General features: G+C 55.1%; 50 protein-coding genes (1 of these 50 only partly in view). 31 read left to right on the forward strand and 19 right to left on the reverse strand.

Going from position 1 to position 57,671, the window contains the following annotated elements:
- Window positions 1–406 precede the first annotated feature (406 nt).
- Genes TH25_RS14770 through TH25_RS14780 form a run of 3 tightly spaced genes read left to right on the forward strand, consistent with a single transcriptional unit; the run spans window position 407 to window position 1,563 of the window.
- Entirely contained in the window at window positions 407–874 is a 468-nt protein-coding gene (locus TH25_RS14770) for a hypothetical protein (protein WP_258549167.1), read from the forward strand.
- Between the two features lie 9 nt (window positions 875–883).
- Complete coding sequence (locus TH25_RS14775) at window positions 884–1,159, forward strand: DUF3572 domain-containing protein (protein WP_114089127.1); 276 nt, start codon at window positions 884–886, stop codon at window positions 1,157–1,159.
- Window positions 1,160–1,209: 50 nt separating this feature from the next.
- A complete protein-coding gene (locus TH25_RS14780; RefSeq protein WP_114089198.1) occupies window positions 1,210–1,563 on the forward strand; it encodes a VOC family protein in 354 nt (117 codons plus the stop codon).
- 38 nt (window positions 1,564–1,601) lie between these two features.
- Here TH25_RS14780 and TH25_RS14785 read toward each other — a convergent pair whose 3' ends face one another.
- The 4 genes from TH25_RS14785 to TH25_RS14800 form a co-directional block, all read right to left on the reverse strand.
- Window positions 1,602–2,216 carry an ATP-dependent Clp protease proteolytic subunit gene (locus TH25_RS14785; RefSeq protein WP_114089128.1) on the reverse strand — a complete coding sequence of 205 codons (615 nt, stop codon included), beginning with the start codon at window positions 2,214–2,216 and terminating at the stop codon, window positions 1,602–1,604.
- A gap of 62 nt (window positions 2,217–2,278) precedes the next feature.
- Window positions 2,279–2,656 carry an SRPBCC family protein gene (locus TH25_RS14790; RefSeq protein ID WP_114089129.1) on the reverse strand — a complete coding sequence of 126 codons (378 nt, stop codon included), beginning with the start codon at window positions 2,654–2,656 and terminating at the stop codon, window positions 2,279–2,281.
- On the reverse strand, window positions 2,653–2,970 hold the full coding sequence (locus tag TH25_RS14795) for an ArsR/SmtB family transcription factor (protein ID WP_220151417.1): 318 nt from the start codon (window positions 2,968–2,970) through the stop codon (window positions 2,653–2,655). Before TH25_RS14795 ends, TH25_RS14790 begins: the two co-directional genes overlap by 4 nt.
- 149 nt (window positions 2,971–3,119) lie before the next feature.
- Entirely contained in the window at window positions 3,120–3,950 is an 831-nt protein-coding gene (locus tag TH25_RS14800; RefSeq protein ID WP_114089131.1) for an undecaprenyl-diphosphate phosphatase, read from the reverse strand.
- Between the two features lie 265 nt (window positions 3,951–4,215).
- On the opposite strand from TH25_RS14800, the gene TH25_RS14805 reads away from it, so the two are divergent.
- On the forward strand, window positions 4,216–5,649 hold the full coding sequence (locus tag TH25_RS14805; protein WP_114089132.1) for an NAD(P)-dependent oxidoreductase: 1,434 nt from the start codon (window positions 4,216–4,218) through the stop codon (window positions 5,647–5,649).
- A gap of 30 nt (window positions 5,650–5,679) precedes the next feature.
- Entirely contained in the window at window positions 5,680–10,230 is a 4,551-nt protein-coding gene (gene gltB, locus TH25_RS14810) for a glutamate synthase large subunit (protein ID WP_114089133.1), read from the forward strand.
- A gap of 143 nt (window positions 10,231–10,373) precedes the next feature.
- Here the strand turns inward: gltB and TH25_RS14815 are convergent, their stop codons facing one another.
- The 4 genes from TH25_RS14815 to TH25_RS14830 all read right to left on the reverse strand — a co-directional run bounded on the left by TH25_RS14815 (window position 10,374) and on the right by TH25_RS14830 (window position 15,635).
- The gene (locus TH25_RS14815) at window positions 10,374–10,607 is read right to left on the reverse strand and encodes a hypothetical protein (protein WP_114089134.1); all 234 of its coding nucleotides are present in this window, start codon (window positions 10,605–10,607) and stop codon (window positions 10,374–10,376) included.
- 213 nt (window positions 10,608–10,820) lie between these two features.
- Window positions 10,821–10,991, reverse strand: coding sequence for a hypothetical protein (locus TH25_RS25080; RefSeq protein ID WP_181847636.1), 171 nt, complete (start codon window positions 10,989–10,991; stop codon window positions 10,821–10,823).
- Window positions 10,992–11,304: 313 nt separating this feature from the next.
- On the reverse strand, window positions 11,305–13,671 hold the full coding sequence (locus TH25_RS14825) for an ATP-binding protein (RefSeq protein ID WP_114089136.1): 2,367 nt from the start codon (window positions 13,669–13,671) through the stop codon (window positions 11,305–11,307).
- A gap of 50 nt (window positions 13,672–13,721) precedes the next feature.
- Entirely contained in the window at window positions 13,722–15,635 is a 1,914-nt protein-coding gene (locus TH25_RS14830; protein WP_258549168.1) for an ABC transporter substrate-binding protein, read from the reverse strand.
- Window positions 15,636–15,998: 363 nt separating this feature from the next.
- Between TH25_RS14830 and TH25_RS14835 the strand changes: the two genes are divergently transcribed.
- The 3 genes from TH25_RS14835 (at window position 15,999) to TH25_RS14845 (ending at window position 18,532) form a co-directional block, all read left to right on the forward strand.
- Complete coding sequence (locus TH25_RS14835) at window positions 15,999–17,105, forward strand: hypothetical protein (RefSeq protein ID WP_258549169.1); 1,107 nt, start codon at window positions 15,999–16,001, stop codon at window positions 17,103–17,105.
- Window positions 17,106–17,257: 152 nt separating this feature from the next.
- Window positions 17,258–17,551 carry a hypothetical protein gene (locus TH25_RS14840; protein WP_114089139.1) on the forward strand — a complete coding sequence of 98 codons (294 nt, stop codon included), beginning with the start codon at window positions 17,258–17,260 and terminating at the stop codon, window positions 17,549–17,551.
- 270 nt (window positions 17,552–17,821) lie between these two features.
- Window positions 17,822–18,532: a hypothetical protein gene (locus tag TH25_RS14845; RefSeq protein ID WP_114089140.1), complete on the forward strand. Its 711-nt coding sequence runs from the start codon at window positions 17,822–17,824 to the stop codon at window positions 18,530–18,532.
- A gap of 31 nt (window positions 18,533–18,563) precedes the next feature.
- Here TH25_RS14845 and TH25_RS14850 read toward each other — a convergent pair whose 3' ends face one another.
- The 3 genes from TH25_RS14850 to TH25_RS14860 form a co-directional block, all read right to left on the reverse strand.
- A complete protein-coding gene (locus tag TH25_RS14850) occupies window positions 18,564–19,289 on the reverse strand; it encodes a Crp/Fnr family transcriptional regulator (RefSeq protein WP_258549170.1) in 726 nt (241 codons plus the stop codon).
- A 152-nt stretch (window positions 19,290–19,441) separates the two neighbouring features.
- Window positions 19,442–20,116, reverse strand: coding sequence for a response regulator (locus tag TH25_RS14855; RefSeq protein ID WP_114089141.1), 675 nt, complete (start codon window positions 20,114–20,116; stop codon window positions 19,442–19,444).
- A 120-nt stretch (window positions 20,117–20,236) separates the two neighbouring features.
- Window positions 20,237–21,640 (reverse strand): cache domain-containing protein, encoded by a 1,404-nt coding sequence (locus TH25_RS14860; RefSeq protein ID WP_114089142.1) that lies wholly within the window; start codon window positions 21,638–21,640, stop codon window positions 20,237–20,239.
- Between the two features lie 456 nt (window positions 21,641–22,096).
- Between TH25_RS14860 and pyc the strand changes: the two genes are divergently transcribed.
- The 4 genes from pyc (at window position 22,097) to TH25_RS25470 (ending at window position 29,889) form a co-directional block, all read left to right on the forward strand.
- The gene (pyc, locus tag TH25_RS14865) at window positions 22,097–25,564 is read left to right on the forward strand and encodes a pyruvate carboxylase (protein WP_114089143.1); all 3,468 of its coding nucleotides are present in this window, start codon (window positions 22,097–22,099) and stop codon (window positions 25,562–25,564) included.
- A gap of 12 nt (window positions 25,565–25,576) precedes the next feature.
- Window positions 25,577–27,061: an FAD-linked oxidase C-terminal domain-containing protein gene (locus TH25_RS14870; RefSeq protein ID WP_114089200.1), complete on the forward strand. Its 1,485-nt coding sequence runs from the start codon at window positions 25,577–25,579 to the stop codon at window positions 27,059–27,061.
- Between the two features lie 95 nt (window positions 27,062–27,156).
- The gene (gene glcE / locus TH25_RS14875) at window positions 27,157–28,419 is read left to right on the forward strand and encodes a glycolate oxidase subunit GlcE (protein ID WP_114089144.1); all 1,263 of its coding nucleotides are present in this window, start codon (window positions 27,157–27,159) and stop codon (window positions 28,417–28,419) included.
- Window positions 28,420–29,889: a heterodisulfide reductase-related iron-sulfur binding cluster gene (locus TH25_RS25470; protein WP_114089145.1), complete on the forward strand. Its 1,470-nt coding sequence runs from the start codon at window positions 28,420–28,422 to the stop codon at window positions 29,887–29,889.
- A gap of 48 nt (window positions 29,890–29,937) precedes the next feature.
- On the opposite strand, the gene TH25_RS14885 is transcribed toward TH25_RS25470, so the two are convergent.
- Entirely contained in the window at window positions 29,938–30,261 is a 324-nt protein-coding gene (locus TH25_RS14885) for a hypothetical protein (protein ID WP_114089146.1), read from the reverse strand.
- 489 nt (window positions 30,262–30,750) lie between these two features.
- Here TH25_RS14885 and TH25_RS14890 point away from each other — a divergent pair, with 489 nt between their 5' ends.
- The 6 genes from TH25_RS14890 (at window position 30,751) to phoB (ending at window position 36,909) form a co-directional block, all read left to right on the forward strand.
- On the forward strand, window positions 30,751–31,782 hold the full coding sequence (locus TH25_RS14890) for a PstS family phosphate ABC transporter substrate-binding protein (RefSeq protein WP_114089201.1): 1,032 nt from the start codon (window positions 30,751–30,753) through the stop codon (window positions 31,780–31,782).
- Between the two features lie 145 nt (window positions 31,783–31,927).
- Window positions 31,928–33,307, forward strand: a complete 1,380-nt coding sequence (gene pstC / locus TH25_RS14895) for a phosphate ABC transporter permease subunit PstC (RefSeq protein ID WP_114089147.1) — start codon at window positions 31,928–31,930, stop codon at window positions 33,305–33,307.
- Window positions 33,300–34,646 (forward strand): phosphate ABC transporter permease PstA, encoded by a 1,347-nt coding sequence (gene pstA, locus TH25_RS14900; protein ID WP_114089148.1) that lies wholly within the window; start codon window positions 33,300–33,302, stop codon window positions 34,644–34,646. Before pstC ends, pstA begins: the two co-directional genes overlap by 8 nt.
- A 1-nt stretch (window position 34,647) precedes the next feature.
- Complete coding sequence (gene pstB, locus TH25_RS14905) at window positions 34,648–35,454, forward strand: phosphate ABC transporter ATP-binding protein PstB (RefSeq protein WP_181847638.1); 807 nt, start codon at window positions 34,648–34,650, stop codon at window positions 35,452–35,454.
- Window positions 35,455–35,474: 20 nt separating this feature from the next.
- Window positions 35,475–36,206 carry a phosphate signaling complex protein PhoU gene (gene phoU / locus TH25_RS14910; protein ID WP_114089149.1) on the forward strand — a complete coding sequence of 244 codons (732 nt, stop codon included), beginning with the start codon at window positions 35,475–35,477 and terminating at the stop codon, window positions 36,204–36,206.
- Window positions 36,207–36,210: 4 nt separating this feature from the next.
- Complete coding sequence (phoB, locus tag TH25_RS14915) at window positions 36,211–36,909, forward strand: phosphate regulon transcriptional regulator PhoB (protein ID WP_073955491.1); 699 nt, start codon at window positions 36,211–36,213, stop codon at window positions 36,907–36,909.
- A 123-nt stretch (window positions 36,910–37,032) separates the two neighbouring features.
- Here the strand turns inward: phoB and TH25_RS14920 are convergent, their stop codons facing one another.
- Window positions 37,033–38,796, reverse strand: coding sequence for a cation:proton antiporter domain-containing protein (locus TH25_RS14920; protein WP_114089150.1), 1,764 nt, complete (start codon window positions 38,794–38,796; stop codon window positions 37,033–37,035).
- A gap of 459 nt (window positions 38,797–39,255) precedes the next feature.
- On the opposite strand from TH25_RS14920, the gene TH25_RS14925 reads away from it, so the two are divergent.
- The 7 genes from TH25_RS14925 (at window position 39,256) to TH25_RS14955 (ending at window position 47,057) form a co-directional block, all read left to right on the forward strand.
- Window positions 39,256–40,218 carry a calcium/sodium antiporter gene (locus tag TH25_RS14925; RefSeq protein WP_114089203.1) on the forward strand — a complete coding sequence of 321 codons (963 nt, stop codon included), beginning with the start codon at window positions 39,256–39,258 and terminating at the stop codon, window positions 40,216–40,218.
- Between the two features lie 83 nt (window positions 40,219–40,301).
- Complete coding sequence (locus TH25_RS14930; protein ID WP_114089151.1) at window positions 40,302–41,072, forward strand: SDR family oxidoreductase; 771 nt, start codon at window positions 40,302–40,304, stop codon at window positions 41,070–41,072.
- Between the two features lie 66 nt (window positions 41,073–41,138).
- Window positions 41,139–41,564: a dihydroneopterin aldolase gene (gene folB, locus TH25_RS14935; RefSeq protein ID WP_114089152.1), complete on the forward strand. Its 426-nt coding sequence runs from the start codon at window positions 41,139–41,141 to the stop codon at window positions 41,562–41,564.
- Window positions 41,565–41,998: 434 nt separating this feature from the next.
- Entirely contained in the window at window positions 41,999–43,915 is a 1,917-nt protein-coding gene (uvrC, locus tag TH25_RS14940; protein WP_114089153.1) for an excinuclease ABC subunit UvrC, read from the forward strand.
- 637 nt (window positions 43,916–44,552) lie between these two features.
- Window positions 44,553–45,866 (forward strand): uracil-xanthine permease family protein, encoded by a 1,314-nt coding sequence (locus tag TH25_RS14945; RefSeq protein ID WP_114089154.1) that lies wholly within the window; start codon window positions 44,553–44,555, stop codon window positions 45,864–45,866.
- 170 nt (window positions 45,867–46,036) lie between these two features.
- On the forward strand, window positions 46,037–46,588 hold the full coding sequence (gene pgsA, locus TH25_RS14950) for a CDP-diacylglycerol--glycerol-3-phosphate 3-phosphatidyltransferase (protein WP_114089155.1): 552 nt from the start codon (window positions 46,037–46,039) through the stop codon (window positions 46,586–46,588).
- A gap of 19 nt (window positions 46,589–46,607) precedes the next feature.
- Window positions 46,608–47,057: a molybdenum cofactor biosynthesis protein MoaE gene (locus tag TH25_RS14955; RefSeq protein WP_114089156.1), complete on the forward strand. Its 450-nt coding sequence runs from the start codon at window positions 46,608–46,610 to the stop codon at window positions 47,055–47,057.
- 21 nt (window positions 47,058–47,078) lie between these two features.
- Here TH25_RS14955 and TH25_RS14960 read toward each other — a convergent pair whose 3' ends face one another.
- The 4 genes from TH25_RS14960 to metX all read right to left on the reverse strand — a co-directional run bounded on the left by TH25_RS14960 (window position 47,079) and on the right by metX (window position 50,191).
- Window positions 47,079–47,369 (reverse strand): hypothetical protein, encoded by a 291-nt coding sequence (locus tag TH25_RS14960; protein ID WP_114089157.1) that lies wholly within the window; start codon window positions 47,367–47,369, stop codon window positions 47,079–47,081.
- A gap of 42 nt (window positions 47,370–47,411) precedes the next feature.
- The gene (locus tag TH25_RS14965) at window positions 47,412–48,293 is read right to left on the reverse strand and encodes a hypothetical protein (RefSeq protein WP_114089158.1); all 882 of its coding nucleotides are present in this window, start codon (window positions 48,291–48,293) and stop codon (window positions 47,412–47,414) included.
- A gap of 70 nt (window positions 48,294–48,363) precedes the next feature.
- On the reverse strand, window positions 48,364–49,029 hold the full coding sequence (gene metW / locus TH25_RS14970) for a methionine biosynthesis protein MetW (protein ID WP_114089159.1): 666 nt from the start codon (window positions 49,027–49,029) through the stop codon (window positions 48,364–48,366).
- A 4-nt stretch (window positions 49,030–49,033) separates the two neighbouring features.
- Window positions 49,034–50,191: a homoserine O-acetyltransferase MetX gene (metX, locus tag TH25_RS14975; protein ID WP_181847640.1), complete on the reverse strand. Its 1,158-nt coding sequence runs from the start codon at window positions 50,189–50,191 to the stop codon at window positions 49,034–49,036.
- Window positions 50,192–50,277: 86 nt separating this feature from the next.
- Here metX and TH25_RS14980 point away from each other — a divergent pair, with 86 nt between their 5' ends.
- The 6 genes from TH25_RS14980 to TH25_RS15005 all read left to right on the forward strand — a co-directional run bounded on the left by TH25_RS14980 (window position 50,278) and on the right by TH25_RS15005 (window position 56,141).
- Window positions 50,278–51,246, forward strand: a complete 969-nt coding sequence (locus TH25_RS14980) for a chorismate mutase (RefSeq protein ID WP_258549171.1) — start codon at window positions 50,278–50,280, stop codon at window positions 51,244–51,246.
- Window positions 51,247–51,282: 36 nt separating this feature from the next.
- On the forward strand, window positions 51,283–52,380 hold the full coding sequence (gene hisC, locus TH25_RS14985; RefSeq protein WP_114089160.1) for a histidinol-phosphate transaminase: 1,098 nt from the start codon (window positions 51,283–51,285) through the stop codon (window positions 52,378–52,380).
- Between the two features lies 1 nt (window position 52,381).
- Window positions 52,382–53,383, forward strand: coding sequence for a prephenate/arogenate dehydrogenase family protein (locus TH25_RS14990; RefSeq protein WP_114089161.1), 1,002 nt, complete (start codon window positions 52,382–52,384; stop codon window positions 53,381–53,383).
- A 167-nt stretch (window positions 53,384–53,550) separates the two neighbouring features.
- Window positions 53,551–54,447 carry a DMT family transporter gene (locus TH25_RS14995; protein WP_258549172.1) on the forward strand — a complete coding sequence of 299 codons (897 nt, stop codon included), beginning with the start codon at window positions 53,551–53,553 and terminating at the stop codon, window positions 54,445–54,447.
- A 66-nt stretch (window positions 54,448–54,513) separates the two neighbouring features.
- Complete coding sequence (locus tag TH25_RS15000; protein WP_258549173.1) at window positions 54,514–55,089, forward strand: gamma-glutamylcyclotransferase; 576 nt, start codon at window positions 54,514–54,516, stop codon at window positions 55,087–55,089.
- 98 nt (window positions 55,090–55,187) lie between these two features.
- Window positions 55,188–56,141, forward strand: coding sequence for a DMT family transporter (locus TH25_RS15005; RefSeq protein WP_114089162.1), 954 nt, complete (start codon window positions 55,188–55,190; stop codon window positions 56,139–56,141).
- Between the two features lie 105 nt (window positions 56,142–56,246).
- On the opposite strand, the gene TH25_RS15010 is transcribed toward TH25_RS15005, so the two are convergent.
- Both TH25_RS15010 and TH25_RS15015 read right to left on the reverse strand, forming a co-directional pair.
- Window positions 56,247–57,059 carry a lysophospholipid acyltransferase family protein gene (locus TH25_RS15010; RefSeq protein WP_114089163.1) on the reverse strand — a complete coding sequence of 271 codons (813 nt, stop codon included), beginning with the start codon at window positions 57,057–57,059 and terminating at the stop codon, window positions 56,247–56,249.
- A gap of 109 nt (window positions 57,060–57,168) precedes the next feature.
- Window positions 57,169–57,671: the 3' portion of a YdcF family protein gene (locus TH25_RS15015; RefSeq protein WP_114089164.1), read on the reverse strand. The gene runs 307 nt beyond the window's last position; the window shows 503 of its 810 coding nt (coding positions 308–810); the start codon falls outside the window, past its right edge — the gene reads right to left on this strand; it ends in the stop codon at window positions 57,169–57,171.

A 57,671-nucleotide genomic window follows, 5' to 3' on the forward strand; every position in this document is an offset into this window, starting at 1 on the left:
AACGTTTTCGGCCCCGCGGCCGATTCGCGTTTTGGATGACCCCGGCTGACGCGTAACATGTGCGCAAGCGGTGCCAAAACCGTTTGTTGCCCTGAACAAGACACACAAATTTCGCGCCTGACGGTTTTATCGAAACGTCAACGCGATGGTTTCTTCCCTAAAATTGCCTGCCGATATTATTGTGCCCCAACCGGAAGGGCGGTTTTATGATGGCGGGATCATGTACGCCCCGCCTGTGACAGGCAAAGGTGGCGGGGGCTTGCCCCTGGAACACAGTATTTTCCAAACCATATGATGCAAGCACCGGTTGGGTCCCTTGCAGGTTGGAAACCGGGTTTATCCTGCTTGTTGCAAATTAACAGATATGCCGCGATGCGAAAAGTTGCAATTGCCGGGCAGGGCAAGTGTGGCAGATTTACCGGATGTAAAGGCGTTGCCCGTCACTGTGCCGGGCAAAGGGGAAGATAATAAGGGTGCCGACACGACAATGGCGGAAAATGACGACGATCAGTTGCGTAAAAAAGAACGGTTTGGCAAATATGTTGCGCCCGAAGAACGCGCGACCAATATCGTGCGCCAGCTTGACGATTTTTTGCGCAAAGGCCCTAAAAGCGGGCTGAAATATACCCGCTGGCAACAACTGGCATGGTATGAAGTTGTTGACGAAATCAAACGGGCCGAGGCCGCCCAGAAAAGTCAGGACAGCCTTGCCAAGGCCGCCTTTCTAAGTCTTGCGATCGGATTTGGCACCATCGGGTTTTGGGGGCTGGTCCTGCTGGCGGGAACCCGTTTGAGTTTGGTTGCCGCCGGGATTATTCTGGTGGCCGGGCTGGTGATCTGGCGGGCGCTGGCAAAGGCGAACTGGTTAAAATAGGCGAAAATAATGAATAATGATGCAGCCGAAACCCTTGCCATTCAGGCCATTGCCTTTGTTGCGGGTGATGAAGAATTGTTGCAGGGCCTGTTGATGCAGACCGGTATGGATTTGAATGATCTGCGCGCCGGGATTGGCAACCGCGATGTGCAGCGCGGCGTGCTAGAATTTTTGCTATCGCACGAACCGTTTTTAATGCGCCTGGTTGATGCCATTGACTGCCGCCCGGAAATGCCCGCACAGGCACATATGGTATTATCGGGCGGTCCGATCTGGCAGGATTAAGCCTGCTTTGTTTTGCGGCCATCGCGCCAAGAGCCAGAATGGGGACCGCCATGCAGGTACGTCGCATCGTTGCCAATATTGCCTCACCGGACTTGGAAAAGGCTGCGGCCTTTTATCGTGATATTCTGGGGCTGGATATTTTGATGGATCACGGCTGGATTGTGACATTTGGCAATCAGGCCCGTATGACGGTGCAGCTTAGCATCGCAAGCGAAGGGGGTGCTGGCACACCGGTTCCCGACCTGTCCATCGAGGTTGATGACATTGCGGAGGCCGAAAACCGGGTGCGTGCTGCCGGTATTGTGCCGGAATACGGGCCGGTGAATGAAAGCTGGGGCGTGCGCCGGTTTTTTGTCCGCGACCCGTTTGGTCGTTTGCTTAATATTCTGTCGCACGCCGGTTAGGCAGCAGCTTTTTGCTTTTGATGCCTGATTGCCCTGTTTTATTGCGTATCATCATTGGCACCGCGATGTTCCAGGATCTGGTCAATCAGGCCCCATTCCAGCGCCTGTTCGGCGGTCATAAAGCGGTCGCGGTCAAGCGTGCGTTCAACTTCGTCGTGGCTGCGGCCGCAATGTCTGGCGTAAAGGGCGATCACGCGTTGTTTGGTCAGGCGCATTTCTTCGGCATGGATCAAAACGTCCGATGCCTGGCCCTGAAACCCGCCCAGGGGTTGATGCACATGCAGGCTGGCATTGGGCAGGGCGGCCCGATGGCCCGGTTCACCGGCCATTAACAGGAACGATCCCATTGACCGTGCGGTGCCCATACACAGGGTGTGAACCGGCGACTTGATGTAGCGCATGGTGTCATACATCGCCATGCCGCTGGTGATGACCCCGCCCGGGGAATTGATGTAAAGATGGATCGGCTTTTTGGAATTTTCCGCTTCCAAAAACAAAAGCTGTGCACAGATCAGCGACGAAATCGTGTCATTCACTTCGCCATTGAGAAAAATGATCCGTTCGCGCAACAGGCGGGAATAAATGTCAAAGGATCGTTCGCCCGCGCTGGTTTGTTCAACCACCATCGGGATTAACTGCATCATGTCGCGCATGGTTTGGCTCCGGGTTTGTGGTCGTGCCAGGGCTGAACTGGGCAGGGCTGGTCTGAGCGGGATCAGGCGGCACGCATCATTTCGGGTGTATTGCTGTTGGCGGCTTTGGGGGCGGGGGCGCATCGTGCATCGGTCAGGTCGTGAATGATGCGAAGCTGCGTGCTGTTGTCCCCTGTTGGGATCAGGCGGAAGGTGACAGTACTTTCCAGATAGGGCGGGGCAGTGTCGCGCATCTGGTAGGTAATTTCCTCGCCTGCGATGTGCTGGACCGGTTTGGCGTGGCGCAAATTTGCCCCTGGCAGCCAGCTTTCGCGGATTTCGGCGATGCTGATCGCCCGCCAGACTTTTTCGCAGGGTGCATCAAGGCTGTATTCCAGTTCAAGGCGGCGCGACGGGGCGGTTTTTCCGGTTTTGCGCGGGCTGTTTTTGTGGTCGGTCACTGGTCCATCTCCTTTAGGGTTTGGCGCAGGGCATTCACGCGTTCCGGCCAGAAGATGCTGTATCGGGCGACCCACTGAACAATCATGTCCAGCCCTTCGGGATTGATCCGGTACTGAACAAATCTTCCCTGCCGTTCTTCCTGTACAAGTTTGGCGTCGCGCAATACCGCCAGATGTTGTGACATGGCAGGCTGGCTGATGGTCATGCCGTCGCGAAGCGCGCTGGCATTCATGCCATCGGCACTGGCAAGTTTTTCAAAAATGGTGCGCCGGGTTGGATCGGCGAGGGCCTTGAATATGTGATTTTCCATCATGCAAACACATAAGCACACACTTATGTGTTTATGCAAGCAATTTACGATGCTGTTTTTTTTGCCTTTTAAAAACCCATGAAAAAAGGCGCGAATCCGGGGGGATTCGCGCCTGTATCGTCCATTGCCCGCGAACGGGTGTGCGGTTTTGTCTAAAACAGCGTTTCCAGCGGGGCTGTGCCATAGCCATAAACCCATACCAGCAGGGCCACGCCCAGAATGATGCGGTAAATGGCAAAGGGCGTGAAGCTGGCACGTTTCAACCAAGACATCAGGACCGCAATCGTGATGAGCGCGGTAATGAAGGAAAAGCCGATCGCCATCATGACTTCACGGTTCAGTTCCATATTGCCCGCCTTGTGCAGGTCCAGACCGGCCAGAAGACCAGCCCCCAGAATAACGGGAATCGACATCAGCATGGAAAACTGCGCGGCGTCGGAGCGTTCATAGCTCATGAGCCGGGCGGCCGTCATGGTGATGCCTGAACGGCTGACGCCCGGAACAAGCGCAATGACCTGTGCCAGGCCAATAAAGATGGCGCCAGCCCAACCCATATGTTCGATCCGGTTGATGGTCATGCCAACCTTGTCGGCGACCCAAAGGATGACGCCAAAGACAAGCGTGGTCCAGGCAATGATCTCGACCGAGCGCATTTGTTCTTCAATGCCTGATTCCTTGAGATAAAAACCAACGGCCACCACTGGAATGGTCGCAACGACAATATGCAGTGCCATGCGGGCACCCGGTGTCATGCGACCGGTGAACAGACGGAAAAAGCCAATGATCATGGCCAGAACATCGCGCCAGAAATAGATCAGAACCGCAAGCAACGTTCCGACATGGACTGAAACATCCAGCAAAAGGCCCTGATCGGCAGCGCCGGTAATGGCGGGGGTCAGAACAAGATGGCCAGATGAACTGATGGGCAGGAATTCAGTAATACCCTGAACGACTGCAAGAAGGATTATGTGCTGAAGAGTCACACCTGCCTCGGTGCTGATTTTTGAAAGGGAATTTGCTTATAGCAGCTTGTTTTCTCTAGGCGAATAACGGAATTAGTACCATTTTGGTACTAATTAAACTTTTAAGACCGCCGGAAAAGCCGACAAAACCCCAGTATTTGTCGGGCTTTTTTGTTAAATTGGTCAATAATGTTGACCTATAGTAAATTTTATGCTGGATTCTCTTTTCACCGGCAGGTATATAAAAGGCCACTCCCGCAACAAAACAGCTTTTTTGGGGACCCCAATGACAGAAAAGATGCTCAAATTTGTCCATCTTGAACAAAAATATCCTCAGAAGCGCGAAGCTGCTGAACGCCGGACGGATTTTGACGAAATTTATACCGGTTTCGAGCCCGAGGCTGCCGCCGATCAGGCTGCGCGCTGCTCGCAATGCGGTGTTCCGTTCTGCCAGGCGCACTGCCCGCTTTATAATAATATTCCCGACTGGCTGCGTCTGACCACCGAAGGCCGGATGGAAGAGGCTTATGCCATTTCATCGGCCACCAATAACCTGCCGGAAATTACCGGTCGCATCTGCCCGCAGGACCGCCTGTGCGAAGGCAATTGCGTGATCGAGCAATCGACGCATGGTGCCGTTACGATTGGGTCGGTTGAAAAATACATTACCGATACCGCCTTTGAAAAGGGCTGGGTCAAGGCCCCGGTTCCGGGCAAGGAAAACGGCATGTCGGTGGGTATTATCGGTGGTGGTCCTGCCGGGATGGCTGCAGCCGAACAGCTGCGCCTCAAAGGCTATGAAGTCCATATCTATGACCGCTATGACCGCATGGGTGGGCTTTTGGTCTATGGTATTCCGGGCTTCAAGCTGGAAAAACACATCGTCGAACGCCGGATCAGGCTTCTTGAGGAAGCCGGTATTGTCATGCACACCAACTTTGAAGTGGGCCGCGATGCCTCGCTCGAGGATCTGCGCCGCAAGCATGATAGCGTTTTGATCGCTACCGGCGTTTACAAGGCGCGTGACCTGAAAGTTCCGGGTATCGGCCTTCAAAACATTTATCCGGCGCTGGAATATCTGACCACGTCGAACCGTCAGGGGCTGGGCGACAGTGTCCCGGCTTATGATGACGGTACGCTGAATGCCAAGGACAAACATGTTGTTGTTATTGGCGGTGGCGATACCGCGATGGATTGCGTGCGGACCGCCATTCGCCAGGGGGCAAAATCGGTGAAGTGCCTGTATCGCCGTGACCGTGCCAATATGCCCGGCTCGCAGCGCGAAGTGGCCAATGCCGAGGAAGAAGGCGTTGAATTTGTCTGGCTGACCAACCCGGAAGCCTTTGTTGGCGATGACACCAAAATCACCGGTGTGCGTGCTGTTAAAATGCGCCTGGGTGCCCCGGACGCCGGTGGCCGTCAAAGCCCCGAAGTCATCGAAGGGTCTAGCTATACGATGGAAGCCGACATGGCGATCCTGGCGCTTGGTTTTGAACCCGAAGACCTGCCGACCCTGTTTGAAGCCCCGGAACTGGGTGTTTCACGCTGGGGGACCGTGAAGATCGATTTCCGTTCGATGATGACCAACCTGGATGGCGTTTTTGCCGCAGGCGACATCGCACGGGGTGCGTCGCTGGTGGTTTGGGCGATCCGTGATGGTCGTGATGCTGCCGATCGCATTGACGAATATTTGCTGGCGCGGAAAGAAGCTGCCGCCTAAGCCCGCTGCCGCATTTTGGAGAATAAAACCATGAACGAAATGATCAAAGATCACGGTGCCGAAGAAATCGCCCGGTTCGAGCGGAACGCCGAACACCTGTCGGCAACCGGCCTGTATGATGTTGAAGATGAACATAGCAGTTGTGGTGTGGGCCTGATTGGCGCCATCGATGGCAAGCCGCGCCGCGAAGTTGTGGAGGCCGGTATCGAGGCGCTTAAGGCGATCTGGCATCGCGGCGCTGTCGATGCCGATGGTAAAACAGGCGATGGTGCCGGGATCCACCTGCAGGTCCCGCAGGACTTTTTTAAAGCGCACCTGAAACTGATCAATCAGGAAGCCCCGGATTCCATGATTGCCGTGGGCCAGGTTTTCCTGCCGCGTATCGACATGGCCGCCCAGGAACGCTGCCGCGCCATTGTTGAAACCGAAATCCTGAAAATGGGTTATTCGATTTTGGGCTGGCGTCAGGTGCCGGTCAATGTGTCGGTAATCGGTGAAAAGGCAAACGCGACCCGCCCGGAAATTGAACAGGTTCTGGTTGGTGGCCTTGCCACCATTGATGAAGAACAGTTTGAAGTTGATCTTTATGTCATTCGCCGCCGCATCGAAAAGGCGGTGATGTCGGAATCGATCAAGGATTTTTATATCTGCTCGCTGTCCTGCCGGTCGATCATTTACAAGGGCATGTTCCTGGCCGAACAGGTTGATATTTTCTATCCCGACCTGCGTGACGAACGTTTCATTTCCAACTTCTGTGTGTATCACCAGCGTTATTCCACCAATACCTTCCCCAGTTGGCCGCTGGCACAGCCATTCCGCGTGCTGGCCCATAACGGCGAAATCAACACCCTGCGCGGGAACGTCAACTGGATGAAAAGCCACGAGGCCCGCATGGGGCACGAGGTTTTCTCCAGCACCATCGAAGATGTCAAACCGGTTATTCAGCCCGGTTCATCGGACTCGGCAGCACTTGATGCCGTGTTTGAACTGATGGTGCGTGCCGGTCGCGACCTGCCGATGGTTAAAACCATGATGGTGCCCGAAGCCTGGTCGAAAAAGGCCAGCACGCCGGACAGCTATAAAAACCTGTATGCCTATTGTAACGCGGTGATGGAACCGTGGGACGGCCCGGCGGCACTGGCAGCCTATGGTGGCAAATGGCTTTTGGGCGGGACGGACCGTAATGGTTTGCGTCCGCTGCGTTATGCGGTGACGGGCAATGGCCTGCTGATTGCGGGTTCGGAAACCGGCATGGTGCATATCGACGAAGAAAGCTGCCTTGAAAAAGGCCGCCTCGGGCCGGGTCAGATGATTGCGGTCAATCTTGAAGAAGGCAAGCTGTATCACGATACCGAGCTTAAGGATAAGCTTGCGCATCGTCGTGACTGGTCAAAATGGGTGGGGCGGACCAAGGTTCTGGATGATCTGGTTTCGCCAGAAAAATCCGAACCGGCCAATTTCAGCAAAGAACAGCTTTTGCGTATGCAAAAGGCGATGGGGCTTTCGCATGAAGACCTGGAACTGATCCTGCATCCGATGGCCGAAGACGCCAAGGAAGCCATTGGCTCGATGGGGGATGATACCCCGCTTGCGATCCTGTCGGACCGGTATCGCGGTTTGCATCATTTCTTCCGCCAGAACTTCTCGCAGGTGACAAACCCGCCGATTGACAGCTTGCGCGAAGCCCGCGTTATGAGCCTGAAAACGCGCCTTGGCAACCTGGGCAATATTCTGGAAGAAGACGAAAACCAGTGCGACCTGTTGCAGCTTGACAGCCCGGTTCTGACCACCGGCGAATATCAGGCCATGCGCGGTTATATGGGCGATAGTGCGGTTGAAATTGACACCACGTTTGACATTCATGGCGGGCCGTCGGCCCTGCGCGATGCGATTACCCGCATCCAGAAAGAAGCCGAAGAGGCTGTTCGCGGCGGTGCCCTGCACGTTATTCTGACCGACGAGCGCATTGACGAAAACCATGCCGCCATTCCGATGGTGCTGGCGGTTGGCGGCGTTCACAGCTTCCTGGTTAAAAACTCGCTGCGCACCTATATTTCGCTGAATGTGCGGTCGGCCGAATGTATGGATGTGCATTATTTTGCCGTTCTGATCGGTGTGGGTGCGACCACGGTGAACGCCTATCTGGCCCAGGAAGGTCTGTTGGACCGCTATGCCCGTGGCCTGTTCCCCAACATCCACAGCACGGCCGAAGTCATGCAGCGTTTCAAAACCGCGATTGACCAGGGCCTGCTCAAGATCATGTCCAAAATGGGCATTTCGATCATCAGCTCCTATCGCGGTGGCTATAACTTTGAAAGCATCGGGCTTTCGCGCTCGCTGGTGGCTGAATTCTTCCCGGGGATGCCTTCGCGTATTTCGGGGATCGGCCTTCAGGGTATTCAGCGCCGCACGATTGCCCAGCACAAGGATGCCTTTGCCGGTAATGTTGTCAGCCTGCCGGTCGGTGGTTTGTATAAATACCGCCGCAGTGGTGAACGCCATGTCTGGACCGGTCCGCTGATCCATACGCTGCAGTCTTCTGTCACCACTGGCAGCTACAATACTTTCCGTAAATTCAGCGAAGGTCTGCGTCAGCGCGAACCGCTGCATCTGCGGGATCTGCTGGACTTCCGTTCTGACCGCAAGCCGGTGCGTCAGGAAGAAGTCGAAAGCATTACCGAAATCCGCAAGCGGTTTGTGACGCCCGGCATGTCGCATGGTGCGCTTTCGACCGAAGCCCACGAAGCCCTTGCCATTGCCATGAACCGTATCGGTGCGAAATCGAACTCCGGTGAAGGCGGGGAATCGCGCGAACGTTTCCGTCCGCGCTCCAACGGGGATAACGCCCGTTCGTCAATCAAACAGGTGGCATCGGGTCGCTTTGGGGTGACGGCTGAATATCTGAATAACTGCGAAGAAATTCAGATCAAGGTCGCCCAGGGGGCAAAACCGGGTGAAGGCGGGCAGTTGCCGGGCTTTAAGGTCACGGTTGAAATTGCAAAGCTGCGTCATGCGACGCCGGGTGTGACCCTGATTTCGCCGCCGCCGCACCACGATATTTATTCCATCGAAGACCTGGCCCAGCTGATTTACGACCTCAAGCAGATCAACCCGCGTTGCCGGGTCTGTGTGAAGCTGGTGTCGCGGTCGGGCGTGGGCACGATTGCCGCGGGTGTTGCCAAGGCCAAGGCCGACGTGATCCTGATTTCCGGTTATGATGGCGGTACGGGGGCAAGCCCGCAAACCTCGATCAAATATGCCGGTATTCCGTGGGAAATGGGCCTGTCGGAAGTCAACCAGGTTCTGACGCTTAACAACCTGCGTCACCGCGTGAAGCTGCGTGTTGATGGCGGTTTCAAAACCGGCCGTGACGTTGTGATTGGCGCCATGCTGGGCGCCGAAGAATTCGGTATCGGGACGGCATCGCTGATCGCGCTGGGTTGTATCATGGTGCGTCAGTGCCATTCCAACACCTGCCCGGTGGGCGTTTGTACCCAGGACCCGGCATTGCGCGCCAAATTTAACGGCACCGCAGACAAGCTGGTCAATCTGTTCACCTTCATGGCCGAAGAGGTCAAGGATGTGCTGGCAGAACTGGGTTATGACAACCTGCAGGACGTGATTGGCCGGTCCGACCTGCTTCAGCAGGTGCATCGTGGTGCGAAAGACCTTGTTGACCTTGACCTGAACCCGCTTCTGGCCCAGGCCGATGCGGCAGGGCACCCGCGTTACTGCATTACCGAAGGCCGGAATGAAGTACCCGATACCCTTGATGCGCAAATGATCAAGGACGCCCGTCCGTTGCTTGAAGACGGCGAAAAGATGCAGTTGCAGTATAATATCCAGAATACGCAACGTGCCATCGGTACCCGTATTTCCAGCCTGATCACGCAGAAATACGGCATGTTTGGCTTGAAACCGGGTCATTTGCATGTGCGTCTGCGCGGCTCGGCCGGTCAGTCACTGGGCGCATTTTCGGTCCAGGGTCTCAAGATCGAAGTGCATGGCGATGCCAACGACTATGTTGCCAAGGGCCTTTCGGGCGGCACCATCGTTCTGCGTCCGCGTCCGTCAAGCTCGCTTAAGACCAACGAAAACACCATCATTGGTAACACCGTCCTGTACGGGGCCACGGCGGGCAAGCTGTTTGCCGCCGGTCAGGCGGGTGAACGCTTCTGTGTTCGCAACTCCGGTGCAACCGTGGTGGTCGAAGGCTGTGGTTCCAACGGTTGTGAATATATGACCGGGGGTACCGCCGTGATCCTTGGCGCTGTTGGCGAAAACTTTGGTGCCGGGATGACCGGCGGTATGGCCTTCATTTATGACCGTGAAAACAGCTTTGGCGATGTCGTCAATGATGGATCGGTTTTGTATCAACGTATTGAAACCCAGCATTGGGACGATCTGTGCCGCAGCCTGATCGAGGAACATGTTGCTGAAACCGACAGTGGTTTTGCCCGTAACATCCTTGATAACTGGGACCGCGAGCGCGGGCATTTTTGGCAGGTCGTGCCAAAAGAAATCGTCGACAAGCTGGAACACCCCATTCGCTCCGAGAGCGAAGACCAGGCAACTGCGTGATTACGATCACGCAGCTTGCGTAAGCTCCCTTGTCCAAACACCCGGACAAACCAACTTACCCCGCATCTCGGTGCGGGGTATCTTTTTTGAGAAGCGTTGCCGGGAGGCGGCGGCGCTGTGTGATACGGGGACTTTGAAGGCTGTTAGAGCAGCAAATCCAGATAAGTGCCCCGCCGGGCGGAATGGTCGATCTGATCAGCGGCAATCAGGTTACGCAACCGGGCAAGCTGGCTGAGAATGTCAAGCTCGGTTGACGGGCGGTCCGTACTGGCGCGCCGGGCACCGGGCGTGGCTGAGCGTCCCGCACCGGAACGGTTCGGGGCTTCGGTGATGTCGCCGGTACTGGTGCGTGAACTGCCAAGCGGAGGTAACGCCATTGTCATTCCCTTGTTGCCATTGCCTTATTCTAGGGGATTTTGATTAAAATCTGAACCATTCAGTTTGCAGGCCAATGCGCTTCATCATGCCTTAAAGACAAATCGCTTTATGGTGATGGGCAGCACAGCAACCCGAAGGATAAAAGAAAAGGGACAGCATTTAACGCTGTCCCAGGAGAAGTCAACGGGGAGGGAGGCAATGAAAATGGTTTGTTACGTCACGATATTGACGCGTGTTCCGCGAGGGCCGCTGGTTTCAAGCGGCTGGTAATCCGTTACAATCGAGGCAATGCTTTCCATAAGCCCTTCGGCCTTTTTCATCGATGCGCCAGCCGAGCTTAATGGCGCGCCTTCGGCGCGTTGCGGGGTAATTCTGTCAGACATGGCCTGTTGTGCAGAACTCAAACCTGAACCGATTGAAGCAACCATTGCGTGTACATCCTCGTTCGTTTGTCGCCGCGAACCGGCTTCTGTCGATCTGCGGCGCGTTACGTGCGTTACATTACATATAAGCTTTTCTTAACCATTTTTAAGTGACGGCGATCACAAAAGTATAAGAAAAGTATAAAAGCCGCAGGGGATGATTTTCAGATCGGGGATTGCCGGCTTGCAGGAAAGAGCAACCACCTGGCCGCAACATAGTGTGTTTGGCCCGATGGTCGCGCTGTTTGAAAAATGGCCGATTTGCCCGGCGTGATCAGCTTGTTTGCGAATTGCGGCGCTGTTCCGCCTTTTGCACCAGGGCCTCGTGAATTGCCTTTTGCAACTGGGCAGGCCGGAACGGTTTTTTGACAAAAATATACTCGCCCAGCATTTTTTCCATTTCCTGCCGGGTGCGGGCGGGATAACCGGACATGAAAACGATGCTCAGATGCGGATAAAGCCGCAAGGCTTCTATGGCGAGTTGGGGGCCGCTCAGGCCACTCATGACAACATCACTTAGAATGACGTCAATTTTTTCGCCATCCTTTTGCGCAGCAAGTATTTTTAAGGCTGCCTCGGCATTTTCGGCGCTGACGGCGTTAAAACCGGCATCTTCCAGAATGATTTTTGCCGTGGTTCGCAGGGATGGTTCGTCATCGACAATCAGAACCCGTTCGCCATTGCCGGGATGATAGCTGATGCTGTTCGCGGGTACTGTTGCGGCGGTGCCGGGTTCACAACGGGGCAGGTAAATGGAAAAAGTCGTGCCTTCACCCTCGACGGTTTCCACATCGATGCAGCCATTGGATTCTTCGACCCAGTTGTGCACGATGGACAGTCCCAGTCCGGTGCCCTTGCCCGGTTCCTTGGTGGAATAAAAGGGCTCGAAGATGTGATCAAGGACCTCGTCGGGAATACCCGTTCCCGTATCCTGCACGGTGACAACGACATAATCGCCCGGTTTGCAATCGGGATAGGTGATTTCGTCCATCGGGTCGCGCTGGTCGAGTGGCGGCACCGTATCGTAAGAACAACTGATTTGAAGGTTCCCGCCATGCGGCATGGCATCGCGGGCATTAATCGCAAGATTGAGGATACAGGCCGAAAGCTGGGTCGGGTCAACACGGGTATAAAGCGGTGTTTCGCTGGTCCAGATGTCAAGTTCGATGCGGTGTTCGAGCAGGGTGGTCAGAAGTTTTTCCATCTCCAGGACGGCTTCATTGACCTGCACCACGGTGGGCTGTTCCACCTTGCGGCGCGAAAACATCAAAAGCTGGTCGGCAACGCTGGTGGCCCGTTCACCCAGTGAAATAATGTGGCTGATATATTCGGCAACACGTTCGGAATCGTCGATACGTGCGCGGGCAACCTCTGCAAAGCTGAGAATCCCTGCCAGGCAATTGTTGAATTCGTGGGCGACACCACCGGCCATCTGGCCGACAGCCTCGAGTTTTTGTGACGTTGCCAACTGGCGTTGCAGGGCGTGTTGTTCCTCGGTTGCCTTGTGTTGGGCAGTAACATCGCTTCCGGTGCCGCGATACCCCTTAAATCCACCATCAATATCAAAGACCGGCACGCCGTTTATGCGGCCGAAATGGGTTTCGCGATCCTTGCCCTGCCAGGAAAATTCAAAGTTCTGAAAGGCAAGGTGGCTTTCAAGGCGGCTCATCAAAACGCCCCAGCTTTCATGGTCGCGCGCGGTAAGACCCAATGTGTCAAAACGCTGCCCCTGGGGGGAGCCATGCAGCTCCTCTATCAACTGGTAAAATTTGTAAGAGGCAAAGGTAATGCGCAGGTCCGGACCCATTTCCCAGTACCAGTCGGCCGAGGACAGGGTGAAATCACGAAACCGTTCCTCGCTGTCGCGCAGGGCATCCTGTGCCGTTTGATGCTGGGCAGTGCGGCGTTCCAGGCTTTCGGCCATTGAATTAAGGCCGCATTCCAGCGCGCCAACCTCATCGCGGCTGGCCGGGCGCAACCGTGCGCCGATTTTGCCAAATTGTATGTCGCTGACAAATTGGGCCATTGCGCTCATACGGCGCAACACGGTTTGCCGCATCAGCAAAAAAATCAGTCCCGATGTCAAAATCAGGCACATGACAGAGCCGATCAGCAGGACCGATTGCATGCGCTGCTGGCTTTCTTCAAGGCCGACGGTGGAAACCTTGAAATAGACAAACATGAAAGGCTGGGTCGCATTCAGGCTGAATAGCGGTGTGATGCTGACCATTTCCCGCCCACCGGCATCATTGACGGTAAAAAGTTCCGGTTCGACAATATCAGGGCCAAACCAGCGGGCCGGGAAATTTTTGAGATTGGAAATATTGTTGCCAATCAGGCTTGTGTCCATGGCATGGTAAATGGTGCCGTCAAAGCCGATGGCCATTGCGTCAATGACATGCGGTCCCAGCAAACGGTGCAACTGGGCCTTGTCACTGATAATGGAAATCTTGAGCTGCTCTTCCTGGATCAATCGTCCAGGGGCACTGATTTGCTCTGCTGTACGGCGATCAATTTCTGCCCCGAAATACTGGATGTAATATCCACCAAACAGACCGAGAAAAATGGTTTCGACAATCACAATCGCGAAACCGATTTTGAACGCCAGGCTGCCAAATAGCCGGTCGAACAGTTTTTTCAAGCTACCCCTACCCTCTACGCCCTGATCCGGTCGTCCCCCGGCCGTTTTGTTCACTTTTCCTCAATGTAATACTGTGACGGGTTCGTCGGTGCCGGTGTTGCAAAACTCCAGGCAGCAGGCATTACTTTGGGTACGTTTTTAAAATTATTCGCAACAATTCCTTTGCGATTTGGCGGCAGCGCAACACCGATAACATAAAACTGATCTGCGCTGATGTCGAGTATCGCCCGCATCAGGTTTTTCTGCTGTTCCGTATCTGCGGTTGATTTCAGCCGATCATAAAGCGACATCTGTTTTTGCACAATTGGTGGCGGCAAAGCTGCGTCTTTTCCGTCATGATTACCATACCATGCCGCCCATGCCGGTGCGAACCAGGAATCCTTTGAAATCGGCAGATAATTCACCGGAAACAGCATCGCATCAAGCCCGCCATCTCCGCCCCAGGCGGTGGCATCAAAATTGTTGTTTTTGCGCAGTTGATAAAAATCGTCGCGGGGCATGTCGCGTGCCTTTGCATCAATGCCTAGATCGCGCCAATAAGCAACCACAGCTTGCAATATGTCATAGCGTGTCGATCCGACGGTATCGATGTTGAATGTGACCCTTTGCCCCTCGGATGTGAGCAGGAACCCCTGTTTGTCGCGGTTGACAAGCCCCGCCCGGGCAAAATATTCCAGCGCAAGGTCGGGGTCATAGGTAATATATTGTCGTGCCAGCACCGCATGAAAAAGCGGGCTTTCAGGGCGTGGTGCAGCCTGGTGGGGGATGGCCTGGGGCATAAACTGATCGATAATGGCATCCCGGTCAAAGGCATGGGAAAGACCGATGCGGAAGTTCTTATCCTGGAACAGTGGCCGTAACATCGTATTGCGATGATTAAGGTTCAGCGACAGGGTCAGTTTGTTCATGTCGCTTTCAATCAGGGTGAAGGATGACATATCTTTGCGAACAGCCAGAATTTCATCGGTGCTATTGCTGATATGGCGCTCCTGCATGTTGATTTTTCCTTCCATCGCCAGTTTGACAGCGTCAGATTTGCTGTTGACCAGTTTGAAAGAAACCCTGTCGATATAGGGGAGCTGGCGTCCGGCGGGATCAATTTTCCAGTAATAGGGATTACGCACCGCGACCAGCGGATCCTGCTTGCCATATGTGCCGGTCAGCATCCAGGCATTCAGCGTCGGGAGATCGGGATTCGTCCAGCGGGACGGGTCGTCAATACTGCCGGGATGACCAAATACGGCGAAAAAACGGTCCTGCCAGTTGTTATATCCAAGCCTGGACGCTTCCGAGGCGGCAGTGGGGTTATAGTGAGGAAGGTATTCTTTTAGATAGTGTGCCGGATAGGAGACAGGTTCCACACCTTCCGGTTGTGCAAGGAAAGTCGGAAACAGGCCATATGGCGCGGCAAAATGAAACTTGATCGTATAGTCATCAATTTTTTCCACTTTAACCGGCTGCCCGTTGCAGATAAGCCAGTCTGGGATCGTAGGGGTCAACTGCGGATTTAGCAGAATATCCTGATACCAGAACAGAATATCGTCGGCGTTAAACGGGCTGCCGTCCGACCAGCGCATGCCGGGGCGTAACCGGAACGTGAAATCGGTCGCCGTGCTGTTTGTTTCATAGGAAAGCGCAACATTTGGCGTGATACCGGTCCATTGTGGTGTCCAGCGCAGCAGAGGTTCATACCCGATTGTGCGGATCAAAAGGGCATAGTCGCGTTCCGGCAATTGGGCCATATGCCATGTGCCACCATATTTGCCGAGGCTGTCCGCCGGAGAGACAATCATCGGGATGCGGGGCAGGCGGCTTTCAACCGGGGGAAGTTGATGATTTTTGACCTGGATGTCAAACTCGGGAGCCTGTCCAAATTTGGCGGCATAGCTGCTTGTCGCGCCAACACCAAATACGAGTGCCAGTGCCATAATGATGATGCAGGTCTGGAACATTATCCGAGGCACATATGGCTCCACTAATTTATTCTTTTGTATCGAAAAGGCTGATAGGTATCGTATCCGCTATCCATAGGTGGTGAATACAAAAAAAGTGCCCCGGGGTAAAGTTTTGATGTTACGCAACCGGGTAGGGTCGTGAAAAAGTCAGTGGAATGTTCTTGTAGGAAAGTGTGTCTGGAGATGACACGATCCGGGTGTTTACTAGGCTGCACCATTTAAGGGTGAATTGAGATGATCGATTGCAACGACATGATTAATAAGCAGTTTTGTGCTTTTAATCAAAGTTATATTTCAGAACAAAAAAAATATGCAGCCCGGCTGTCGCCACTGGAAAAAAAGCTCTCCGATCTTCAGGCGCGGGGCAACAGCATGGCGGCATCAGACCAAAGGATGATAGAGTGTAAATGGCTGTTGCAGTACACGGCAGAATGGAAGCGGCTGGAAACCGCCATTGAGGAACTTTCCGAGTCGCTTAAAAATACCGATCAGAGCTGGGCGGAGGCGCAGTCTTCTGTCGATGGATCATGGGGGCCCTGTTACACGGAATGGTTTTTGAAGGTCGATGCCATGATCGATGCGGTCAATGAAATGGCCGACGAAGATGTAGCACCTGAATATCCGTTTGATTTTATGGCCCCTATTGCCACCATCGACGGCCTGCTAAACTGGCTGAATGATCAACGCACCTCGAAGATTTATGCCGATGGCCTGGATCGGCGCGATGCGTTGGGGGCCGTCACGGCGGCCCTGTCCGAGATGTGCTTTAAAAGTGAAATTCGTGATTATTTTCGCCAGTACGTAAAGGGCTTTGATCTGAGCGATGCCTATATCGCCGCTTACAAGGCCTGGCTTGATGACTGGCAGGATCGTGAAACAGGCTATTGGGGGGCCTGGTTTGAACAGGCCGACGGGCCACTGGTCAAAAGCACCGATCTTAGCCTGACCTTCCACAATATTTCCTATCAGCATGGCAAGGTTGCATTCTGGCCGCAGATTTTTGCCACGACCCTGGCCCTGCGCGATGGTACATATCCTTATGGCTGGAAGCATAACGGCGATTTCAACAATCATAATAACTATGATGTTGCCAAAATTTTTGCCCAGGGATGGTCCAGTGTTGATGCGAGCGCCCACCAGCAGGCCCGTACCGATATTGGCGAGCTTCTGGACTGGTGCCTGAATGTTTCGATGACGGCCGATGGTGGCTTTATCGATGATACCAGTTTTTATAACTCGGTCGGGGCGGCCTATTATTACGGCGTGTCGTTTCTTGACGAGATTGGCTATTTTGATCCGGCCAAATGTTTCTGGACCGATGAAACCTTCCCCGAGGGCCCGTCGCTGTGCTGCAAGATCCAGAAAAACATGAAAGCGCATCACCTAGACGATGACGAGGCCGATGCGGCAATGGAAAAACTGGTTGCCGCCTGTGGGGATTGTGTGTCGGGCAAAAAACGTCGCCACACCGTGCATTAAGGGATTTGTCGGCCTGTTGTTACGTCTGTGCGCAAGGCGTGGTGCCCGGGCGTAATGACGGCTGGCTCTCTGTCGGGGGAAGCGGTTTCGCCGTGCGATGACTGTGCGATAATTCACTTGTTTCGTCCGGGGATCGGCGCAACACTCGTTTCATGAACCGCGATGATGACGACAGGCCGGTCATGCCGCTGGCTACCAAACCCGCACCGCCCCTGCCGCGCGAATTGCCAGGGTGTCGGCCGGTTTTATCGCCCGTTGCGAGACAGGGTCAGCCGGGGGTGCCGTCCGGTTCCGTGCCGGATGGTGACACGGCCGTGACAGTTGCCCTGGATGGCATTGAAGGCAGGATAGCGCAAAATCTGGTGAAACGTGCCAATGACCTGGTCGATGCCGACCCTGACCGTGTTGTTGCGGTATTACGGCGCTGGCTGAACGAACAATCCTGATTTCACTGTATTTGGGCCGCTTTTTGCCCGGCTGTGCGCCCCTTTCGGTGTGGGCTGCATTGTTATATCCGGGATCATTCCCATCTTTATGTTTTTGATCGTGATGTTGCACTGGGTCGACAGGTGGTGTGTGACCAGGGGTGTCTCGGGTGGGAGCATCACTGGCGGGGGCATCACTAGCAGGGGTGTCACGGGCAGGTTGGGGATAAGCCGGTTTTAAGGCTTTCCGGTTCTTATCTGCCATGAAGGGTTTTTAACCGGGGGAGTGCATTGTTTTATCGATTGTTGTGCGGTTTTGCCCTGTTGATAATGGTGATGATGCAGGGCGTGGTAGGGAAGGTGGCTCATGCGGCGACCTGCCCGGCCGTAACAGCGCCCAAAATCGCGTTTGATTTTGAGCCAAAGTCCCCGCAACTGGACCGTCATCGTTCGGTGCGCTGGTTAAATAACCAGCATGCCCATAATGCCAACTGGTTTGTGACCGGGTTGACGAGCTATGCCATGCAGGCACGATTTGAAATGCGGATCGAACCGGTTGCCCTGGGCGATGGCCGTTATTGCCTGCAACCCGCCCTGATTCACCCGACCGTGAGTGTGACCGAACATCTGGTTTATATTGCCAGCGAGTTGGAAAAAGGCAGTTGTGAATATGATGTGGTCTATGCCCATGAGGGCCAGCACGTTGCGATTAACCAGCATATGGAACTGGATATTCGCAAGGCGCTGCCGGATTTTTTAGATCAGGTGACAGATGATTTTGCCCGGATGCCCCCCATGTCGGCCCGGGTTGCCCCCTCGCGTATTCGCAGCCTTTTGTCGAAATATGGACTTGAATTCAAGGCATTACTGGCAAAAATCGATGCCAGGCGCCAGCGTGACCATGCCAAAATTGATACGGCAAAGGAATATGCCCGGCTGTCCCATGCCTGCGGTCCCAATTCGGCGTTTCAGACGACATTGCCCGCCGCGATGCGCCGTTAGGTCCCGGCATATATATTTGGGCGGCTAAAAATTATGCTGCCCAGTCCTCAACCCCGGCAAGGTCGCGCATACTGTCGATATTGACCGAAAATTCCCGGCGGGAATGTGTGGTTAACAAACCCTGACGGCGAAAATCGGCAATTACGCGGCTGGCGGTTTCTGTCGTAATGCCCAGCATGGCACCAATATCCTCGCGCCCGGGCAAATGGCAGGTGCTGGGGTCGCCATTGACATCCTCGGCCAGAAACAGACACAGGCGTGCGACACGTTCCCGCGCCGAGCCGGTACACATCCGTGTTAGCCATTGATCGGAATCCATAACGGTCTGATGCCATCGTGCCAGAACCTGTTTGTGCAGGCGTGGACTTTCGCGATCAAGCTTTTCAACAACCGACACCGGGATGCGGCATAAAATACTGTCCTGCAGGGCTTCGGCATTTTGCGCAAACCTGCCCGCCACCAGTGCTTCCAGGCCAAGCGTACCGCCGGGCCGCACAAGACGGACCACCCGCTGGGAACCATCGACAAGATAATGGGTAATTTTGATCAGGCCGGATCGCAGGGTAAACAGGCAGTCAGCCCGGTCATCCGCATGATAAAGAACATTGCCGCTGGCAACCCGCACTTCATCAACCGGCTGGTGAACCAGTTTGAAATCCTCGTCGGTCAGGTCGGTAAACAGGGCGAGCTGGCGTACACCACAGCTTTTGCAACGCAGCATGTCGGGTTTGGGTTTGGGAAAACCGGTCTGGGACACGAATACCCCCCTTTCGGGCCTGGATCAGCCCTCGTCAGGTAGACTGACCACATCACTTTAACCTGCTGTACTATTTAGCATTAGTTAAATCAGATTCAATCAGCCGTTTTAAAAAACAGTTCGGGAAACGCCGGATCAACCCTGTATCGGGCTCATCCGCTGGCGTTATCAAGGGTGACAAGCCCTTTTTCAATAGCGTATCGGACAAGACCGGCGGAGCTGTCGATGTCGAGTTTGCGTTTGATGTTGCGGCGATGGGTTTCAACCGTGCGCACACTGATGTCAAGTTCGCGGGCGACATGTTTGTTGCTGGCACCGCGCGCCAGCAGGCGCAGCACCGTGCGTTCGCGGGTGGTTAACGGTGTTCCATCCTCGCTGATCTCTTCGGCGATGTCGATTTTGTCAAAAGACGGGCTAAAGGCTTCGCCGCCATTGGCAATGGTTTCGAGCGCATGAACCATATCGTTTGACGAAACATCCTTGAGGATAAAACCCAGCACGCCGGCCTGTTTTGCCGTGCGCAAATATTCCGGATTTTCGTGCATGCTGAGCATGATGACCTTGACGCTGGGCAGGGTCTCGCGAAATCTTTCGGCGGCTTCCAGCCCGTTCATGACCGGCATGGAAATATCCATCAGGACGATATCGGGGTTTTGCTTGTGCGCTATTTCCAGTGCCTGTTGCCCGTTGGCGGCTTCACCGATCACCGAGATATGATCATAACATTCCAGTCGCGACCGAATGCCGTCCATCACAAGGGCATGGTCGTCGCAGAGCAGAATGCGGATCGGGCGTTCCGGAGAAAAAGTGATCGTGTCGTGTGCCATTTTGGGTTTCGGTCCCTGTCGGTATGGTTGGTGCATTTTCCGTTCGGAAATTACCGGGGAAGACTAAATTAGGCATAAAATCGCCAGCGGTGCAGCAGCAAAATGCCAAAAAAGTACTTCTTATGCCCTTAATGCGGGCGGTAAAGGTGGTGTGCCCGGGGTTACGGGAACATAGGCGGTGACGGTGGTGCCATCGTCGCGTTCGGATGTCACGCTCAGGCCGCCACCATGAAATTCCATGCGTTCGCGCATATTGCGAAGCCCGATGCCCGCGCGCGGGTCGCGATTGCGGATGAAACTTTTGGTTTCAAAGCCAATGCCATTGTCGGCAACGGTCATCACCACGCTGCCATTATCCCGGCGAATGCGCACATTGACATGGGTGGCATCGGCATGGCGTTCAATATTGGTCAGGCTTTCCTGCAATACACGGTACAGCGTTGTTTTTTTGGCCGGGGTCAGGGCATTTTCAATCGGATCGCATTTCACCATGATCTGAATGCCCGACCTGTCCTGAAGGTCGTTGCACATGCTTTCAATTGCCGGTTTCAGGCCCAGATCATCAAGCACGGCGGGCCGCAAATCGCGCGAAATGCGGCGGACTTCCTGAATGGCGTCCTGCAGGCGTTTGGCAGCCTTTTCAATGGGAATCGCCGCATCGGATTTGTTTTGGCGCATGCGGTCGCTGGCAAGTTCGATGGAATATTTCACCGACACCAGAATTTGGCTGATGCCATCGTGCAATTCGCGCGAAACGCGCAGGCGTTCCTCTTCCTGTACATCCACCACACGATGGGCCAGTTCCTTGAGCTTCGCATCGGCCAGTTTACGTTCGGACAGGGTCACAACCGTGCCCGAAATGCCGACCAGCAAGACCGCCAGCACCGTAATGCCGATAATGGAAATGGTGGTTTCACGAATATGGGCGGCGACCTCGGTTTCAATTTCAGTCACCTGCTGGGAAATATCATCAATATAAATTCCGGTGCCAACCACCCAGCCCCATTTATCAAGCATCAGGGAATAGCCCAGCTTTTCAGCCGGTTTTCCCGTCGAGGGTTTGTCCCAGATAAAACGCAGAAAACCACCACCGTTTTGGGCGTTTTGCAGCAATTCCTGAATGACCAGCGTGCTGTTAATATCGCGCAGGTTCCAATAGGTTTTTCCGACATGCCAGGGTTCCGGCGGGTCGACGAGCGCGGTACCGTCACTGTCATAGATAAAGAAATAGCCGTCTTTGCCATAGGAAAGGTCGCCGATGATGGTTTTGACCCGCTCCTTTGACACGGCATCAAGCGGGCTTGCCACGGAATAAATGTGGTTGATCGAGGCCATCGCCAATTGCATGTAGCTTTTGATTTCTTCTTTGCGCGCTTCGACAATGTTGCGTTCAAAGGTGCGGGTTTCGGCCTTGGCCAATCGTTCCGCCTGGGCAAAGACCAGCCCCGATATTGCACTTGCCGCCAGCAGCAATGGCAAAATTGACAGCAACAGAAATTTCAGGCGCAAATTCAGTTTGGGCATGGTCGGGCGGTTTTCTACTAAAGAATAATGGAAGGGCTCCCTCAAAGCGGCGAGACAATATCATAAAAGCAGGCCATGTCTGCGTTCGAGAATGCAAAAACGTCATAAAACGGTCGTATTTTGTGGTTTATGCACCAAGGCGGTTTTCACATCGTGGAAAGCTTGTGGCATTGAAAATCGATAATTGGTAATACCAATTGAAATTACTGTTTTGACAGAGGCCGGGCAATGGGCATATATCAAAAGCGTCGCCTGCCCACCAGGCGCCAGGAACTTCGGGTATCGAATGTGCGTTTAACGTCCGTTCATATCTGCGTTCGCCACTCAGGATACGGTGTTGCCGGTTTTCCGCGCCGCAACACGCTACAGGACCGTATCGTGGCGTTTCTCTTGGCTTTCGGCAGGGGCGTTCAGGGCCGCTTTTGCCATTCATATCTGGTAGGAGTCCGGTCGTAAATGTCACGTCCAGCACCCAAGAAAATCCGTAAACTTCTGGTTGCCAATCGCGGTGAAATTGCGATTCGCGTTTTACGCGCCGCCAACGAACTTGGCATTCGCACCGTTGCGATTTTTTCTGATGAAGACCGTTTTGCCCTGCATCGGTTCAAGGCCGATGAATCCTATGGGGTGGGCAAGGGGAATAAACCCATCCGTGCCTATCTCGATATCGAGGATATTTTGCGCGTTGCCCGCGATGCCGGGGTCGATGCCATTCATCCGGGCTATGGGTTCCTGTCGGAAAACCCCGATTTTGCCGATGCCTGTGCCGATGCCGGCATTACCTTTATCGGCCCGGATTCCGAAGTGATGCGCACCCTGGGCAACAAGGTCGCGGCGCGTAACCTGGCCGAAAAGGCCGGGGTGCCGGTGATGCCCGCATCCGCTGCCTTGCCCGAGGATATGGATGAAGTCGCCAAAATCGCCAAGCAGGTCGGTTATCCGATCATGCTCAAGGCAAGCTGGGGCGGCGGTGGCCGCGGGATGCGGGTTATTGAAAATGACAGGGACCTGTCAAAGCAGGTGCTGGCCGCACGGCGCGAGGCCGAGGCCGCCTTTGGCAATGGCGAAATTTACTTTGAAAAGCTGATTCGCCGGGCCCGCCATGTTGAAGTGCAGATGCTGGGCGATACCCACGGCACATTGGTGCATCTGTTTGAACGTGACTGCTCCGTACAGCGCCGCAATCAGAAAGTGGTTGAACGTGCCCCGGCCCCCTATCTTGACGATGACCAGCGCGCCGAACTGTGTGATGCCGCAATGCGCCTGGGCAAGGCGGCAAATTATGTGAATGCTGGCACCGTCGAATTCCTGATGGATGTGGATACATCCAAATTCTATTTCATCGAAGTCAATCCCCGCATTCAGGTCGAACACACCGTGACGGAATGTGTCACCGGTCTTGACCTGGTAAAGGCGCAAATCCTGATTGCGCAGGGCGGGCGTATCGGTTTTCCGTCCGAAACCGGTATTCCGTGGCAGGAAAAAATCAAGCTGCGCGACCATGCCCTGCAATGCCGTATTACCACCGAAGACCCGGAAAACAGCTTTGTCCCCGATTACGGGCGGATCAAGGTTTATCGCGGGGCGAACGGGTTTGGCATTCGTCTGGACGGCGGCACGGCCTATTCCGGTGCGGTGATTACGCCGTTTTATGATTCGATGCTGGAAAAAGTCACTGCCTGGGGCAGCACCCCGCGCGAGGCGGTGGACCGTATGGACCGGGCACTGCGCGAATTTCGTATTCGCGGTGTGACCACCAACCTGGCCTTTCTTGAAAACCTGATCAATCACCCCAAATTCCGTGCTGGTGAATATACCACCCGCTTTATTGATGAAACGCCGGAACTGTTTAAATTCGCCCGTCGTCGCGACCGGGCCACGCGCCTGTTGCGTTTCATTGGCGAAGTCAGCGTCAATGGCAATCCCGAGGTTGAAGGCCGCGCCGAACCGGCCAATTTCAACCCGCCGGTAATGCCCAAATCCATCGACCTTAAGGAAATCCGACCCGGTACCAAACAGAAGCTCGATCAGTTGGGGCCGGAAGGTTTTGCGCGCTGGATGAAGGACCAAAAGCGCGTTTTGATGACCGACACCACCATGCGCGATGCCCATCAGTCGCTGATTGCAACCCGCATGCGCACCTTTGATATGTTGCAGATCGCGCCTTATTATGCGCATGGCCTGTCGGACCTGTTTTCGATTGAATGCTGGGGTGGGGCCACCTTTGACGTTGCCATGCGGTTTTTGAAGGAAGACCCTTGGGACCGTTTGGTCAAGTTGCGTGAAAAGGTCCCCAATATCCTGACGCAAATGCTGCTGCGGGCGTCGAACGCGGTGGGCTATACCAATTATCCCGATAATGCGGTGGATTATTTCGTCAAGCAGTCCGCCGAACATGGCATGGACCTGTTCCGCGTGTTTGATTCCCTGAACTGGGTTGAAAACATGAAGGTGGCGATGGAGTCCGTCCTGCGTACCGGTAAGCTGTGTGAAGGGGCGATTTGTTATACCGGCGATATTTTTGACAAGGACCGGTCAAAATATAACCTGGATTATTACCTTGAAATGGCCCGCGAGCTTGAGGCATCGGGCGCGCATATTCTGGGCATCAAGGATATGGCCGGTTTGATGCGCCCGGCGGCGGCAACCACACTGTTTAAGGCGCTAAAGGATACGGTCAATATTCCGATCCATTTCCACACCCATGATACCAGCGGCATTTCGGCATCTACCGTGATGGCGGCGATTGATGCCGGGGTTGATGCGGTGGATGGTGCGCTTGATTCCATGTCGGGGCTGACATCGCAGCCCAATCTGGGGTCTATCGCCCAGGCTTATCGCGGTATGGAGCGCGATCCGGGCCTGAATTACGAGGCCCTGCGCGAGGTTTCAACCTATTGGGAACAGGTGCGCCGTTATTATACCGGCTTTGAAAGCGACATTCGCAGCGGTACGTCCGATGTGTATGTACATGAAATGCCAGGCGGCCAATATACCAATCTGCGCCATCAGGCACGTGCGCTCGGCCTTGAGGAACGCTGGCCCGAAGTGTCCAAGGCCTATGCCAAGGTCAACAAGATGTTTGGCGATATCGTCAAGGTCACGCCAAGTTCCAAGGTGGTCGGTGATATGGCCCTGATGATGGTGACATCGGGCTTAAGTGAAGAAGACGTGCTGGACCCGAAAAAGGACATTGCCTTCCCCGATAGCGTGATTTCATTTTTCCGCGGTGAAATTGGCCAGCCGGTAGGCGGTTTTCCGCCCGCCTTGCAGCGCAAGGTGTTAAAGGGTGGTGAAGCCCTGACGGATCGTCCGGGCAAGCATATGAAACCGGTTGATTTTGCCGCCACCAAGGCGGAGATCGAAAAGAAAACCCATCGCAATATCAGCGATGCCGAGGTCGCATCCTATGTGATGTATCCCAAGGTGTTTTTGGAATATGCCGAACATCGCAGCCACAATGCCGATGTGTCGATTTTGCCGACCCCGGTTTTCTTCTATGGCATGAGCCAGGGCGAGGAAATTTCGGTGGATATCGAAAAGGGCAAAACCCTTGTTATCCGTTATCTGGCAACGTCGGAATTTGGCGATGATGAAGGCCAGCGCACCGTATTTTTCGAGTTGAACGGCCAGCCGCGTACCGTGAAGGTGGCGGACAAAAAGCTGGCGGTTTCGGGCAAATCACGGCCCAAGGCCGAAGATGGCAACGGCCTGCATGTGGCCGCCCCGATGCCGGGCCTGGTGGTTGAGGTTTCGGTCACAGAGGGCCAGAAGGTCAAGGCGGGCGATGTGATTTGCGCGCTGGAAGCGATGAAAATGGAAACGGCCGTGCATGCCGAAAAAGACGGGACGGTGGCGAAAATCCACGCCCCGGCGGGCACGCAGGTTGATAGCAAGGACTTGCTGGTTGAACTGACGGAGTAACCGATGCTGAAAATGCCTGAGCCGGACTCGTCCGTTCTTGCCCGGCGCAAGGAAATCATCGCAGCGATGCGGGCCATTGTGCCCGCATCCGGTGCGGTCATTGCCGAGGAAGATGCGCTCAGGCCTTATGAATGCGATGGGCTGATGGCCTATCGCCAATTGCCGATGATTGTGGTGCTGCCCGGCACGACCGGGCAGGTCGCGGCAATTTTGAAATATTGCCATGAAAACAAAATTCGCGTGGTACCGCGCGGGGCGGGCACCGGCCTTTCGGGCGGTGCCCTGCCAATGGCCGATGCCATCACCATCAGTATGATGAAATTCAACCGGGTGCTGGATATTGACTGGGACAATCGTGCCTGTGTCGTTCAGCCTGGTGTGACCAATCTGGGCATTACCCGCGCCGTCGAACATCGTGGTTTTTATTACGCCCCGGACCCATCAAGCCAGATCGCCTGTTCCATTGGCGGCAACATTGCCGAAAATTCCGGCGGGGTGCATAGCCTGAAATACGGGCTGACCACCAATAATGTGCTGGGCCTTGAAATGGTGACGATCGAAGGGGACATTTTGCGCCTCGGCGGCAAGGGCCTTGATACACCGGGATATGACCTGATGGGGATCATCACCGGGTCGGAGGGGCTTTTGGGGATTGTTACCGAAATTACCGTGCGCATTTTGCGCAAACCCGAAACCGCGCGCGCCATGCTGCTGGGGTTCCCCGATAACCAGTCCGGCGGGGATTGCGTGGCAAAAATCATTGCCAATGGCATTATCCCCGGTGGCCTTGAAATGATGGACGCGCCCGCCATCCGCGCGACCGAGGATTTTGTCCATGCCGGTTATCCGCTGGATGTGGAATCGCTGCTGCTGGTCGAACTGGATGGACCGGCGATCGAGGTGGATCATCTGATTAACCGGGTAGGCGATATTGCCCAAACATGCGGGGCGGTTTATTCGCGCATTTCCGAAAGCGAGGAAGAACGCGCCCTGTTCTGGTCCGGCCGCAAAAATGCCTTTCCTGCGATTGGCCGTATTTCGCCGGACTATATTTGTATGGACGGCACTATTCCGCGTGGTCGCCTTTCGGATGTTCTGGCCGGGATGCAGGTGTTTTCGCAACGGCATGGTTTGCGGGTGGCAAATGTATTTCATGCCGGTGATGGCAATTTGCACCCGCTGATCATGTTTGATGCCAACCAGCCCGGCGAGTTGGAACGCGCCGAAGCCTTTGGTGCCGATATTTTGAAATTGTGTGTCGAGGTCGGTGGCTGCCTGTCGGGTGAACATGGCATTGGCATTGAAAAACGTGACCTGATGCCGGAAATGTTCACCGAGGATGATTTGAAACATCAGGAACGCTTGAAACTGGCCTTTGACGAGGACCAGTTGCTTAATCCCGGCAAGGTTTTCCCGGTTCTGCATGGCTGTGGAGAGCTTAAAACCCTGCATGCCCGTGCTGTTGCAGCGAAATTTCCCGATATTCCGCGCTTTTAACCGGCAAAAAGCCGGAAAGACATATAAAAACTGTCAAAAACGCCGTGCCTGGTTCCCGCAAAGCCGCGCATTGCGTACCAGGAGAGAAAACCGTCATGACCGAAACAATCAGCCCGACCAGCCCGGCGCAGTTACGCGAGGCCATTGCCTGGGCCGTTGCGGACAAAGTACCGCTGGAAATTATCGGGCAGGGCAGCAAGCGTGCTTATGGTCATGACGTTTCGGCTTCCCATGTGCTGGACATGTCAAAACTGACCGGCATTTTGTTTTACCAGCCCGAAGAACTGGTGATTTCCGCCCATGCCGGAACGCCGCTTGCCGAAATTGCCGCTGTGTTGGCCGAAAATAACCAGCAATTCCACTTTGAACCGGGCGATTTTCCTTCGTTGCTGGGCGATGGAGTTGCTTCCCGGTCCGGGACACTGGGTGGACTGGTTGCCTGTAACCTTTCCGGGCCACGCCGGTTAAAGGTTGGGGCGGCACGCGATCATGTTTTGGGCTTTGGTGCCATCAGCGGCCGGGGAGAAGATTTTAAATCCGGCGGGCGGGTGATGAAGAACGTGACCGGCTTTGACCTGTCCAAATTGATGGCGGGGTCGTTTGGCACACTGGCAGTCATGCACACCATAACGTTAAAGGCAATGCCGCAGCCCGAAACAACCCGCACGGTCATTATTGCCTGTGATGATGTTTCATCTGCCGGGCAGGCAATGACGGCGGCAATGGGCAGCGAAAACGAAGTTTCAGGCGCGGCCTGGGTGCCTGCATCGCTGATTGCCGGGTGTTGCAAGGATGCGGCAGCCCTGGAAATCGCCACATCGGCGCAAAACTGCCTTGCCTTGCGGCTGGAAGGACCGGAGCAGTCAGTGAGTTGGCGGGCAGATGCCCTTTCGCGGTTATTGGGCACGATCGGGGACCATGCCATTGTGCCGGTGGCCGATAGCCTGACCCTGTGGCAGGCGATTGCCGATGTAACGCCGTTTCAGGGCCGCGATGGCATTTTATGGCGTATATCCGTCCCGCCCGCGTCGGGGGCGGCGGTGGTTGGGGCCATTCGGGCGCCGGCCGGTTTGGGGCAATTGGATGTGATGCTTGATTGGGCCGGGGGACTGGTTTGGGCGCAATGTGCACAATGCGATGCGTCAATGGCAGTGCATATTCGCGAGATTGTGCAAAAGGCGCACGGCAATGCCACGCTGGTGCGTGCCCCATCCAACATTCGCCGGGAAATTCCGGCATTTCAGCCGCTTTCGCCTGAAATTATGCGTATTAACCAAAAAATTTCCGAAAATTTTGATCCGGTCGGCATTCTTAATCCCGGGCGCATGATACCGGCACATCAGGGCGAGGGGGCATAAATGCAAACGAATTTTACCGCCCAACAGCTTGCGGATCCGGCCATTGCGCAATCCGAACAGATTTTGCGCAAATGTGTGCATTGCGGCTTTTGTACCGCCACATGCCCCACCTTTGTTACGCTGGGGGACGAGCTCGACAGCCCGCGGGGCCGTATTTATCTGATCAAGGACATGCTGGAAAATGACAAACCGGCCAATGACCGTGTTGTGCGGCATCTGGATCGCTGTCTTTCCTGCCTGTCCTGCATGACGACCTGCCCCTCGGGGGTGGATTACATGCACCTGATTGACCATGCCCGCGCCCATATTGAAAAAACCTATCGGCGTCCGTTCGGTGATCGCTGGTTACGCAAACTTCTGGCCTGGGTGGTGCCGCGCCCGTCGCTGTTTCGTGTGTCGCTGCTGGGCGCGAAACTGGCAGCCCCCTTTGCGGGCCTGATGCCGGAGCGTTTGCGCGGCATGGTGAAAATGGGCGCACGCCCGTTACCGCCTCCAAGCTGGGTGGATAGGCCACAGGTTATTCCCGCACAGGGGCCGCGCAAGGGCCGTGTTGCCATTTTAACCGGTTGTGCCCAGCAGGTTTTGGAAACCGAAATTAACGAGGCCACGGTTCGGCTGCTCACCCGGTTGGGTGTTGAAATTGTGGTCGCCAAAGGGGCCGGGTGTTGTGGGTCGCTGGTGCATCATATGGGCCGCGAGGCGCAATCCCACGCCCAGGCGATGGCCAATATTGCCGCCTGGCATGGTGAACTGGCCGAAGCGGGCGGCGAGGGGCTGGATGCGATAATCATCACCGCCTCGGGCTGTGGCACCACGGTCAAGGATTATGGCACCATGCTGGCCCAGGATAGCCAATGGGCCGCAAAGGCGGCCAAAATTGCCGCTCTTGCCTGCGATATTACTGAATATCTTGCCCGAATCGATCTTCCGGCTGATTTGATCTCGCCGGTCCACACGACCGATGCGGTTGGCGTTGATCATCATTTGGCAAACGAACAGGCATCAATGCCGAAAACCGCACCATCGCCAGCGCCCGTCTCGGTCCTGGAGGGGGCGGTTCGCGGTGTTGCATCGCCTTCCGGCGGAAAGACGACGGCTGCGTCTGCTCCTGTCGTATCGCGAAAATGGCGGGTTGCCTATCATTCCGCCTGTTCGATGCAACACGGGCAAAAAATCGTTCATCCGCCGCGCGACCTGTTGCGCAAGGCCGGTTTCGAGGTGCTTGAAATCGCAGAGGGGCATTTATGTTGTGGTTCGGCCGGGGTGTATAATCTGCTGCAGCCCGAAATTTCGGCCCGGTTGCGCGACCGCAAACAGGCCAATATCCGCACGATCAAACCCGACATCGTGGCGACCGGCAATATCGGCTGCATGATCCAGCTTGAAACCGATGGCCTGAAAGTCATTCATACCGTTCAGCTTCTTGATTGGGCAACAGGCGGTCCGTGCCCGCAAAAGCTGGCACAATAATAAGACCAGCCAGGATAGCGCGCTCACACAGGGCGGGGCTCTGGCTGCTTATGGCATGTTTCGGCTGCGCGCTTGTACCGTGCTGTTATCAAGAAGGTCGCGGGCAATGGCTTCTGCGAGGGATTCGCCCTGTTCGGCGGCCGAGAATTCGGCGGTTTTGGTGCGTATCCAGTTACTCACCACCTGAGGATCAACCTCGATCCTGGCGAGCATCGCCGAAATGATGGCTTCCATTGCCAGGGTGTGACTGGCGACATTATTGACGGCATCATGCAATTCATCGAAATGCCGGGCCGCCACGTGTGATATTTCGCCCATCTCATCTGACAATTTATCGACGCTGGCCTTCAGCGCCTCAAGCTGTTTTTGCACGGTTTTCTCCCTGTCCTGAAAGGCCGCGTTGGGCGGCCTCCTTTGTTGCCCTGTTTTTTTTGTCGGACTGTCCCTGTCGGGCAATATACCCCAATACAACAATTGCGATAAAATTTTTTGGGTCTTTTACCTGAAAATTGCCCCTTCGGGGAGTTGGCGGCGATTGGGCGGGGAACGGGCGTTTTTAACCAAAAGGCGGGCGACTCACACGATGGTATGGTCTTTTGGTTGATGCGCTGCCCTGTCACATTTTGTGTCATTCAACCGTTTGTATGCGCGGAATTTTGGGTCTGGCAGGGTTTTTCTGCCGCGTTGGTTGGCAATTAAGGGATTGATTTTACGCCTGAAATCAGAATTTTTTGCGGTTCTGAATCACTGTCACATAACCTTAACAAAACTGACGCAATACGGTAAGAGCATAACTGTAAAGTCCGCCTCGCAGATCGTTGCACAGTTCCCGATGCGGGAACGACACAAATGGGGATTTACATGAAGAAGACACTCGCTATTGCAGCACTCGCGAGCGTTGCCTTGACCGGCGCCGCACATGCGCGCGATCAGATTCGTATCGTTGGCTCGTCCACCGTGTTTCCGTTCGCAACCGCTGTCGCGGAAGAATTCGGCAAGACCACTTCTTTCAAAACGCCGGTTATTGAATCGACCGGTTCCGGCGGTGGCTTGAAGCTGTTTTGTGCTGGCGTTGGGGAACAGACCCCCGACATCACCAATGCTTCGCGCCGCATTAAAAAGTCCGAAGTTGAAACCTGCGCCAAAAACGGCGTTGAAGCCATTACCGAAGTCAAAATCGGTTATGACGGTATCGTTCTTGCCAATTCCAAGGCTGCCCCGCAGTTTGAACTGAGCAAGGAACAGATCTTCCTGGCGCTGGCCAAAATCGTTCCGTCCAAGGATGGCAAGGAACTGATCGAAAATCCGTATAACAACTGGAAAGAAATCGATCCGTCCCTGCCGGATGAAAAGATCGAAGTCCTCGGCCCGCCGCCGACCTCCGGTACCCGTGATGCCTTCACCGAACTGGTACTTGAAGAAGCCTGTGACGAATTTCCGGTTATTGCCGAGCTGAAAAAAGCTGACAAAGACAAGCACAAAGCCGTTTGCGGCGGTGTGCGTGAAGATGGTGGCTACATCGAAGCTGGCGAAAACGACAACCTGATCGTTCAGAAACTTGAAGCCAATCCGGTTGCTCTGGGCATCTTTGGTTTCTCGTTCCTCGACCAGAATGGCGACAAGCTGCATGGCTCGAAAATTGGCGGCGTTTCGCCGACCTTTGAAGCCATCGCCGACGGGTCTTACCCGGTTTCACGTTCGCTGTATTTCTATGTCAAGAATGCCCATGTTGGCACCATTCCGGGCATTGAAGAATATCTTGCCCAGTTCACCTCGGATAAAGCCTGGGGCGATGAAGGCTACCTTGCAGATCGTGGCCTGATCCCGATGGACAAGGCCGAGCGCGAACAGGTTCGCGAAGCTGCGAAAAACCTGACCCCGCTCAGCATGTAATTTGATATGGTGCCGGTGGCAGCCCGTGTTTTGGGGCTGCCACCGGTTTCTTTGTTTAAAAACCGTATTTTTTGACTATTTTGCCCACACGCACTGGGAAAGCCCATTCCGGGACGGTTTCCATCAGGCAAACGGAATTACATAAATGTCTTTGACTTTCTTGTTGCTGGGGATTGCGCTGCTCTCCGCGCTCTCTTTTGTCTTTGGACGACAGAGAGCCATTGCCCTTTCCGGCGGACGCTATAGCAACCTGCATTCGCTGCCTGTGCATTACGGCACCTATACCGCGTTGTGGTGTGGCCTGCCGGCCCTTGCCCTGCTGTTTGTGTGGTATGCGCTGCAGGGCTCTGTGGTGCAGGCGCTGATCATCAGTGATTTGCCCGCCGACATCACGTCTGACCCGGGCAAGTTGTCTTTGGCGTTAAATGCCATTTCCCTGATCGCGGCAGACAATGCCGCCCATCTGGATGTTGCCCCCGAAGTTGTCGAAGCCGGACAGCGGCTGGCAACCCTGCACACCATTTCCAATATTGCCCTGATTGTGGTGTTGCTGTCGGTGGCATTGCTGGGGCTGGCTCTTTCCTATCGGCGTATTTTTGCCGATATGCGGGCGCGCAACAATGTCGAACGGATTGTGCGTTATCTCATGATCGGCTGTTCGGCGATTGCCATTCTTTCAACGCTTGGCATTGTGTTTTCGCTGCTGTTTGAAGCCCTGCATTTCTTTAGCAAAATCAGCCCGGTTGACTTCCTGTTTGGTCTGGAATGGAGCCCGCAAACCGCGATCCGTGCCGACCAGGTGGCTTCCGAAGGGGCCTTTGGCATGATCCCGCTTTTTGCCGGGACGCTGCTGATTACCTTTATCGCCATGCTGGTGGCCGTGCCGGTCGGTTTGTTTTCCGCCATTTATATGGGGGAATATGCGTCATCGACCTTCAGGGCCTGGGCCAAACCGGCCCTGGAAATTCTCGCCGGTGTGCCAACCGTGGTTTATGGCTTTTTCGCTGCGCTGACCGTCGCGCCTTTCCTGCGCGATAGCGGTGCCGTTCTCGGGCTCAGTGTCAGTTCCGAAAGTGCGCTGGCGGCAGGGCTGGTCATGGGCATCATGATCATTCCATTTGTTTCCTCGCTGTCCGATGACGTGATGTCCCAGGTGCCCCAGGCCCTGCGTGACGGGTCTTACGGTTTGGGGGCAACCAAGTCGGAAACCATTCGTCTGGTGATTTTCCCGGCGGCCTTGCCCGGTATTGTCGGGGCCATTTTGCTGGCGGTTTCCCGTGCGATTGGTGAAACCATGATTGTGGTGATGGCCGCAGGTCTTGCCGCAAATCTGACGGCAAACCCGCTTAATGCTGTGACCACCGTTACCGTGCAAATTGTAACTCTGCTGGTGGGCGACCAGGAATTTGACAGTGCCAAAACCCTGTCGGCCTTTGCCCTTGGTCTGGTTCTTTTCCTTGTCACCCTGGGGCTGAATGTTTTCGCCCTCAAGGTTGTGCAGAAGTATCGTGAGAAATATGACTGATATGGCATCTCTTATGGAAGATCGCGCCGCTGGTTCCGATGCTGCCAATATGCGCAAGCCGGTTGACTGGGATAGTGCCGACATTGCCCGCAATGTCAAAAAACGCTATGCCGCAGAGCGCCGTTTCAAGGCCTATGGCCTGGCGGCCATTCTGCTGGCGCTGGCAGCATTGCTCATGCTGGGCTATTCGATTGTCTCCAAGGGCTACAGCGCCTTTGTCCAGACCTATGTACAGCTTGAAGTTACCTTTGATCCGGCCACCATTGACCCGGATGGAACCCGTGACCCGGCGGTGATTGGACGGGCCAATTTTGACGCCCTGATCAAGGAAGCCCTGCGCAAGCGGTTCCCGGACGTTACGTCGCGGTCGGAAAAACGCAAGCTTTATGACATCGTTTCCAGCGGTGCGGCCTATGACCTGCGTGAACGGGTGATGGAAAATCCGTCCCTGATCGGGCAGACCCGCAAGGTCTGGCTGATTGCCGGGGATGATTTTGATATGCTCAACAAGGGCTATATCAGTGCTGATACCAAAGAATCGAGCCGTCGCCTTGATGACGACCAGATTTCCTGGTTCCAGTCATTGACCGATAGCGGGGCGATTGAAAAACGCTTCCATACGCGCTTTTTCACCAACGGGGATTCCCGCGAACCGGAACTGGCCGGGATCTGGGGGGCGGCTGTCGGGTCTTTCTATACGCTGGCTGTGACGCTGATCCTGTCCTTTCCCATTGGTGTGGCGGCGGCCATTTACCTTGAGGAATTTGCCCCGAAAAACCGCCTGACCCAGATTATTGAAGTCAATATCAACAATCTGGCAGCAGTACCGTCCATCGTGTTTGGTTTGCTCGGCCTTGAACTTTACCTCAATGTCATGCACCTGCCGCGCTCCGCCCCGGTTGTCGGTGGGTTGACCCTGGCCCTGATGACGCTGCCAACCATCATCATTGCCGCGCGTGCCGCGATCAAGGCGGTACCGCCCTCCATTCGCCAGGCGGCTTTGGGCCTGGGGGCATCGCCGGTGCAAACGGTCAGCCACCATGTGTTGCCCCTGGCGATGCCGGGCATTCTGACCGGGACCATCATTGGCATGGCCCAGGCCCTGGGCGAAACGGCACCGCTTCTGATGATTGGTATGGTGGCCTTTATTGTTGATATTCCCGGCAGTGCGATGGATGCGGCAACGGTTTTGCCGGTGCAGATCTATCTGTGGGCGGACAGCCCCGAGCGTGCCTTTGTTGAAAAAACCTCTGCGGCGATCATGGTGTTGCTGGCCTTCCTGATCCTGATGAACGGGCTGGCTGTGTTCCTGCGCAAGAAATTTGAACGGAAGTGGTAAAATGGCTGTTGTAACTGCTGACGCAATGACAAACGCTTCGCAAACGCGCGGTAAATCCAAGATGGCGGCCCGCGACCTGAACCTGTTTTATAGTGACAATCAGGCCCTTTATGACGTTAATCTGGATGTTGTCGAACGCGAAGTCACCGCGCTGATTGGCCCGTCGGGCTGTGGTAAATCTACTTTTTTGCGTTGCCTGAACCGCATGAACGACACCATCGATGGCGTAACCATCAATGGCAAGGTTACGCTGGATGACCGCGATATTTATGATAAATCGATTGACGTGGTGCAGTTGCGCGCGCGCATCGGCATGGTGTTCCAGAAGCCGAACCCGTTCCCGAAATCGATTTTTGATAATGTGGCCTATGGCCCGCGCATTCATGGTCTGGTTAATTCCCGCGACGAACTTGACGAAATCGTCATGACTTCGCTGGAAAAGGCCGGCCTTCTGAAAGAAGTCAAAGACCGCCTTTCTGCCCCGGCAACCGGTCTTTCCGGTGGTCAGCAGCAGCGCCTGTGCATTGCGCGTGCGGTTGCTGTCAGCCCCGAAGTTATTTTGATGGATGAACCCTGTTCCGCGCTGGATCCGATCGCGACCGCCAAGGTCGAGGAACTGATCGACGAGCTGCGCTCGAACTACACCATTGTCATCGTCACTCACTCCATGCAGCAGGCCGCGCGTGTGTCGCAGCGCACGGCTTTTTTCCACTTGGGTAAACTTGTGGAAGTCGGCGAAACGGACCAAATCTTTACCAACCCGCGAGACGAACGGACCAAGGGTTATATCACTGGCCGCTTCGGCTAAGCCGGGCAGGAGGTAATTCGATGAGAAAAGAAGAAACCCATATTGTCAGTTCCTTCGACGAAGAACTGACCCGGTTGAACAATATCATATCCCAGATGGGCGGCCTGGCCGAAAGCCAGTTGATTTCGGCCATCCGTGCGATTTCCAAGCGGGATTCGGAACTGGCAGAACAGGTAATTGTATCTGACCTGCGCATCGACAAGCTCGAACAGGAAGTTCAGGATTTCGCGGTGCGTGTTCTGGCCCTGCGCCAGCCGATGGCCGATGATTTGCGCCAGGTTGTTACCGCGCTGAAATTGTCGAACGATCTGGAACGCATTGGCGACCTTGCCAAAAATATTGCCAAGCGTGCCCAGGTGCTTAACCAGATCCCGCCGATCCGCCCGGTTCAGGTTATTCCGAATATGGCGCGCCTGGCCCAGGAAATCATCAAGGATGTGCTGGACGCCTATATTGAAAATGACGCGGAAAAAGCCCAGCGCGTTTGGGCCCGCGACCAGGAAGTGGACGATATGTACAATTCGCTGTTCCGCGAATTGCTGACCTACATGATGGAAGACCCGCGCAATATTACCGCATCGACCCATCTTTTGTTCATTGCCAAAAATATTGAACGCATCGGCGACCATGCCACCAATATTGCCGAAACGATCTATTACCGCATCAAGGGTGAAGATCTGCCGGTGGATGGCCGTCCCAAAAATGATGCTGCCAATTTTGCCGTGATTGAACCCAACGAGGCAGAGGATTAACAGGATGGATCCTACGGTTCTGATTGTCGAGGATGAAGCCGCCATCGTCACGATGCTGCGCTACAACCTTGAACGGGAAGGCATGAATGTTGTTGAAGCCGGTGACGGGGACGAAGCCCTGAAAATCATGGCGGAAACCCATGTTGATCTGGTTTTGCTGGACTGGATGCTGCCGGTGATGTCCGGGATCGAGGTGTGCCGCCAGATCCGCCGTAAACCCGAAAGCCGCGATTTGCCGGTGATTATGGTGACAGCGCGCGGTGAAGAGGGCGACCGTATTCGTGGCCTGGATACAGGGGCCGACGATTATGTGACCAAGCCCTTTGCCATTGGCGAATTGCTGGCCCGTATCCGTGCGCTTTTGCGCCGGTCCGGCCCGGCGCAACCACAGGGGCAGTTGATCTATTCCGATATCGAAATGGATCTGGCGGCCCATCGTGTCAATCGCAGTGGCAAACCCATTCATCTGGGGCCGACGGAATTTCGTCTGCTGCGTTATTTCCTGGAGCATCCGGGCCGGGTTTTTTCGCGCGAACAGTTGCTTAACGCTGTTTGGGGGCCGAATATCTATGTCGAAACCCGCACGGTGGATGTGCATATTCGCCGTTTGCGCAAGGCCCTGAATGACGTCAAAGGCACCAAGGATGTGATCCGCACTGTGCGTGCGGCCGGTTATGCGCTTGATGATGATGCGGCGGCCTAAACGGTTTTTTTATTTCGGTAAATTGTGACAGAAATTCGCAATTTACACTGAAAATACAAGGCCCTGTCATAATGGCAGGGCCTTGTTGCATGCGGTGGGGAAGGCTGGCATTGCCAAGGCCCTTTATGCCTTGTTTTCCGGTTTGTTGTTTGCCAAAGCCGGTTTCGTTGCGGAGGCGGATGAATGCCCGGGTGAACGCGGGGCCAGTTCGTTCATCAGCAGCATGTCGGCCCGGCGGAATTTGGCAATTTCGGTATCTATTTCATCCTGCGGTACATCACAGGCGGAAAGCACATGGTCCGACAGGCGCAAACCGGTTTCCAGCACTTCGGGGATGGCGGCATTGGCGCCGCTGCGCGATAGCGCGCCGATATGGGAAATATCCTGGGCGCGGGCAAAAATCTTTAAATGCGGGTAATGCTGGCGCAGCAGGGCGACCGTTTTCTCGGTTTCATGCGGCGATCCCATCGCAACGGCGGCAACATGCGCCTGATCGGTGTGGGCGGCCCGGAAACTTTCCGGTCGCGACCCGTCGGCGAAATAAACCGGCAGGCCCTCGGCCCGGCCGCGGGCGACCTGCTGGGCATCGGAATCGAGAACGATAAAGGGAATGTTGCGGGTTTTTAACAAACGGGCCAGCACCCGGCCCACGCGCCCGCAACCGATAATCAGCACATGGTGTTCAACACCATCGGTCTGTGCTTCAATTTCGCCAAGCTGGTCGGTCTCGCGGGGATGAAAAATATCCTCCAGCTTTTTGCCAAGGGCGATCATGCTGGGGGTCAGGGCCATTGATATGGCGACAATCGGCACCAGAATGGCCGCAAGTTGCGGCGTGATGGCGCCATTTTGCGCGGCCAGCGAAAACATGACAAAGGCAAATTCGCCGCCACCGGCCAGCCCCAGGGCAATGCGCATCGATACCGCCCGATCAAACCGTGTTGCCAGGGACAGCAAAAACAAAATCGCCCCCTTGATCAGCAACAGGGCCAGAACCCCCAAAATAACGGTCAGGGCATGATGATAAACCACCCCGACATCGACCGACATGCCCACCGACATGAAAAACAGCGACAAAAACACGCCGCGAAATGGCGCAATGTCGGCTTCGATCTGATGGCGAAATTCGGTTTCAGCCAGCATCACCCCGGCAATAAACGCCCCTAACGCCATCGAAAGACCGGCCATTTCGGTTAAGGTACTGGCCGCCAGCACGGCAAACAGGGTGCCAATGGCAAACAGTTCGGGGTTATGCAGGGCGGCAATGGCGCGAAACATGGGGCGAAGTAAAAAGCGCCCGGCCAGCAACAACACGGCAACCGCCCCCACACCGGCCAGAATGCTGACCCAGGGGCTTGTGGTGCTGGTGGTATTGCCTGCCGCCTGCACCATGATCAGAAAGGGGCCCACGGCCACATCCTGAAGCAGCAAAACCGCCAGCGCCGCCCGGCCAAACCGGGTGTGAAGCTGGCGTTCGTCGGAAAGCTGCTTGAGGATAATGGCGGTGGAAGACAGGGCAAGGGCCCCGGCAATGACCAATGCACTGGGCAAGGGCAGGTCGATTGCGATCAGGGCAACAAAGCCAAGGCCCAGGGTGACGGTGATTTGCAACACCCCCAGGGCGGCAAATTTGCCACCGATCACGCGCAACCGTTCGCGCGAGAGTTCCAGCCCGATCATGAACAGCAGGAAAACCACACCCAGTTCGGCCACGGTGGAAATATCGCGATTATCGGGAATAAACCCCAGCCCGAAAGGTCCGATCACCAGACCACCAATCAGAAAGCCGATAATCGAATTGGCCTTTAGGCGTTGCGCAATTGGCACCGCAATGACGGCAGCACTCAGGATCAGGAACAGCTCGAACAGCACAGTGCTATGGGGCATCGATATTCATCCAGGGGCGTTAACTTCAGGCTCAGTCATACACGTTGCCGGTTGTCGCGACCATAGCGCAATCGGGTGTAAAACGATGTAAAACGGGATCGGGGCGTGATCATGCAGCCGGGAAACGGTTTGTCTTCATACATGTCGGGTAAATGTTTTTGCAGGGTTTTGGGGTGATGTGGTTGAGGCGCTGGCAGATTAGTTTGTGACAGGATGATACCGGGTGAAACCGTTATTTGCCGTTTCACCCAGGCATATTTGCGGTACGTAGTGGCATATCCTGCATTTTCCGGCTGTGTCCTGGATAACATCGGGCAATTATGGCCCTTTGCCAGACGGCTTTGGCTGCATTATCTGGCGCGAGATCGCTTGCGTTTAAGTTGGCGCGCTGCCATCTTTCGCGGCAGTGCCCGACGAAAAAGCAGGGCGTCTTTTTTAATCATAAATGGCGAACCGATTTTGGAACAGTTTATACCCTATTTGCAAATTGTTGGCGGACTCGTTCTTTTGACGGCCGGGGGCGAATTCATGGTGCGCGGCGCGGTGGGCCTGGCCCTGTTAATGGGGATTTCCAAGGCGATCGTCGGATTGACAATTGTCGCTGCCGGTACATCCGCCCCCGAATTTGTTGTATCGCTCAATGCGGCCCTTGCCGGGTCGGGCGATATTGCGATGGGCAATGTGGTGGGCTCCAATATTGCCAATATCCTGCTTATTTTGGGGGCTGTGGCCGTGCTCAAGCCGGTGGCGGCCAGCCGTACCACCACGATCCGCGATGGCGGGGCGATGTTGTTGGGGACGGTTCTTTTTATCGGGCTGTGCCTGTTTGGTGTGATTGAACGCTGGGCCGGGGTGCTGATGCTCGCGGTTTTGGCGATAGTATGGTATCTGACCTGTAAACACGATAAAAACAGCCCCGATGCCGCAAGTGCGCTGCATGAAAACGAAGTTGATGAAGTTGGCGATGTTCCCGGTGGCTGGCTAAAACCCGTTATCGCCACCATCGTCGGCATTGTTGCGCTGACTTTTGGTGCCGATTTGCTGGTGGATGGTGGTGTAACCGTGGCGCGTGAATTTGGCGTTTCAGAAGCCGTCATCGGCCTGACACTGGTGGCCGTTGGCACGTCATTGCCCGAACTGGCCGCCTCGATGGTGGCCGCCTTTCGCGGACATGCCGACGTGGCACTGGGAAATGTGTTGGGGTCAAACTTTTTGAACCTGTTGGCCATTATCGGTGGTGTTTCGGTTATTTCGCCCATTGTCGTACCGGATCAAATTGCCAAGTCTGACATGTGGGTCATGCTGGGCGTGACCGTGGCTCTATTGTTTGTGGCCTATTTTGCGCGGCGTATCGGACGCCTTGCCGGGGCTGTTTTCATGGCAGTGTATGCCGTTTATATCGGTATGCTGTTTGCCGGTTAAACATATAAACAGACAAATCACCGTGCGATCATGGCATTTTGCATGAGTCTCGCGGGCTTTGGCAGGAAACGGATGGTTATAGTATGACGGATAAAACGCCCCCAACGGCCCTGATCACCGGGGCGGCCAAACGGATTGGCCGGGTTATTGCGCTTGATTTGGCCGCACGGGGCCATGACATTGTTTTGCATTGCAATCGTTCGCGCGAGGCAGCCGAAGAACTGGCAGGTGACATTCGCGAAATGGGGCGCCAGTGCCATGTGGTATGCGCCGATCTTGCCAGCGAAACCGCCACGGCAGACATCCTGGCCGAGGCAACCGATACCCTGGGGCCGATAGGGCTGTTGGTCAACAATGCCTCGACCTTTGAGTATGACGATATTAAATCGGCAACCCGTGAAAGCTGGGACTTTCATATGGAGGTCAATCTGCGTGCACCGTTTGTGCTCTCGCAGGAATTTGCCCGCTTGTTGCCCGAAGATCAGTCCGGGCTGATTGTGAATATTATTGACCAGCGTGTCTGGAACCTGACACCGCATTTCACCACCTACACCCTGTCCAAGGCCGGTTTATGGACCCTGACACAGACCCTGTCGATGGGCCTGGCACCGCGTATTCGGGTCAATGCCATTGGCCCGGGGCCGGTATTGCCCAGTGTGCGGCAAAGCCAGGAAGATTTCGATGCCCAGTGCCGTAAAACGCCCTTGGGAATTGGGACATCCCCGCAGCAGATTTGCGACGCGATACGGTTTTTTCTTGCAGCACCGGCCGTCACCGGGCAAATGTTAGCCCTTGATGGTGGACAACATATGAATTGGGCCCCCGCCGACAGCGATGATTTGCCTGTCGAGTAACCGACCACCGGCGACTGGTGGTTGATGCCAGTTTTCCCCTCCCGCGCAGCACGAAGGATACCCATAATGACCGCAGGTCTGAAACAGGACGATAATATTACCACCCTGCCTTATGCCGATCAGGCCGGCAGCTTGCGGCGCGTTTTTGTGCGCGACATGGTGATCAATACCTCGATCGGGGTTTACGATTTTGAAAAAGAAGCCCCGCAACGGGTGCGCATCAATCTTGATCTTTCGGTGGTCGAGGGCGAGGGCCCCAAGAATGACGACCTTGATAGTGTGCTGTGTTACGAGGAACTGGTTAACGGGGTGCGCGCAATTTGTGCAGATGGCCACGTAAACCTTGTCGAGACACTCAGTGAAAACATAGCAGCCATGTGTTTGACCGATCGACGGGTCCGTAAGGTGTGTGTGCGGGTCGAGAAGCTCGATGTTTTTGAAGATGTCGGTGCGGTCGGGGTCGAAATCGAACGCTTTAATCTCGCGCGGTGATACCGTCGTTTGGAAGTGAATAAATTTTGATAAGAGGCCCATTCTTATGGCGAATCTGTGATTCCTAAGGGGCGAATCGTTTGGATCGTTTATGCACAAGCATTCCTGGCGACAAAAACAAAGAGGAAAAAAGATATTTTACGTTAAGGTTACGGATTGTTTTCAGGTTGACAGTATTTTTACCAAATAAAATCAATAACTTAGTATTTATGCTTAAAATATGGGCAATTCACAGAACGTTAAGACTCTCAAGGGGTCTAGAGTTCAGCCCCCCTATTACCCACATACTTATCCACAGGCTTGGTGGAAACTTTTCCCGGGGGCGATTCCCTCGGGACCCGCAAGTTTTTTAATAAGATTCGCTTAGGCTATCGTATAGAAATACCAGACCAAGACCCTATCTGGTCGGTTTTTGAACAATCCAGGATGCTTTGATGACTTCCCCGGCAACGCCCTCTTCCACACCGCGCGATATTGATCTGTCGCTGGATGATCTTCATGACGGAAAAGCGGGACGTGGTGTTACGGCGATCAAACATGCGCTGAAAACCATGCCCGGTTCGCCCGGTGTGTATCGCATGATCGATGAAAAGGACCGGGTCCTTTATGTCGGCAAGGCCAAGAATCTGAAAAAGCGGGTAACAAGCTACACTCACATTACCCGCCTGCCGATCCGGATTGCGCGGATGGTGGCGCAAACGGTGCGGATGGAAATCATCACCACCCATACCGAAGCCGAAGCCCTGCTTTTGGAATCCAACCTGATCAAGAAGCTCAAGCCGCGCTACAACATCCTGCTGCGTGACGATAAAAGTTTTCCCTATATCCTGATCACCGAGGATCACGGCTATCCCCGCATTGTCAAACATCGCGGGGCACGGGCCAAGGATGGCAGTTGTTTTGGGCCGTTTGCCTCGGCCTGGGCGGTGAACAACACGATCAATCATTTGCAGCGCGCCTTTTTGCTGCGCTCCTGTACCGATGCGGTTTTTGCCAACCGGTCGCGTCCGTGTCTGCTCTATCAAATCAAGCGGTGCTCCGGCCCGTGTGTGGACCGCATTTCCAAACCCGAATATGACGGACTGGTGGATATTTGCCGCGATTTTCTGTCCGGGCGCAGCAAGGCCATCCTCAAGCAGCTTGAAGCCAGCATGCTTGAGGCTTCAGAACAGATGGAATTTGAAAAGGCCGCCATGTATCGCGACCGTATTCGCGCCCTGTCGCAAATCCAGTCGCACCAGGACATTAATCTTGAAGGGCTGGAAGAAGCCGACGTCATTGCCCTGCATCATGAAGGCGGGCAAAGCTGTGTGCAGGTATTCTTTTTCCGCAGTGGCTCGAACTATGGCAACCGGTCCTATTTTCCAAGGCACGAGCAATCCGCCGAAATTCCCGAAATTCTCTCGGCCTTTGTCGGGCAGTTTTATGCCAACAAGCCTGCCCCGAGGCAGGTGCTGCTAAGCCACGAAATCGAAGGCCAGAAACTGGTCGAGGAAGCCCTGGCGATTAATAACGGCCACAAGGTGGAATTACTGGTGCCTCAGCGCGGCGGCAAGCGCAAGCTGGTGGATCATGCCCTGACCAACGCACGCGAGGCATTGGGCCGCCGCATGGCCGAAAGTGCCTCCCAGCGCAAGTTGCTGGATGGTCTGGCTGATAAGCTGGACCTTGATAGTCCGCCCGAACGCATTGAAGTTTACGATAACAGCCATATCCAGGGCACGAATATGGTGGGCGGCATGATTGTGGCCGGGCCGGAAGGCTTTATGAAAAACGCCTATCGCAAGTTCAACATCAAGGGCGATATCGCGCCGGGCGATGACTTTGCCATGATGCGCGAGGTGCTGACCCGCCGTTTCGCCCGGGCACAAAAAGAAGACCCGGACCGCGAAAATGGCACCTGGCCCGATCTGTGCCTGATCGATGGTGGGCTGGGGCAATTGGGTGTTGCGCGCCAGGTGCTGGAAGATCTGGGCATTGACGATGTGATGCTGGTCGGTGTTGCCAAGGGGGTGGATCGTAATGCCGGCAAGGAAGTGCTGCATATCCCCGGCAAGGAGCCCGTGCGCCTGGATCAGAAGGACCCGGTGCTGTATTTCATCCAGCGCCTGCGCGACGAGGCCCATCGCTGGGCGATTGGTACACACCGTGCCAAACGGTCCAAACAGATTGGCAAAAGTGTGCTTGATGCCGTACCGGGTATTGGCGGGGCACGCAAAAAGGCATTGCTGCATCATTTCGGCTCCGCCCGTGGCGTTGCTGATGCGGGCCTTGCCGACCTGGAAGCCGTCGATGGCATCAGTGCCGCAATCGCCAGAAAAATTTATGATCATTTTCATGGTGATCATTGACGGTGCCTAAACCCTGATCTGCCGGGGGCGGGACGATTATGAGGATAGGACCCCAAAAAAGAAAAACGGCCCCCCGGGGAAGGGGACCGTTTGAATCTGCCGTGGTCGCGGGGTCGGGGGAGGGGAATTTGACCACGACAAAAGGGAAAGAGAAAACGTTAAGGGAAGCGGCAATGTGGGGAAATTGACCTGGGCGGCACATGGGCACATACCGCCAGACCTTTATCACATTGCGTTCCGGAGTTTTTTCAAGGGCAGCCTCCTGTGTTGCGTGAGATTGGCTTGCTTATGTTCTTAACCTACCGATTGGGGCGGGAAGGGCATAGCCGGCAATGTGACAACTGTGCGTTCTTAAAACAGAACGATCAGACAGATTGCAAAAGCACTCCGCATTCGGTTTTTATTTTTCCGGTTTAGGCCCGTCATGTTGCTGCCTGCCCAAATGGCCCATTTTGAGCAAAACATCGGGGGCATATCGTTGCGCGGCGCGGGGGATGTCAAAAATACCCTCTGCATTGCCGGGTATCATCCTATATCACCTTGCTTTTTCCGGTCAGGGGCGCGATACCCGGTGCGTTCTGCTGCCGTGGCAGGGCATCTTCGCGCGAAACGTCCATAAAATATCGGCTGATCAAAGATGCGCTATTTTCCTTCCTGGTCCTTGACCCGGTCTTCAACCGTGCTGCCTGACGAACGCCTGCCGTGGGGAACCATGTTTCCGATGGGGCTGCAACATCTTGTGGCGATGTCGGGTTCTACCATTTTGGGTCCGCTGCTGATGGGGTTTGATCCCAATCTGGCCATTTTGTTTTCCGGTATCGGCACGCTGATTTTCTTTATCTGCACCGCCGGGCGCGTGCCAAGCTATCTGGGCTCGTCCTTTGCCTTTATTGCCGTGGTCATTGCCGCCACCGGCTATGCCGGGTCTGGTCCCAATCCCGATATTGGTGGGGCGCTGGGCGGGATTATTGCCGCAGGTGCGCTTTATGTGCTGATTGGCGCAATTGTGATGGCAACGGGAACCGGCTGGGTGGAAAAACTGATGCCGCCTGCTGTCACCGGGGCTGTCGGGGCGGCGATTGGTCTTAATCTGGCACCGGTGGGGATCAGCGGCATTTCCGGCGATGGCATTCATATGCTGGTGTCCCTGTTAACCCTGCTGTCGGTGGCGTTGGTCTCCGTCTATGCCCCAATTGCGCTGCGCCGGGTTTCGATTCTGGCAGGGATTCTTCTGGGCTATGTGCTGGTGTTGATCCTGGGTAACGGTTTGGGCCTGATGCCCGCCATTGATTTTAGCGCATTGTCGCAGGCCGCCTGGTTGGGGATACCCAATTTTGTTGCGCCGCGTTTTGAAAGCGCGGCCATGGTGATGATTGCGCCGGTGGCGTTTATTCTGGTGGCGGAAAATCTGGGCCATATCAAGGCCATTGGCGGCATGACCAAACAGAATATGGACCGTTATATCGGCCGTGGTTTTGTTGGCGATGGTCTGGCAACGATGCTTGCAGGATCTGGCGGGGGTACGGGGGTGACGACCTATGTGGAAAATATGGGCGTCATGGCTGTTACCCGCGTCTTTTCAACCCTGATCTTTGTGATTGCTGCGGTGATTGCCATCCTGCTGGGGTTCTCGCCCAAATTTGGTGCGTTGCTGCATACCATTCCCGCCCCCGTTCTTGGCGGTCTTGGTGTGGCGGTGTTCGGCCTGATTGCGGCGGCAATGGTGCGTTTGTGGGTGGACAACCGGGTTGATTTTTCCGATCCGCGTAACCTGTTCACCGTGGGCATCACCCTGATTTTCGGGGCTGGCGATTTCACCGTCAAGGTGGGCGGCTTTGCCATTGGTGGAATCGGGACCGCAACCCTTGCGGCGATTATTCTCTATCAGGTGCTGAGCATCGGGCGTGGCAAGTCGGATCGTGCTGCTGCACAGGCCGCAGAAAACGACTGAATTTATCTGTCACAACATGGGCCGTGTTTTCGTTTTATGGCAAATGAACACGGCCCTTGTGGTTGCCCGCGCAAGCCTTTACTAATTGGGCGTCTTGGGGTCGTCTGGCCCTGTGGATTGACGATGATCACCCAATTAAACGCCCCAAATACCCGTATACAGGCCCGTTAATGAAAAACCAGATTCCAAATCTGCTGACTTTGTCGCGCATCATCGTGATCCCGGCATTGGTGCTGTCATTTTACATCGACGGACCGGTGGGGAACTGGCTCGGTTTTGCCCTGTTTGCCTTTGCGGGGATTACGGATTTTTTTGACGGCTATCTGGCGCGCAGCATGAATGTGGTTTCTCCGCTGGGGCGTTTTTTGGATCCGATTGCCGATAAACTTCTGGTCGCTGCCGCCCTGATGATGATGGTGGCGTTTGGGCGCATTTCCGGTCTGGCGGTGTTGCCGGCCGTGGTCATTATGTGTCGCGAAATCATGGTGTCGGGCCTGCGCGAACATCTGGCCGAACTGAAGGTGCCGTTGCCTGTGACGGTGCTTGCGAAATGGAAAACCACGGCCCAGATTCTCGCCATCGGCTTTTTGCTGGTTGGCGATGCCTCGCCTGATATCATCCCGTCGATTCTGATTGGGGATGTTTTGCTCTGGATCGCCGGTATTGTGACGGTGCAGACGGGGTATATTTATCTGCGGACAGGGCTTAAGCATCTCGACTGATCCATCTTCGGGGGCGTATATGGCGCGTATCTCAGTTCAACAAAATGATTTTGATCCGGGTGCGGAGCTTGCCGCCCTGACCGATGGCCGGACCGATATTGGTGCGGCCGTCAGTTTTGTCGGGCTGGTGCGCGATATCGCCGGGGGGGAAGCCGTCAGCGCGATGACGCTGGAACATTATCCCGGCATGACCGAACGCCAGCTTGAAAAAATTGCCAAGGATGCCGCCGAACGCTGGCCGCTCGATGATATACGAATCATTCACCGTTATGGCCGCTTGCTGGCAGGGGAACGCATTGTGCTGGTTATTACCCTGTCGGCGCATCGCCGGGCCGCGTTTGAAGCCTGCGATTTCATCATGGATTTTCTCAAAAGCCGCGCGCCGTTCTGGAAACGCGAAGAAACAGATAGCGGCGAAAAATGGGTTGCCGCCAAGCAAAGCGACGAGGCTGATTTGGATCGCTGGTAATGCTTTGCCCGTGTGGCTCCGCTAAATCGGGACGTATTTTGCCAAAATTCCGATAAGTTTTGTGAAGTCGACTTGCAGGACAGCCCCGTCTTTTACCTCTGTGGCCAACTTGTTCATTTCCGTAATGTCGGCGGCATTGATGGCGGTATCGAGTTCGATCTGTTTGTCCCGCAGTTTCAGCACGGCATTGGCGGCCTTGATGCGGTCACGTTTCAATGCAGCTTTGGTGTTTATGTCGGCCTGGTAATATTTTGCGTCAATCGCCTGAAAGGCGGTAATGGCCGCCGCGATCAGCTTTGTCAGATCAGACATGGGGGGCTCCGTTTGTCAGATAAAAAGGTCAATGAGGGCGGGCTATTTGGCCGTTGTGGCAGGGCCCATATCGCTTTGACCGGCAAGGGTTTGCAAAATCACGCTGTCGGCCTTGTGTTTTAACTGCTTCATGCCAAGTCCCTGATTTTCGGCAACAAAGGTCAGGCCATCTTCAATGTCTTTGAGTACCGATTGCGTGCTGATTTTGCTGTAATTGGCGATCTGGTTTTGCAGTTGAGCGCCCAGTTGCCCGGCAATGACAAAATCCTGCAAGGCGGTTTGATAGCTTTGCTGTTCATCGGCCTGTAATTGCTGCCATTGCTGCCACCAGGCCTTGATCTGGCCGGTGCGGGTATCGGCAGGGGTGGATTTATCCTCGTGGATTTTGTTGATAGCCGCCACCAGCGCGTCACGCCGCACCATAAAAACCGGCGGGGTTGTGCCCAATGTCTGGCCCAGCTTGGCGAGCTGGCGGCGCAGTTTTTGCAAAATGGGCCCGGCCTTGTGGATGGCACCAATACCAAACAGGTCGTCTTCGCCAATATCGGTAAAGATGGCGTCAAATTGCTGATATTGATGGCGCAGGTTCGCCATATCCTGTTGCCATTTGGCATTCACATCCGGGTCAATGGTGATGGCATCGGGATTTATCAGGACGGGGATGTTACTGGCCGTTAATGTGCCGGTAAAATTGTTTAGGTTGGCGATAAATTCTGCTTCCTGTACGTCCTTGCTTTGCACAGGTGCGGCAAACTCGGCCGTGCGCATGTCATCAAGCGAGGTAATTGCCTTGTCGGCAGCAAGGCTGAATTGATGGGCGGAAAGTTTAAGTGCATCCGCCTTTTGCGCACAGGCCGCCAGCAGACCCAGCATCAGCAGCATCATGCCACGCTGGCCGCATTTTTTGATGATGGTGTATTGCACCCTGATCTCCCCGGTTTGCAGTCATTGCCTTGCTGACGGGGTGCGGGGAAATTTGTGATGCGAAAGGGCCTTATCCCTTTTTGCTCAGCATAAACAATGCCTGATTGCCAAAGAAATTGGCAAGGGCGGAATGGCTGCCCAGGCTGACCTTCGATCCGCTTTCATTCAGGACCATTGAGCGTTCGATCACCAGATCCATGTCTTTGCACAGGGCCACAAAGTCGCGCACGGTGCAGAAATGGATATTGGGGGTTTCATACCACATGATCGGCAGGTTGGGGTTTTGCGGCATGCGGCCATGAAACATCAAATCAAACCGTGCCCGCCAATGGCCGAAATTGGGGAAGGAGACAATCGCCTTGCGGCCAATGCGCAGTAATTCGCCCAATACCTCGCGCGGGCGGTTGGTAGCCTGCAGGGTCTGACTAAGGATTGCGTAATCAAATGCCCCGTTGGGATAATCCAGCAAATCGCGATCCGCATCGCCCTGCATCACGGGCAGGCCCTGGGCCACGCAATTGCGGACCCCTTCGTTGGAAAGTTCAAGCCCGCGACCATCGACATTTTTGGTGCGTTTAAGGTAGGCCAGCAATTCCCCATCGCCACAGCCAATGTCGAGCACACGCGTACCCGGTTCGACCATGTCGGCAATCAATTGCAAATCAACGCGGATACGATCTGACGGTGTTGCGGCAGAAGGTGTTGTGGCGGCGGTTTGGGTGGGTGTCTGTGTCATGATATTATTTCAGCCCGCGCGCTTCGGCGGCCCCCTCGATAAAGCCGCTCAGGACCATGTGGAAATCGGGTTCGTCGAGCAAAAAGGCATCGTGGCCCTTGTCACTTTCAATTTCAACACAGCTGACATTGCACGATGCCGCATTCAGTGCATGGGCCAAACGGCGGCTTTCGGCGGTGGTAAAGCACCAGTCCGATGAAAACGAAATGACGCAAAACCGGGTGTTGGACCCACGAAAGGCTTCGGCCAGGCGGCCGTCAAATTCGACGGACAGGTCAAAATAATCCATCGCGCGGGTGATATAGAGGTAACTGTTGGCATCAAACCGATCGACAAAGGATTTACCCTGATGGCGCAAATAGCTTTCGACCTGAAAGTCGTGATCGAAGCTGTAGGTAATGCCGCCGCGATTTTGCAGCTTGCGGCCAAATTTGCGATGCAGGGCCGGTTCCGACAGATAGGTGATATGCGCCGTCATACGGGCCACGGCCAAACCACGGGCGGGCTTTTTGCCTTCCAGCAGGTAATTGCCGCCGCACCAGTCCGGGTCGGCCATCACGGCCTGGCGGCCAACTTCGTGAAAGGCGATATTTTGCGCCGAATGGCGATAGGAAGTGGCAATCGGGGCGGCGGCAAAAACGCGCGCCGGATAGCTTTTGCACCATTCCAGAACCTGCATGCCGCCCATTGACCCGCCAATAACGGCAAACAGGCTGTCGATGCCAAAATGGTCAATCAGCATGGTTTGCGCACGTACCATGTCACCAATGGTGATGACGGGAAAATCAAGCCCCCAGGGCTTGCCGGTTTCCGGGTTGGTTTCCTTGGGCCCGGTGCTGCCCAGGCAGCCACCAATCACATTGGTGCAGATGATGAAATATTTTTCGGTATCGATGATCTTGCCGGGGCCAACAATGGCACGCCACCAGCCTTCCTTGCCGGTAATCGGGTGCACATCATCGGCCACATACTGGTCGCCGGTTAGCGCATGACAGACCAGAATGGCGTTTGATTTATCGGCATTCAGTTTGCCATAGGTTTGGTAGGCCAGGGTAAAGGGGCCAAATTCAATGCCGCTATCAAGGCGCAATTTGTCATGGTCCCCCAGCACAATCTGATGGCCAGGCAGGGCGCGGCGAGAATGTGGGGCAGGGTTGGACATGGACGCTGTATTCCTTTGTAGGGCAACGGTGAAGTTCCAAATTGCGGCTTCGCCTGTTTTTTTGACTGTTCCAGTTAGGAACAGGCATGCTTTTAGTCAATCTTTTCTTTGCAAATGCCGGGCAGTTCCCTAAAACTGAGCGCCGTTTGGCAAAAGAGTGGATCATGGCGCAAATCGACGAAAAATTGGCAAATCTTGACCTGAACGGGTTGCGGGCGGAAATCGACGAGATCGACCGCGCCATGCACGACCTGATCATTCGCCGTACCCGTGTGGTGCAGGCGGTGGGTGCGTTCAAGGACCGGCAAATTGCCCAGGGCAGCAAAGTGCGTGTGCCCTATCGCCCGGCGCGCGAGGCGCGCATTATGCGCAATCTGGTGCGCAGCCATGAAGGCGCCTTTCCAAAAACCGCGTTGATCCAGATCTGGCGTGAACTGATTGCCGCAGGCACCCGCCTGGAAGCGCCCTATACCGTCGCCCTGTGCCGCGATGCCGACGGGCAGGATTGCTGGGAACTCGCCCGCCTTAATTTTGGCTGCCTGAATGAAATTATCGAATTTGATACCCAGCTTGAGGCCATTCACGCCCTGGAAGAGGGACATGCGGCTGTCGGAGTGTTTCCCGCGCCGGTGCCGGGCGAAGGACATTCCTGGTGGCCGTTAATTGCGCCCGATAGTGCGGTGCGGGTGGTGTCCAAGCTGCCCTTTGGCGGCCGCCCGGTCGGGCGTGGTGAGGATACCGAAGGCTTTGTTCTGGCCGCGATCGAGCTTGAAGAAAGTGGTGATGACCGCACTCTGTTTGTCGTAAAGGTGGAACAGCACGGTGATGAAGCCAGCTTGCGCAAAAATTTTGCCAAAGCCAGCCCCGGTTCGGCAATCCTTGGCGTTTTTGCGCCCGAGGGCGAAAGTCACGCTTTTGTTCTTGTTGATGTGCCGGGATTCCTTTGTAATCAGGGCGAAAATTTTAAACGCACCCTTTTGGATTACGGTTTGAAATGTGGTGATGTGCGGGTATTGGGGGCCTATGGCGTACCCATTCCTGCCGACGAAATGTAACGACCATACGACACTTTCCCCAGGGAGTTTCCAGTTATGACTGCGCCCACCCCCCGTCCCGGTATTCTTGATATTGCCCCTTATGTTGGCGGTAAATCCAGCTCTGCGGGTGCGGCCCGCGTGATCAAGCTTTCGTCAAACGAAGGCGCGCTTGGCCCCAGCCCCAAGGCTGTTGAGGCATTGCAGAAATCGGCGGCCAAACTGCATCGATATCCCGATGGCGGGTGCGACCTGTTGCGTGCCAAACTGGCCGAAAAATATGATCTGGAATTTGACCAGATCGTGTGTGGTGCGGGTTCTGACGAACTGATCACGCTTTTGATCCGCGCCTATGCCGGGCCGGGCGACGAGGTGCTTTATTCGCAGCATGGCTTTTTGATGTATCCCATCGCGGCCAAGGGTGTGGGGGCGGTGCCGGTAACGGCGGCCGAAACCAACATGACCACCAGTGTCGATGCCATCCTGGCCGCCGTGACCGAAAAAACCAAAATCGTGTTCGTCGCCAACCCCAACAACCCGACGGGTACCTATATTACCTCGTCCGAGGTTGCACGCCTGCGCGAGGGCCTGCGCGAAGACATCGTGCTGGTGGTGGATGCCGCCTATGCCGAATTCATGACCGGCCAGGAAGATTATACCGCCGGGGCCGAACTGGTGGCGGCGGGTAACAATACCGTCATGACGCGCACCTTCTCCAAGATTTATGGTCTGGGCGGGATCCGTCTGGGCTGGTGTTATGCGCCGCCTGCCATTGCCGATGTGCTGCAGCGTTTGCGCAACCCGTTCAATGTCGGTTTGCCCTCGCAGGAAGCCGGTGTTGCCGCCCTTGAGGACGATGATTTTGTTGATGCCTGCGTGCGCCACAATGCGGAAACCCGCGAATGGTTCCGCGAGGAAATCAACAAACTTTCGGACCTTAAGGCGCATCCGTCCTATGGCAACTTCGTGCTGGTTGAATTCTCGCAGGTTGACGGCAAAAACGCCGATGCCGCGAATGAATTCATGATGGCGCGTGGGGTGATCCCGCGCAAAATCGGGGCTTATGGCCTGCCGCAAATGTTGCGTATTTCCATCGGCACCCAGGAAGAAATGCAGATCTGTCTGCAGACAATTAAAGATTTTATAGCGAATTAAAATGACCAGTTCCGTATCGACGACCCCGCTGTTTGACAAAGTTGCATTCATTGGCATGGGCCTTATTGGTTCCTCTCTGGCGCGCCGCATGATCCGCGACGGCCTTGCAGGCTCCATTAGCTGTGCCGTGCGTTCCGAAGCCACCCGTGACCGGGTTCTGGAACTTGGCATTGCCAATTATGCCTATTGCGACATTGCTTCAGCTGTCGAAGACGCGGACCTTGTCATGCTGTGTGTGCCGGTCGGGGTGAATGAAACCGTCGGCGCACAATTGGCAGGCCACTTGAAACCGGGCTGCATCGTTTCGGATGTGGGTTCGGTCAAGCAGGCGGTTATTCGCGATATTGCCCCGCATCTGGGTGAAGGGGTGCATTTCGTGCCCGGCCATCCGCTGGCCGGGACGGAGCATTCCGGCCCCGATGCGGGCTTTCCTGAATTGTTTGAAGGCCGCTGGTGTATCTTAACCCCCATCCCCGGTGTACCAGATGCGGCCAATGCCAAAGTTCAGGCCCTGTGGGAAGCCTGCGGGATGCGCGTTGAATGTATGGATGCCGATCATCACGACCGTATTTTGGGCATTACCTCGCATTTGCCGCACCTGATTGCTTATACCATTGTTGGCACGGCAACCGACCTTGAAGATGCGATGCGTCAGGAAGTGATCAAGTTTTCCGCATCGGGTTTTCGCGATTTCACCCGTATCGCCGCGTCCGACCCGACCATGTGGCGCGACGTGTTTTTAAACAATCGCGAAGCGGTGCTGGAAGTTCTGGGGCGTTTTCAGGAAGATTTGATGGCGCTTCAGCGGGCCATTCGCTGGGGCGAGGGCGACAAGCTGTTTGATCTGTTTTCGCGCACCCGCGAAATTCGCCGCGGCATTGTTGATGCCGGGCAGTATTTCACCAATTTCTCGGCCGAGGGTGAAGACCGCCAGGCGGATCAGACGGGTAGCAAAAAAACGGGCGATGCAGGCGCAAAGCCCGCTCCTGTTTCCAGTCAATAGGATGAGGCACTGGCGGCGCGTTGCTTGCCGGTATTTCTACGGGGTGGTTCGCGGGCCAGGTTTGTGCACCTCACTTTTTAAAAACGTCGTCTGATATGTAGTCCGGAACCGGGGGAAGTCTTCTGCCCGGTTTTGGCCCTGGCGAGATATTCCAGCAGGATTGTGTTATGGCATTTGCCAAAAACGTTTCCAGTCATCCGGCTTTTGCCCGCTTCATGCCATTTGTCTTTGTGTTCCTCTGGAGCACGGGATTCATCGGTGCGAAATTTGGTCTGCCTTATGCGGAACCGTTTGTCTTTTTGTTCACGCGGTTTCTGATTGTTATTGTCGTCATGGTGCCGGTGGTATGGGTGATGGGGGCAAAATGGCCCGCACGCCTGCGTGACGTCCTGCATATCGCTGTTGCCGGGATGCTGGTGCATGGCATTTATCTGGGTGGGGTCTTTGCCGCCATTGCCCAGGGGCTGCCAGCCGGTTTGTCTGCTCTTATTGTGGGGATGCAGCCGGTTTTAACGGCCTCGGTCGTTGGGGCGCTTTTGGGGGAACATGTGACCCGTCGGCAATGGATGGGGCTGGCTTTGGGGCTGGTCGGTGTCGGGCTGGTGCTGGGCCCCAAAATTGGCGGTGGGTCGGGCATAACGCCGCTGGGTATTTTGCTGGCGGTCGGGGCGCTGTTGGGCATGACGGCGGGCACACTGTATCAAAAACGGTTTTGCACCGGCATGGATTTGCGGACCGGAACCGTTATTCAATATTGTGCCGCGAGCATGACCGTCGGTCTCTTTGCGCTGTTGTCGGGGGAAAGTTTCCATATCGACTGGACGATGGAATTTGTGCTGGTCATGGCCTGGCTGGTGCTGGTTTTGTCGATTGGCGCGATCATGCTGTTGATGGTCTTGATCAAACAGGGCGAAGCCACCCGCGTTGCCAGCATGTTTTATCTGGTGCCGCCAACGGCGGCCTCGCTGGCGTGGTTGCTGTTTGATGAACATATCGGCTTTATGGGGCTGGCCGGTTTTGCCGTGGCGGCACTGGGGGTGGCATTGGTAATGGCAAAGCGTTAGGTTGCAGGTATCAAACATTTTTTGGAACCTTTCAAACGCGGCCAGACCAGCAGCGGGGAAAACCAGTTGGCAGACGAAACACAGATACAAAATCAGGAAAAATGGGTTTTTGGCTATGGCTCGCTGTTATGGCGGCCGGGCTTTGATTTTGTCGAACGTGCGCGTGCCCTGCTGCGGGGGTATCACCGGTCTTTTTGTATTTATTCGCATCATTATCGTGGCACGCCGGAAAATCCGGGGCTGGTCCTGGGCCTGAATGCCGGGGGCGAATGTGTGGGCAATGCCTTTCGCATCGCACCGGAAAAATGGCCCGAGGTCAAAGCCTATCTGGATGAACGCGAATTGGTGACAAACACCTATATCCCCGCCGATGTCGAGGTGGAACTGGCCGATGGCCGCCATGTGATTGCGCATACCTATGTCGCCGATCCCACCCATCAGCAATATGCGGGAAACCTGCCGGTGCGCGAGGCGGTGGAAATTATCGTTGCCGCGCATGGCAGTGTTGGCCCAAATCTGGAATATCTGGAAAATACGGTTCATCATCTGGACATGATGGGCATTGTTGACCCGCCCCTGCATGACCTGATGGATCTGGTGCGCCGTGAATATGGCGAACTGAATATGGGGGCCGGTATCTGATCGGTCCCGGATGGCGGGACAGCAGCGGCACAATAAACAAACCCGGACTGACGGGGAGACACCCGAAAATATAGTTTCCGGGAAAATTGGGGGACGGAATGTCACACGTTACGACAGCAACGGGCAAGGCCGGGGGCGTTCCCGTTATTGCCTATATCCTGCTTATTGCCTGTGCCTTGATGTGGGGGTCAAACCATGTGGTGGCACGTGGGGTCAATGCCAGCGTACCTTTGCCAGCCCTGGCTTTTTGGCGCTGGATGGTGGCCTTGCTGTTGTTAACGCCGGTTTGCCTGCATCATTTACGCCGGGATTGGGCCGTGTTGTGGCAAAACTGGAAAATCATTTTTCTGATCGGCACGACCGGGACTTTCCTGTTTACCATTGCCATTTATCTGGCGGCCTATAACACCACGGCGGTCAATACCGGCCTTTTGAATGCCACCACCCCGATTTGGGTATTGTTGTTTGCCGCCCTGTTAACGGCCGATAAACCGCGTTTGCAGCAATGGGTTGGCGTTCTTGTCGCGGGCTTGGGCACGGCGGTGATTATTGCCAAGGGCGATATTAACGTCTTGTTGCAAATGAATTTTGTGTCGGGGGATTTATTCGCCCTGATTTCGGCCATGATCTGGGCGGCCTATTCCATGTTGCTGAAATATGCCCCGCGCGGCATTCATCCATTCAGTCTTATTTTCGGCTCTATCATGGTGGGGATGCTCTATCTGACCCCGATTTATCTTTGGAGCATTCTGATTAATGGCGACCCCTATTTTACCTGGCAGAACCCGGCCTGGCCGGACATGGTGAAAATTGCCTATATTGGCGCGGGGCCTGCCTTTTTGGGGTATTTGTTCTGGAATCGCGGGGTTGGCATGGTGGGCGCGGCCAATGCCGGGGTGTTTTTGTATCTGATGCCCGCCTTTGCCAGTGTTTTGGCCGTTATTTTCCTGGGCGAGGAATTGCACCTGTATCATCTGGGCGGCATTGCCCTGATCGCGGTAGGTATTTGGCGCGCCACCCGGCGGGTTGCGGTACCTGCACCGGCAAAATAGCTGGCGTTTGCATGGCCGTTGCTTGGCGTTCTGGTCGGAAATAAAATGATAAAAAGGCCGGTCAGGGGGGCTGACCGGCCTTTGCGGCATCTGGTTCGGGATGTTTTATGCCGTGCTGTGATCGCGGGCGTCTTTGCCGGTGTTTGGCCCGGCACCCTCATCAATGCCCGGTGTGGGCGGTGGGGCAGGCAGGTTGAATTCGGTTTGCGCCAGTTTTTCCAGCTCGCGGGTGCGTTCGTCAATCCGGCGTTTGATTTCACGCATGAATGTTTTGCGATCCAGGCCCGGTTCCATCGGCGGCAGATATTCCAGTGTCACCTTGCCGCTATATTTCATAAATTTTGCCCGCCCCCAGAACATGCCGGAATTCAGGGCAACCGGAATCATCGGAACATTGGGGAATGCCTTGTAAAGGGCATAAACCCCCGGATGATAAGGGCGGTCCGAACCCGGCGGCGTGCGTGTGCCCTCGGGAAAAATCACGATCCTTGCATCGCGTTTCAGCGCACCTTCCACGCCCTTGATCATGTCCTTCAGGGCCGATCCCCCGGCGGAACGGTCGACCGGGATCTGGCCGGAATATTTCAGAAAAAGCCCAAAGACAGGAATGCTGATCAGTTCCTTTTTCAGGATATAGGCCGGGTCATGCAGCAGGGTATGAAATGTCAGGGTTTCCCAGGCGGACTGGTGTTTGGAAACCAGAATGCACGGCCCCTCGGGCAGGTGCTGTTCGCCGAGCACGCGCGGTTCAAGTTTGACTGTAATTTTCAGCAGCCACTGAACCCATTTGCACCAGAAACGCCCGGTTTTCTGGCCGATTTTGGGGCCAAAAAACAGGAAAGGCCATAACACCAGGCATTCAACTGCGGTGCCGCCAAAAAACAGGATGTTGAAAATCAGGGCACGAAATGTGCTCATCTTTACGTCCTTTAAGCCAGATACATTGCGTCTTGGTCTTTTAGGGGGTTTTGCCGGTAATGTGAAACAAATGCTTCATATCGGCGAAGCCGCCAAGGGCCGTGGCCGATTATCCCCGGCCCGCCGCATTTAAGGGCTGCAGGGGCGCGGCATTTGCGTCGGGTGCCGCGGAGCGATCAGGCAGGCCAGCCGGGGCATTTGCCGGTGTCATCGGGGTGCCCGCCGATAACTGGCTGTCGTCTACCGGCATGTCGGGTGCGGGCGGCATACTACGCCGTGTTGCGGGAAACCACTGAAGAATTTTGTTTCGCAAGGCCGCAAACAGATATTTGTTATATTCACTGGCAATCAGCGCGGCACTGCCAGGCCAGCGCCACCAGTCATCGATTTTGACATTTTCCGGGAAAACCGGGTGGGCCACAATCTCGACATCGGGCATCAGGTTATGAAATTCCAGCAAGGAACGCGGCATATGGTAATTGGCCGTGACGATGCGCAGGCTGCGATAACCCTGTTTGTAAACCCAGGTTGCGGTTTCAATGGCATTGCCACGGGTATTTTCGGCGATATGACCCAAAACGATGCAGCAGGCCACCAAATCGAGGTCCGCAT

The organism is Thalassospira profundimaris, from assembly GCF_003326755.1.
Taxonomy (GTDB): Bacteria; Pseudomonadota; Alphaproteobacteria; order Rhodospirillales; family Thalassospiraceae; genus Thalassospira; species Thalassospira profundimaris_B.

Coding starts and splice junctions, on each gene's coding strand:
- TH25_RS14775 (WP_114089127.1), top strand. CDS start 884: ATGAATAATGATGCAGCCGAAACCCTTGCCATTCAGGCCATTGCCTTT.
- TH25_RS14780 (WP_114089198.1), top strand. CDS start 1,210: ATGCAGGTACGTCGCATCGTTGCCAATATTGCCTCACCGGACTTGGAA.
- TH25_RS14785 (WP_114089128.1), bottom strand. CDS start 2,216: ATGCGCGACATGATGCAGTTAATCCCGATGGTGGTTGAACAAACCAGC.
- TH25_RS14795 (WP_220151417.1), bottom strand. CDS start 2,970: ATGATGGAAAATCACATATTCAAGGCCCTCGCCGATCCAACCCGGCGC.
- TH25_RS14805 (WP_114089132.1), top strand. CDS start 4,216: ATGACAGAAAAGATGCTCAAATTTGTCCATCTTGAACAAAAATATCCT.
- gltB (WP_114089133.1), top strand. CDS start 5,680: ATGAACGAAATGATCAAAGATCACGGTGCCGAAGAAATCGCCCGGTTC.
- TH25_RS14815 (WP_114089134.1), bottom strand. CDS start 10,607: ATGGCGTTACCTCCGCTTGGCAGTTCACGCACCAGTACCGGCGACATC.
- TH25_RS25080 (WP_181847636.1), bottom strand. CDS start 10,991: ATGTCTGACAGAATTACCCCGCAACGCGCCGAAGGCGCGCCATTAAGC.
- TH25_RS14835 (WP_258549169.1), top strand. CDS start 15,999: ATGGCGGCATCAGACCAAAGGATGATAGAGTGTAAATGGCTGTTGCAG.
- TH25_RS14840 (WP_114089139.1), top strand. CDS start 17,258: ATGAACCGCGATGATGACGACAGGCCGGTCATGCCGCTGGCTACCAAA.
- TH25_RS14855 (WP_114089141.1), bottom strand. CDS start 20,116: ATGGCACACGACACGATCACTTTTTCTCCGGAACGCCCGATCCGCATT.
- TH25_RS14860 (WP_114089142.1), bottom strand. CDS start 21,640: ATGCCCAAACTGAATTTGCGCCTGAAATTTCTGTTGCTGTCAATTTTG.
- pyc (WP_114089143.1), top strand. CDS start 22,097: ATGTCACGTCCAGCACCCAAGAAAATCCGTAAACTTCTGGTTGCCAAT.
- TH25_RS14870 (WP_114089200.1), top strand. CDS start 25,577: ATGCCTGAGCCGGACTCGTCCGTTCTTGCCCGGCGCAAGGAAATCATC.
- glcE (WP_114089144.1), top strand. CDS start 27,157: ATGACCGAAACAATCAGCCCGACCAGCCCGGCGCAGTTACGCGAGGCC.
- TH25_RS25470 (WP_114089145.1), top strand. CDS start 28,420: ATGCAAACGAATTTTACCGCCCAACAGCTTGCGGATCCGGCCATTGCG.
- TH25_RS14890 (WP_114089201.1), top strand. CDS start 30,751: ATGAAGAAGACACTCGCTATTGCAGCACTCGCGAGCGTTGCCTTGACC.
- pstC (WP_114089147.1), top strand. CDS start 31,928: ATGTCTTTGACTTTCTTGTTGCTGGGGATTGCGCTGCTCTCCGCGCTC.
- pstA (WP_114089148.1), top strand. CDS start 33,300: ATGACTGATATGGCATCTCTTATGGAAGATCGCGCCGCTGGTTCCGAT.
- pstB (WP_181847638.1), top strand. CDS start 34,648: ATGGCTGTTGTAACTGCTGACGCAATGACAAACGCTTCGCAAACGCGC.
- phoU (WP_114089149.1), top strand. CDS start 35,475: ATGAGAAAAGAAGAAACCCATATTGTCAGTTCCTTCGACGAAGAACTG.
- phoB (WP_073955491.1), top strand. CDS start 36,211: ATGGATCCTACGGTTCTGATTGTCGAGGATGAAGCCGCCATCGTCACG.
- TH25_RS14920 (WP_114089150.1), bottom strand. CDS start 38,796: ATGCCCCATAGCACTGTGCTGTTCGAGCTGTTCCTGATCCTGAGTGCT.
- TH25_RS14930 (WP_114089151.1), top strand. CDS start 40,302: ATGACGGATAAAACGCCCCCAACGGCCCTGATCACCGGGGCGGCCAAA.
- folB (WP_114089152.1), top strand. CDS start 41,139: ATGACCGCAGGTCTGAAACAGGACGATAATATTACCACCCTGCCTTAT.
- uvrC (WP_114089153.1), top strand. CDS start 41,999: ATGACTTCCCCGGCAACGCCCTCTTCCACACCGCGCGATATTGATCTG.
- TH25_RS14945 (WP_114089154.1), top strand. CDS start 44,553: ATGCGCTATTTTCCTTCCTGGTCCTTGACCCGGTCTTCAACCGTGCTG.
- pgsA (WP_114089155.1), top strand. CDS start 46,037: ATGAAAAACCAGATTCCAAATCTGCTGACTTTGTCGCGCATCATCGTG.
- TH25_RS14955 (WP_114089156.1), top strand. CDS start 46,608: ATGGCGCGTATCTCAGTTCAACAAAATGATTTTGATCCGGGTGCGGAG.
- TH25_RS14960 (WP_114089157.1), bottom strand. CDS start 47,369: ATGTCTGATCTGACAAAGCTGATCGCGGCGGCCATTACCGCCTTTCAG.
- metW (WP_114089159.1), bottom strand. CDS start 49,029: ATGACACAGACACCCACCCAAACCGCCGCCACAACACCTTCTGCCGCA.
- metX (WP_181847640.1), bottom strand. CDS start 50,191: ATGTCCAACCCTGCCCCACATTCTCGCCGCGCCCTGCCTGGCCATCAG.
- TH25_RS14980 (WP_258549171.1), top strand. CDS start 50,278: ATGCTTTTAGTCAATCTTTTCTTTGCAAATGCCGGGCAGTTCCCTAAA.
- hisC (WP_114089160.1), top strand. CDS start 51,283: ATGACTGCGCCCACCCCCCGTCCCGGTATTCTTGATATTGCCCCTTAT.
- TH25_RS14990 (WP_114089161.1), top strand. CDS start 52,382: ATGACCAGTTCCGTATCGACGACCCCGCTGTTTGACAAAGTTGCATTC.
- TH25_RS14995 (WP_258549172.1), top strand. CDS start 53,551: ATGGCATTTGCCAAAAACGTTTCCAGTCATCCGGCTTTTGCCCGCTTC.
- TH25_RS15005 (WP_114089162.1), top strand. CDS start 55,188: ATGTCACACGTTACGACAGCAACGGGCAAGGCCGGGGGCGTTCCCGTT.
- TH25_RS15010 (WP_114089163.1), bottom strand. CDS start 57,059: ATGAGCACATTTCGTGCCCTGATTTTCAACATCCTGTTTTTTGGCGGC.